General features: G+C 58.8%; 45 protein-coding genes (1 of these 45 running past the window's edge). 24 read left to right on the top strand and 21 right to left on the bottom strand.

Annotated features, from left to right (window positions below; all coding sequences use genetic code 11):
- On the bottom strand, positions 1–414 hold the 5' portion of the coding sequence (locus H6A25_RS05035) for an MATE family efflux transporter (protein ID WP_204750899.1). The gene continues 951 nt to the left of window position 1, outside the view; 414 of the gene's 1,365 nt are visible here — the first part of the coding sequence; the start codon lies at positions 412–414; the stop codon falls past the left edge of the window.
- A gap of 225 nt (positions 415–639) precedes the next feature.
- Here H6A25_RS05035 and H6A25_RS05030 point away from each other — a divergent pair, with 225 nt between their 5' ends.
- The 4 genes from H6A25_RS05030 (at position 640) to H6A25_RS05015 (ending at position 6,784) form a co-directional block, all read left to right on the top strand.
- A complete protein-coding gene (locus H6A25_RS05030) occupies positions 640–2,466 on the top strand; it encodes an HlyD family efflux transporter periplasmic adaptor subunit (protein WP_204750898.1) in 1,827 nt (608 codons plus the stop codon).
- 4 nt (positions 2,467–2,470) lie between these two features.
- Positions 2,471–3,196 (top strand): ABC transporter ATP-binding protein, encoded by a 726-nt coding sequence (locus H6A25_RS05025; RefSeq protein WP_204750897.1) that lies wholly within the window; start codon positions 2,471–2,473, stop codon positions 3,194–3,196.
- Positions 3,193–4,359, top strand: a complete 1,167-nt coding sequence (locus H6A25_RS05020; protein WP_204750896.1) for an ABC transporter permease — start codon at positions 3,193–3,195, stop codon at positions 4,357–4,359. The genes H6A25_RS05025 and H6A25_RS05020 overlap by 4 nt, the downstream gene beginning before the upstream one ends.
- 88 nt (positions 4,360–4,447) lie before the next feature.
- The gene (locus tag H6A25_RS05015) at positions 4,448–6,784 is read left to right on the top strand and encodes an S-layer homology domain-containing protein (protein ID WP_204750895.1); all 2,337 of its coding nucleotides are present in this window, start codon (positions 4,448–4,450) and stop codon (positions 6,782–6,784) included.
- Between the two features lie 87 nt (positions 6,785–6,871).
- Here H6A25_RS05015 and H6A25_RS05010 read toward each other — a convergent pair whose 3' ends face one another.
- A complete protein-coding gene (locus tag H6A25_RS05010; protein WP_204750894.1) occupies positions 6,872–12,385 on the bottom strand; it encodes an S-layer homology domain-containing protein in 5,514 nt (1,837 codons plus the stop codon).
- A gap of 294 nt (positions 12,386–12,679) precedes the next feature.
- Here H6A25_RS05010 and H6A25_RS05005 point away from each other — a divergent pair, with 294 nt between their 5' ends.
- Positions 12,680–13,693, top strand: a complete 1,014-nt coding sequence (locus H6A25_RS05005) for an ornithine cyclodeaminase family protein (protein ID WP_204750893.1) — start codon at positions 12,680–12,682, stop codon at positions 13,691–13,693.
- Positions 13,694–14,001: 308 nt separating this feature from the next.
- Here the strand turns inward: H6A25_RS05005 and H6A25_RS05000 are convergent, their stop codons facing one another.
- The gene (locus tag H6A25_RS05000) at positions 14,002–14,760 is read right to left on the bottom strand and encodes an MBL fold metallo-hydrolase (RefSeq protein ID WP_204750892.1); all 759 of its coding nucleotides are present in this window, start codon (positions 14,758–14,760) and stop codon (positions 14,002–14,004) included.
- Between the two features lie 185 nt (positions 14,761–14,945).
- Between H6A25_RS05000 and H6A25_RS04995 the strand changes: the two genes are divergently transcribed.
- Positions 14,946–15,320 carry a hypothetical protein gene (locus tag H6A25_RS04995; protein ID WP_204750891.1) on the top strand — a complete coding sequence of 125 codons (375 nt, stop codon included), beginning with the start codon at positions 14,946–14,948 and terminating at the stop codon, positions 15,318–15,320.
- Between the two features lie 306 nt (positions 15,321–15,626).
- On the opposite strand, the gene obgE is transcribed toward H6A25_RS04995, so the two are convergent.
- The 4 genes from obgE to H6A25_RS04975 form a co-directional block, all read right to left on the bottom strand.
- Positions 15,627–16,895 (bottom strand): GTPase ObgE, encoded by a 1,269-nt coding sequence (obgE, locus tag H6A25_RS04990; RefSeq protein WP_204750890.1) that lies wholly within the window; start codon positions 16,893–16,895, stop codon positions 15,627–15,629.
- Between the two features lie 332 nt (positions 16,896–17,227).
- Complete coding sequence (gene rpmA, locus H6A25_RS04985) at positions 17,228–17,488, bottom strand: 50S ribosomal protein L27 (protein WP_118426655.1); 261 nt, start codon at positions 17,486–17,488, stop codon at positions 17,228–17,230.
- A gap of 43 nt (positions 17,489–17,531) precedes the next feature.
- The gene (gene rplU / locus H6A25_RS04980) at positions 17,532–17,843 is read right to left on the bottom strand and encodes a 50S ribosomal protein L21 (RefSeq protein ID WP_118426654.1); all 312 of its coding nucleotides are present in this window, start codon (positions 17,841–17,843) and stop codon (positions 17,532–17,534) included.
- A 103-nt stretch (positions 17,844–17,946) separates the two neighbouring features.
- Entirely contained in the window at positions 17,947–19,158 is a 1,212-nt protein-coding gene (locus H6A25_RS04975; protein ID WP_204750889.1) for a tRNA(Met) cytidine acetate ligase, read from the bottom strand.
- 111 nt (positions 19,159–19,269) lie between these two features.
- Here H6A25_RS04975 and H6A25_RS04970 point away from each other — a divergent pair, with 111 nt between their 5' ends.
- On the top strand, positions 19,270–20,466 hold the full coding sequence (locus H6A25_RS04970) for an acetate/propionate family kinase (RefSeq protein WP_204750888.1): 1,197 nt from the start codon (positions 19,270–19,272) through the stop codon (positions 20,464–20,466).
- 441 nt (positions 20,467–20,907) lie between these two features.
- Here the strand turns inward: H6A25_RS04970 and H6A25_RS04965 are convergent, their stop codons facing one another.
- Positions 20,908–21,114, bottom strand: a complete 207-nt coding sequence (locus H6A25_RS04965; protein WP_204750887.1) for a DUF378 domain-containing protein — start codon at positions 21,112–21,114, stop codon at positions 20,908–20,910.
- A 104-nt stretch (positions 21,115–21,218) separates the two neighbouring features.
- Between H6A25_RS04965 and H6A25_RS04960 the strand changes: the two genes are divergently transcribed.
- The 6 genes from H6A25_RS04960 to addA all read left to right on the top strand — a co-directional run bounded on the left by H6A25_RS04960 (position 21,219) and on the right by addA (position 32,057).
- A complete protein-coding gene (locus H6A25_RS04960) occupies positions 21,219–22,022 on the top strand; it encodes a histidinol-phosphatase HisJ family protein (protein WP_204750886.1) in 804 nt (267 codons plus the stop codon).
- Positions 22,023–22,041: 19 nt separating this feature from the next.
- Positions 22,042–23,151: a DUF362 domain-containing protein gene (locus H6A25_RS04955; protein ID WP_204750885.1), complete on the top strand. Its 1,110-nt coding sequence runs from the start codon at positions 22,042–22,044 to the stop codon at positions 23,149–23,151.
- A gap of 394 nt (positions 23,152–23,545) precedes the next feature.
- The gene (ispE, locus tag H6A25_RS04950; RefSeq protein ID WP_204750884.1) at positions 23,546–24,403 is read left to right on the top strand and encodes a 4-(cytidine 5'-diphospho)-2-C-methyl-D-erythritol kinase; all 858 of its coding nucleotides are present in this window, start codon (positions 23,546–23,548) and stop codon (positions 24,401–24,403) included.
- A 70-nt stretch (positions 24,404–24,473) separates the two neighbouring features.
- The gene (locus H6A25_RS04945) at positions 24,474–25,070 is read left to right on the top strand and encodes a stage II sporulation protein R (RefSeq protein WP_204750883.1); all 597 of its coding nucleotides are present in this window, start codon (positions 24,474–24,476) and stop codon (positions 25,068–25,070) included.
- A 125-nt stretch (positions 25,071–25,195) separates the two neighbouring features.
- On the top strand, positions 25,196–28,540 hold the full coding sequence (locus H6A25_RS04940; protein ID WP_204750882.1) for a PD-(D/E)XK nuclease family protein: 3,345 nt from the start codon (positions 25,196–25,198) through the stop codon (positions 28,538–28,540).
- The gene (gene addA, locus H6A25_RS04935; RefSeq protein WP_204750881.1) at positions 28,530–32,057 is read left to right on the top strand and encodes a helicase-exonuclease AddAB subunit AddA; all 3,528 of its coding nucleotides are present in this window, start codon (positions 28,530–28,532) and stop codon (positions 32,055–32,057) included. The genes H6A25_RS04940 and addA overlap by 11 nt, the downstream gene beginning before the upstream one ends.
- 326 nt (positions 32,058–32,383) lie before the next feature.
- On the opposite strand, the gene rpmE is transcribed toward addA, so the two are convergent.
- Positions 32,384–32,587: a 50S ribosomal protein L31 gene (gene rpmE / locus H6A25_RS04930; protein WP_118426644.1), complete on the bottom strand. Its 204-nt coding sequence runs from the start codon at positions 32,585–32,587 to the stop codon at positions 32,384–32,386.
- A 287-nt stretch (positions 32,588–32,874) separates the two neighbouring features.
- Between rpmE and H6A25_RS04925 the strand changes: the two genes are divergently transcribed.
- On the top strand, positions 32,875–34,338 hold the full coding sequence (locus H6A25_RS04925; RefSeq protein ID WP_204750880.1) for a peptidylprolyl isomerase: 1,464 nt from the start codon (positions 32,875–32,877) through the stop codon (positions 34,336–34,338).
- Positions 34,339–34,453: 115 nt separating this feature from the next.
- Here the strand turns inward: H6A25_RS04925 and H6A25_RS04920 are convergent, their stop codons facing one another.
- Positions 34,454–34,696 carry a helix-turn-helix domain-containing protein gene (locus H6A25_RS04920; RefSeq protein ID WP_118426642.1) on the bottom strand — a complete coding sequence of 81 codons (243 nt, stop codon included), beginning with the start codon at positions 34,694–34,696 and terminating at the stop codon, positions 34,454–34,456.
- 335 nt (positions 34,697–35,031) lie between these two features.
- On the opposite strand from H6A25_RS04920, the gene H6A25_RS04915 reads away from it, so the two are divergent.
- Positions 35,032–36,477: an MATE family efflux transporter gene (locus tag H6A25_RS04915; RefSeq protein ID WP_204750879.1), complete on the top strand. Its 1,446-nt coding sequence runs from the start codon at positions 35,032–35,034 to the stop codon at positions 36,475–36,477.
- A gap of 1 nt (position 36,478) precedes the next feature.
- Positions 36,479–37,804: a GTPase HflX gene (hflX, locus tag H6A25_RS04910; RefSeq protein WP_243423244.1), complete on the top strand. Its 1,326-nt coding sequence runs from the start codon at positions 36,479–36,481 to the stop codon at positions 37,802–37,804.
- A 392-nt stretch (positions 37,805–38,196) separates the two neighbouring features.
- On the opposite strand, the gene H6A25_RS04905 is transcribed toward hflX, so the two are convergent.
- The gene (locus H6A25_RS04905) at positions 38,197–38,868 is read right to left on the bottom strand and encodes an MgtC/SapB family protein (protein ID WP_204750878.1); all 672 of its coding nucleotides are present in this window, start codon (positions 38,866–38,868) and stop codon (positions 38,197–38,199) included.
- A 173-nt stretch (positions 38,869–39,041) separates the two neighbouring features.
- Between H6A25_RS04905 and H6A25_RS04900 the strand changes: the two genes are divergently transcribed.
- The 5 genes from H6A25_RS04900 to H6A25_RS04880 all read left to right on the top strand — a co-directional run bounded on the left by H6A25_RS04900 (position 39,042) and on the right by H6A25_RS04880 (position 44,125).
- Complete coding sequence (locus H6A25_RS04900; protein WP_204750877.1) at positions 39,042–40,184, top strand: amidohydrolase; 1,143 nt, start codon at positions 39,042–39,044, stop codon at positions 40,182–40,184.
- 32 nt (positions 40,185–40,216) lie between these two features.
- Complete coding sequence (locus tag H6A25_RS04895; RefSeq protein WP_204750876.1) at positions 40,217–40,555, top strand: DsrE family protein; 339 nt, start codon at positions 40,217–40,219, stop codon at positions 40,553–40,555.
- 552 nt (positions 40,556–41,107) lie between these two features.
- A complete protein-coding gene (locus tag H6A25_RS04890) occupies positions 41,108–42,190 on the top strand; it encodes an ABC transporter permease (protein WP_243423243.1) in 1,083 nt (360 codons plus the stop codon).
- Between the two features lies 1 nt (position 42,191).
- Positions 42,192–42,965, top strand: a complete 774-nt coding sequence (locus H6A25_RS04885) for an ABC transporter ATP-binding protein (RefSeq protein ID WP_204750875.1) — start codon at positions 42,192–42,194, stop codon at positions 42,963–42,965.
- Between the two features lie 41 nt (positions 42,966–43,006).
- Positions 43,007–44,125, top strand: a complete 1,119-nt coding sequence (locus H6A25_RS04880) for an ABC transporter substrate-binding protein (RefSeq protein WP_204750874.1) — start codon at positions 43,007–43,009, stop codon at positions 44,123–44,125.
- 84 nt (positions 44,126–44,209) lie between these two features.
- Here the strand turns inward: H6A25_RS04880 and sfsA are convergent, their stop codons facing one another.
- The 10 genes from sfsA to H6A25_RS04830 form a co-directional block, all read right to left on the bottom strand.
- On the bottom strand, positions 44,210–44,890 hold the full coding sequence (sfsA, locus tag H6A25_RS04875) for a DNA/RNA nuclease SfsA (protein ID WP_204750873.1): 681 nt from the start codon (positions 44,888–44,890) through the stop codon (positions 44,210–44,212).
- The gene (gene aroQ, locus H6A25_RS04870) at positions 44,887–45,318 is read right to left on the bottom strand and encodes a type II 3-dehydroquinate dehydratase (RefSeq protein ID WP_204750872.1); all 432 of its coding nucleotides are present in this window, start codon (positions 45,316–45,318) and stop codon (positions 44,887–44,889) included. The genes sfsA and aroQ overlap by 4 nt, the downstream gene beginning before the upstream one ends.
- Positions 45,290–46,546 carry a shikimate kinase gene (locus H6A25_RS04865; protein ID WP_204750871.1) on the bottom strand — a complete coding sequence of 419 codons (1,257 nt, stop codon included), beginning with the start codon at positions 46,544–46,546 and terminating at the stop codon, positions 45,290–45,292. The genes aroQ and H6A25_RS04865 overlap by 29 nt, the downstream gene beginning before the upstream one ends.
- Before the next feature lies 1 nt (position 46,547).
- Positions 46,548–47,690, bottom strand: a complete 1,143-nt coding sequence (locus H6A25_RS04860) for a bifunctional chorismate mutase/prephenate dehydratase (RefSeq protein ID WP_204750870.1) — start codon at positions 47,688–47,690, stop codon at positions 46,548–46,550.
- 23 nt (positions 47,691–47,713) lie between these two features.
- Positions 47,714–48,817: a chorismate synthase gene (gene aroC, locus H6A25_RS04855; protein WP_204750869.1), complete on the bottom strand. Its 1,104-nt coding sequence runs from the start codon at positions 48,815–48,817 to the stop codon at positions 47,714–47,716.
- The gene (aroA, locus tag H6A25_RS04850; RefSeq protein ID WP_204750868.1) at positions 48,795–50,063 is read right to left on the bottom strand and encodes a 3-phosphoshikimate 1-carboxyvinyltransferase; all 1,269 of its coding nucleotides are present in this window, start codon (positions 50,061–50,063) and stop codon (positions 48,795–48,797) included. The genes aroC and aroA overlap by 23 nt, the downstream gene beginning before the upstream one ends.
- Position 50,064: 1 nt before the next feature.
- Positions 50,065–51,126, bottom strand: coding sequence for a 3-dehydroquinate synthase (aroB, locus tag H6A25_RS04845; protein WP_204750867.1), 1,062 nt, complete (start codon positions 51,124–51,126; stop codon positions 50,065–50,067).
- Positions 51,123–51,986, bottom strand: a complete 864-nt coding sequence (locus H6A25_RS04840) for a prephenate dehydrogenase (RefSeq protein WP_204750866.1) — start codon at positions 51,984–51,986, stop codon at positions 51,123–51,125. The genes aroB and H6A25_RS04840 overlap by 4 nt, the downstream gene beginning before the upstream one ends.
- Complete coding sequence (aroF, locus tag H6A25_RS04835; RefSeq protein ID WP_204750865.1) at positions 51,973–52,977, bottom strand: 3-deoxy-7-phosphoheptulonate synthase; 1,005 nt, start codon at positions 52,975–52,977, stop codon at positions 51,973–51,975. Before aroF ends, H6A25_RS04840 begins: the two co-directional genes overlap by 14 nt.
- 281 nt (positions 52,978–53,258) lie before the next feature.
- Positions 53,259–54,758 (bottom strand): lipopolysaccharide biosynthesis protein, encoded by a 1,500-nt coding sequence (locus H6A25_RS04830; protein WP_204750864.1) that lies wholly within the window; start codon positions 54,756–54,758, stop codon positions 53,259–53,261.
- A gap of 194 nt (positions 54,759–54,952) precedes the next feature.
- Here H6A25_RS04830 and H6A25_RS04825 point away from each other — a divergent pair, with 194 nt between their 5' ends.
- The 3 genes from H6A25_RS04825 (at position 54,953) to H6A25_RS04815 (ending at position 57,332) form a co-directional block, all read left to right on the top strand.
- Positions 54,953–55,555 (top strand): hypothetical protein, encoded by a 603-nt coding sequence (locus tag H6A25_RS04825; protein ID WP_204750863.1) that lies wholly within the window; start codon positions 54,953–54,955, stop codon positions 55,553–55,555.
- Positions 55,556–55,617: 62 nt separating this feature from the next.
- Positions 55,618–56,253 (top strand): IMPACT family protein, encoded by a 636-nt coding sequence (locus H6A25_RS04820; RefSeq protein ID WP_204750862.1) that lies wholly within the window; start codon positions 55,618–55,620, stop codon positions 56,251–56,253.
- 80 nt (positions 56,254–56,333) lie between these two features.
- Entirely contained in the window at positions 56,334–57,332 is a 999-nt protein-coding gene (locus H6A25_RS04815) for a deoxyguanosinetriphosphate triphosphohydrolase (protein ID WP_204750861.1), read from the top strand.
- Positions 57,333–57,671: the final 339 nt, after the last annotated feature.

The raw sequence follows: 57,671 nt of genomic DNA, 5'->3' as shown, positions 1-57,671 counted from the left end.
CACAATGCGCATATACCGGATGCCCAGTTCCGCGGCCACCGGGTCATTGGTAAAAATACCCACCAGCACCTGGGGGAAACAGAAGGCAAACAGGGAAAAGGCAGTGACCAGGGTGAAGGCGGCAAAGAAGGAGATGCCCATCACACGGCTCACCGTTTTGTGGTCACCCTTGCCATAATATTGGCTGATGAGCACGCTGGCCCCGCTTTGAAAGCCAAAGACCATGAGCATGATGACAAAAAAGGAGGAATTGACCACCGAGGCCCCGGCGATCTCATTTTGCCCCACCGCTCCCAGCATCATGGTGTCGGCCAGGGCCAGGGAATAGTTGATCAGATTCTGCAAGGCAATGGGCAGAGCCAAATGCAATAGCTCCCGGTAAAATTGCCGGGGCTGGCGGAAAATGTGCAGCATACGTCACCCTCACTTTCTCGTCTCTTTCGGTTTCTCATTCCCCCTCATTCTACCATACTTCTTTTTCCTTGGCTAGGAGTGGGGAGAAGGGGAAAAAGTGCCGGGCAGATAGAAGTTAAGAAAGTTGTAAGAACTTTTTGGAACAGGCCTTCATCTAAAGGATACAGTCCGGGAAAAAGGATGAAACACGGCACAAGAAATGAAAGCAGATGGAGGTATAAAGGGATGAGCGAAAACAAATTGCCTGTACAGAATGTGGCTCCTTCCCAGGAAGGAACGGAAATCAAAAAAGCACAGCAAGAGCAGACAGGGGATCCGGCCCCTGGAGCGGAAAAGAAGAAAGGGCTGTTTTCCAAAAACAAATCCCCCAAAGCACAGGAGGAAAAAGGCCCGCGGCGGAACAAATTCGCCGGAAAAGAGAAGAAACGCCTGCCACGCTGGATTCCCCGGGCGGTGATTCTGGCGGTGGTGGGGGCCGGCGTGTGGGGGCTTGCCATCCTCTTTCCCCGGCTTTTGCACAAGGAAAATAACGAGGAGCTGGCCACGGGTTTTGTTTCCCGGGGCTCCCTGGTGCAGAGCGTTTCAGGCTATGGCACCGTACGCCCCTTGAAAGAAGCCAAATACGGCGACAAGGCCCGGGGAAAAGTGACGGAAGTCTTTGTCCAGCCAGGGGACAAGGTGCAGCCGGGGGATGTGCTCTTTACCGTAGATCCCTCGGAATTGATGGATGAACTGAAAAGCGCCCAGGAGGAAGTGGCCGCCGCCCAGGGCCGGGTGAAAGAAGCCCAGCAGGCTCTTTCCTCCCTCACCACATCCGCCCCCTTCCAGGGCAAGCTGGTGGGCGCTCCCACTTTGCGATCCGGACAGCAGGTTTCCCAGGGCATGAGCCTGGGCAAACTCATCGACGACCGCACTTTGACCCTGGCCGCCTATTACAGCTATGCCTATGAAAACCAGATCGTCCCGGGGATGGGCGCCCTGGTCTCCCTTCCCGACAGCATGACCCAGGTGGAAGGCACGGTCCAATCGGTGGATCATATCCGCAAGGTGCAGGATGGGGCGGTGCTCTTCCGGGCCAATATCACCCTCCAGAATCCGGGTACTCTGGCAGCCGGTACCGCGGCCGCCGCCAGCATCCCCACGGCCCAGGGGGAGATCATGCCCGCCGAAACCGGCACGCTGCAAAATGCCCGGGAAGAAGAAATCACCCTTCAGGGAGAAGGCAAGGTGACCGCCTCTTCCCTGATGGATTACGGGGAATATGCCGCCGGGCAGGTTCTGGTGCGGCTGGAAAACCCCTCGCTGCACACCGCCATTGAAAATGCCCAGAAAGCCTATGACCTGGCAGCCAAGAAGGCCGCCCAGCTGGAAGCCGACCTGGGCAGCCGGGAAGTGCGCACCGAAATCGGCGGCATGGTGTCCTCGGTGTCGGTGCAGGTGGGGGACAACCTCACCGCCGCAGGCACGCCCCTGGTGGCTGTGTCCGACATTTCCTCCTTCCTGGTGGAAGCCAGCATTGATGAGCTGGACATTTCCAAGGTCGCCCTGGGGATGCCGGCAACAGTGACCACCGGCGAGGGTACCCAGAGCGAAAACACCCTCACCGGCACGCTGATCGAGGTGGCCATGGAAGCCAAAGTGGGAGAAGGCAGCACAGCCGCCACCTTTCCCGCCAAGATCGCCCTGGAGAACGACGGCAAGCTGCTGCCCAACATGAGTGTCAGCTATAAGATCGACACCACCCTGGTGGAGGACGCTTTGCTCATCCCATCCCAGGGAGTGATCTACCAGAATGGCGGCGTGTGTGCTTTTGTGCGTCAGGAGCCGGGAAAGGACTACCCCAACCGGGCAGAGAATGTGCCCAAGGACATCGTGCCCAAAGGATTTGTGCCGGTGACCATTGCCATCGGCATTGCGGACAACAAAAACACCCAGGTGCTGGAAGGGCTTTCCGAAGGGGAAGAGATCTATATGACCTCCCAGCCCCAGGAGGAAGAAGATGTGGAGGGCATGGCCTTCGGGGCCGCAGCCCCCTTGGCCTGGGGGAGGTGACAGGATGCTCATTCGGCTGGAAAATATCCGCAAAGTCTATAACGAAAATAAGGAAAGCGAAGTGCGGGCTTTGTGGGATGTGAATCTTTCCATCAGCCGTGGGGAGTTTACCGCCATTCTAGGCCAGTCGGGTTCGGGAAAGTCCACGCTGATGAATATTTTGGGCTGCCTGGATACCCCTACCTATGGGGAATATTGGCTGGATGGGGAAAATGTGTCCCTCATCCCGCCCCGGCGGCTTTCGGCCATCCGGAATAAAAATATTGGATTTATTTTCCAAGGCTTCAACCTGATTCCCGCCCTCACCGCCCTGGAAAATGTGGAGCTGCCCCTGATTTACCGGGGAATGAAGGCGGCGGAGCGGCGGCAGTTGGCCCTCAGCGCCCTGGAGGAAGTGGGGCTGGGGAAGCGGGTGCATCACCGGCCGGTGGAGCTGTCCGGCGGCCAGCAGCAGCGGGTGGCCATCGCCCGGGCCATGGCCGCCCGGCCGCCCATCATCATGGCCGATGAGCCTACGGGCAACCTGGACACCAAGGCCGGGGCCGAGGTGATGGGCAAACTGTGCGCCCTCAATGAGGATGGGGCCACCATTCTGCTCATCACCCACGATATGCACCTGGCTTATCTGGCCAAACGGGTGGTGCGCATCATGGATGGCCGGGTGGTGGAGGACTCCATCACTCCCCAGGACAAGCGGGAATCTTTGCTGCGGGAGGTGGGTCGGGCATGAAATTTTTCCAGGCTTTTTCCATGGCCCTCAAGTCCATTCTGCAAAATAAAATGCGTTCCTTTCTCACCATGCTGGGCATCATCATCGGCGTGGGATCGGTGACTGCACTGGTGTCGGTGATGCAGGGGACCCAGCGCCAGGTCATCGAGGAATACAAAAAGCTGGGGGCCAACACCATCAGCGTCAGTTTTTATGAGGGACGGGACATTTCCCGCGACCTGCGGGAGTTTTGCCAATCGGTGCCCAAACTGATTGCCGGAGTGACCCCCAACACCAGCCAGAGCATGAAATGCCGGTATAAGAACAAAAACTGGAGCACCACCATCTATTTCGGCAACGAGGACTTTGGCCTGTGCCAGAATTACCAGCTGGAAAAGGGCCGGGAGCTGTCTTACAGCGATTTGTATAACCGGCTGCCGGTGTGCGTCATCGGCTCGGCGGTGCGCCAGCAGCTCTTCGGCCTGGAGGACCCCATCGGCAAACAGGTGCGGGTGGGAGGCGTCAGCTGCACGGTGGTGGGCCTTTACAAAGAACGGGCGGAGAGCAAACAGTGGAGCCAGGACGATGCGGTACTGCTGCCCCAGACGGTGCAGCGGACCATCACCGGCTCGGGAAACATCGAAAGCTACACCGTCAAAGCCCACAGCTCGGGGGCCACCAAGGCTGCCATCCCCTTGCTGGAAGGTTTTCTGAAAAAACAGGCCAAGGCCGAATACAACTACAATGTCTATTCCAGCAACCAATGGGCGGAACAGGACAACCAGATGAACGGCACGCTCACCTTGGTGGTGGGCGGCATTGCGGGCATTTCCCTGTTGGTGGGCGGCATCGGCATCATGAACATCATGCTGGTATCGGTGTCGGAACGCACCCGGGAGATTGGCATCCGCATGGCCATCGGCGCACCCCGCCGGGCCATTGTGGCCCAATTCCTCATCGAAGCGGCCACCATCAGTGCCTGCGGCGGCATTCTGGGGCTGCTGGTGGGCAGTCTGGGTTCGGCCCTTTTGTCCGCCGCCATCTTCAAGCGCATCGATCTGCCCACCCTTCCGGTGGCATTGGGAGCCTTTTTGTTTTCGGTGCTGCTGGGGATGTTCTTCGGCTTTTATCCGGCGGGCAAGGCCTCCAAAATGCAGCCGGTGGATGCGCTGCGCAGCCAATAGCAAAAGTTTCGGGGCGGCTCCAAATCCGCGCGGGAGCCGGTTTGGCCCCTTTGTTTGTCGCCGGGGCGCACGGCGGGAGAAATTCCTTATGAAAAAACGATACACCCGATTTTTGGCAGGGCTTGCGGCCCTTTGCCTCTTTTGGCCGGGGGCGCTGCCTTCCCGGTCACGGGCCTTTTCCGATATTCCCCAGGTTTCCCAGAGCCTGGCTGCCGAAAGCCTGCGGTCTTTGGGGATTCTGGCAGACAGCCCCGCTTTTCAGCCGGGAAGCAGCCTGACCCGGGCCCAGTTCTGCAAAATGGCGGTGCTGGCAGCGGGATTTGAGGGGGAAGCGGCCTATCAGGGCTACACCATTTACCCCGATGTGCCTGCCGGCAGCTGGTATGCCCCCTATGTGTACGGGGCAGTAAAAAAATACAAGATCATCCAGGGCTATCCCGATGGACGGTTCGGCCCGGAAGAGCCCATCACCTATGGCCAGGCAGTGACCATTCTGCTGCGGCTTCTGGGGTATACCGGGGAAGATCTGGGGGCATTCTGGCCCCGGGACGCCCTGGCCAAAGGGGAACAGGTGGGGCTGTGCCGCGCTCTTTCCGGCCTGAGCCCCAACGGCCCCATCCCCCGGGGCCAGGCGGCCATCCTGCTCTATAATCTTCTGACCCTGCCCACCAAAGAGGGGGGCAGCTTCCTGAGCCAGGGCTTTGCGCCGGGAGAGGGGCAGATGCTCTATGCCCGGGACAAGGAAGGGAAGGAGAGCCTGTTTTCTCTCTCCGGAGAAGCCCAGCGCCTGTCTGCGCCTCTGCCGGAAAATCTGCTGGGGACCATGGGCACGCCGGTGGGGGACAAAAACCAGCCGGGTAAGGTGAAGGGCTTTTTGCCTGCCGCCCTGTCTTTCCGGGAGGAAAGGATCAAAAAGGCAGGCCTGAACAAGCTGGAGATCCCATCCGGCTCCCTGCCTGTGGGCAAGGAAGTGAAGATTTTTTCCCTGGGGCAGATGGCCGAATACCAGCAGGGATTTCTGGATCTGCGGGAGGGAGCCCGGGTGCGGCTTTATTTTGACAGCCGGGGAGACTTGCAGCTGATCTATGAAATGACCCAGGAAACGGAAAATGACACCTTCGTCTATGGAGCTTCCCACCGGGCGCTGCCCCAGAATGCAAAGCTGCTGCTGGGCGGCCATGCCATGGCCTTTGACAAGCTGGAAAAATACGATGTGCTCACCTATGCCCCGGAAGAGGGAGGATACCTGGTGAGCCGGGATAAGCGACTTTTGCTGCTGGAGGAAGCCGGGCCCATTTATTCCGCACCGGAGCGCATCCGGGCGGGGGGCAAGGAATACACCGTGCCCCAAAATGCCGCCGGGTTTTTTGAACAGGTGCAGGTGGGGCAGCTGGTGCTCCTTTGCTTCGACACCCGGGGTCAGGTGGCCGGGGCCTTCCCCCAGGGAGCGGCGGCTCCCAACACCGTGGCCCTGCTGCACAGCCTGAGCAAGGAGGGCAAAGCCACACTTCGGCTGCCCAGCGGGGAAACCTGGGAGGGCAGCGCTACCTTTGACGGTTACCCCCAGATCATTGCCAACCAGGAGATTGTCTCTTCTCTCTTCCGGGAAGAGGGGCGGCTGGTGCAGGTGACCCAGAACAGCCGGGGCCAGCTGGTGCTGCGGCATCTGGACTACAAAACGGCCCTGGCCGGGGAACTGCGCAAGAGTCAGGGAACCCTGGGAGAGCGGAAAATGGCCAGAAATGCGGCCATTTATGAGCAGCCCGCTCCCGGGATGCCTTTGCGGCCCATCACCTGGGAGAGTCTGCCCGAGACCCTGCCCAAAAACCGGGTGATCCACGCCCGGGAGAATGCTGCGGGATGTATTGATCTGCTGGTGCTGGACAATGTGACCGGCGACGGCTTCCTCTATGGCCTTGTGAGCCAGTATAAGAGCGAAAAGGTCATCATTCCCGGCGAAGGCCCGGATTATGACGAGCAGGGCAAGCCCATCCCGGGCACCGGCTCTTCCGATCTGACCCGTACGGTGTATACCCTCCGTCTGCGCACCAAGGATGGAACGAGGGAGATCACTTCCTTCTATTCCGGCGGAGACATGGGCAGCACACCGGTTCCCGGCGCTGTGGCTGTGGCGCTGACGCCGGCGGCAGAGGACGGGGAAGGACGGCTGACGGTGGCCTTCTCCATGCCGGGAAAACGGCTGCAAAAGGCGGCCACGGTAAGTGAGGACAAGTTTGACAGCCGGCTGGGTGTGCGCATGGGGGATGTGTATGTGCCCATCAGTGAGAATGTGCAGATCTATGCACCCAAGCTGGACCGTTTCCTCACCCTTCCGGAAGCGCGGATGAATTTCAAACAGTTTGATCTGTATTGCGACACAAACCCCCTCCAGGGCGGCCGTGTGCGCATCATCATTGTAAAATAAGGACGGCAGATATGCTTCCTGCAAAGTAAAATCCCGGCCGGTGCGGCATTGCCGCACCGGCCGGGATCTTTTTTATCACCATGTTGTTCAGGCCATGTCCCGATACAGGAAGGTGACGATCTGGGCCCGGGTACAGGACAAATCGGGGGAGAAGGCATCGGCACTGGTGCCGGTGGTAATGCCCCATTCCACCGCCCAGAGGACGGCATCATAGTAATAGGCCTGGGAAGTCACATCCCGGAAGGGATTATGAGTGCTGCTGGGCGCCTGTTCTTTCTCCATCCGGTGGAGGAAGGTGACGATCTGGGCCCGGGTGCAGGGCAGGCCGGGGGAGAAGGTGTTGGCGCTGGTGCCTGCGGTGATGCCCTTTTCCACAGCCCAGAGCACCGCTTTGTAGTAATAGTCTCCTTCGTTCACATCGGTGAAGGGATTGGTTTTGCCCGAAGGCTCCGGCTGTCCCATGGCCCGCCACAGGAAGGTGACGGCCTGGGCCCGGGTGCAGCTGCTATTTGGCGAGAAGAATGTGCCGCCGGTGCCTGCGGTGATCTGGGGCGTATGGTTCACTGCCCAGAGGACACTATCGTAATAATAGTCCGATGTGCCCACATCGGTGAAGGGCACCGACTCTGTGATCTCCGCCTGGGCGCTGCCCGAGCTGGCCGTTCCGGCGTAGGTGATGACATCCTTGTAACGGACCGAAAGGGCGCTGCTCTTTACGCTCTGTCCATGGGGCAGCTTCAGGGAGAAGGTGGTGGCACACAGCTGTCCATCGGTGGCGGCGCCTGGATCCACCGGCGTCAGCGTGCCGCTGAGGACCGAGCCGCCCTGCTGGATCTGCACCGTCTGGGCATTCACCGAAGAAATGCGCACCGGCTTGTCAAAGCGCAGCATCACAGAAGAATCTCCGGCTTTACCCGAAAGGGTCAGCTGAGCCGCCGCCCGGGAGGTGAGGCCCACATTGACCTCGGTCTGCACCGGAGGCACCGGCAGCCATTGGCTGTACACGGTGTCATAGCCTTCTTTTTCGTACTTTACCTGCCACCAGCCGTCGGGAACCATCCACAGGTACTGGCCCTGGGCGTCGGTGGTCAGGGGATTCTGCTGGCCGAAGTCTGCGGCATTCCAGCGCTGGCTTTCCGAAGCGTTGCCTGTGGGCTTGGCACTTCCGGCGCTGTAATAGAGAGTGGTTGTCACCCCGGACAGACGGTTGCTTTCGATCCCTTCATACATATAGCCGGAGGGGTCCCGGATCACCGTTTTGTCCCGGTCGGGCGTGGAAGCCATGGCAGGGTCTTTGGGCGGAATTAGTTTTTCCAGAAGGATGGGCAGGAACTCCCGGCCGATGACCAGAAGGCCCGTACCCAGCAGCACGCCGGCCACTGCATATCCGTTGGTTGCCACAAAGGGCACCAGTGACAGGCCCAGGGTGAGAACGGGGTCATTGAGCATATGCCCCAGATGGGAATCCGGATCCACCATGCCTTGCAGGACGCCTATCAGCACCGGCAGGGCGATGCCGTAGAGATTCATTTTTCCCATGGGGTTGCCGCCCAGGAGAAAGCGGTTGGCGGGAGTGGGTCTGGGCTGGATTTTTCCCTGTATGTTGGGCGTACCCTTGTTCTGAACCGATGGATTGGGCTTCGGGGCCGGTTCTGCTTCCTTGGGCGGACCGAACATTTCGTTGAGCTTCCGGAGTCTTTGCCCTGCCTGGTGCTCTTTTTTGAACGAGTCCACATAATCCTGTGTCGTCATACCTTTGACTTCGGACTCATGGCTGAATACATCGCCAATCTCTCCGCCGAAGGCGCCGGAGAGATCGATCATGGACACGGGGTTGTTGTACACGAAGCGGTACAGGTTGAGATCATAGGACTGGTAGGCCGGGTCCGGGCTGAGGAAGCTACCGGAGGCGGCGGAGACATAGCGGGCCCGGTGATAGCGCAGGCCGTTGCCGTCGTCTGCGATCCCATAGATTCCTGCATAGGTGTAGGGATTGAACACCGTCCCGCTGGCAGAGAGCACATTGCCTTCCTGGTCGTAGGCATAGCGGCTGGCAATGGCGCCACTGCCGTCGGTGATCTCCGTGACAGAGCCCAGCAGGTTGGAGTGATAAAAGTACATTTCGTCCCCGGTTCTGGCGGCGGTCAGCATGCCGGCCAGGGCGTAGTGCTGTTCGCCGAAGCTGCCGTAGGCGGCCAGGGCGTAGCCGTCGCCCAGAGGATCGTTCACATAGCGGGTGGTCTCGCCGTTCACCGTCACCCGGCTGCGCAGGCCAAAGGCATCGTAGCCGTACTGATAGACCGTGCCGTCAAAGTCGGTGTAGCCCGTCAGCTGGCCCTGGGCGTTCCAGGTGTAGCGGGCGGTCTGTCCCCCCTTCTGCTCGGTGAGCACATTGCCATTCTGGTCGTAGGTGCGCCGCACCTCGCCATAGGCCGTGTACTGGTTCAGGCTGTTTGCTGTATAGTTTGTGGTTTTGCCGTCGGTTGTTTTGGCCGTCCGGTTTCCGGCTGCGTCGTAGGTATAGGTGGTGACGGTGCCATCGGGGGCCGTAGCCTGGGTGAGCTGCCCGGCTGCGTCGTAGGTGTAGCGCCAGGTGCCCGCCGGCTCTTTCAGGGAGGTCACATGGCCCTGGCTGTCGTAGGTATAGGCATAGGAGGAAAGGACGGCCCCGGCTGCGTCATAATGGACGATGGAAGCCAGCTGGTCACCGGAATAGCTGTACTGGGTATAGGTGCCGTTGGCGTTTTGTTGGCGGGACAGGCGCCCGTCGCTGTCGTAGGTGTAGGTCACCAGGGGACTGCTGCCGTCGGTGACGGCGGCCACCCGTCCCTGGCTGTCATACTGGTAGCCGGTGGTATAGACGCCGTCGGATACGGAGGTTCTGCGGCCCTGGGCGTCATAGGTGTAGGAGACCACGCTGCCGTCAGGGGAGTGGATGGCAGTCAGGTTGTCGCTGCCGTCATAGGTCATGGTGGTTTTCTGGCCGTTTTCCGTGATCGACAGCAGGTTTCCGCGGCTGTCAAAGGTCTGGGTGACGGTTTCGCCATTGCCGTACTTCACAGCGGTCAGATTGCCACTCTGGTCGTAGGTGTAGGACATCGTGGTTCCGGCTCGGTCGGTATGGGTCACGATCTGTCCCTGGGAATCGTAAGTGAAGGACTCCCGGCTGCCGTCGGGATACCGGATGGCGGAGACATGGCCCGCATCGTCACGGTCATAATAGACGGTGAGACCTGCCTCGTCGGTCACAGAGAGCAGCAATCCCAGCTGGTTAAAGGTATACCGGCTGGAGGTGCCTTCCGGGGCGGTGACGGTGGCCCCGTAGGCTGCGTCTTCGTCAGAGATGGGCTCCATCCGGGTAGTGGTGCCGTCATCTTCCTTTATGATAACAGCATCCCCTTCGTAGGTGTAACGGGCCGAGGAGGTTCCGTCGGAGTTGGTGATGGCCAGGATCTGGCCCTGGTCACCGTACTCCACTTTAACAGTGCCGCCGGTACCGTCCTCGAAGGTAACGCTGTTGGACACCTCGTCCACCTGGAAAGTATACCCTTCCGCTTCTATGGCGGTCAGGTTGCCGCTTTGGTCGTAGGTGTACCGGGCGGTCTCACCGCCGTAGGTGAACTCCGCCACCTGGTCCTGGCCGTTGTAGGCCAGGGACAGGGTCTTGCCGTCCAGAGAAATGGATGCCACCCGGCCTTCCTCGTCATAGGTGTAGGAGCCGGAGGACTCCACATCTTCCTGTCCCCGGGGAGTGTATTCCACCCGGAACCGGTAGGGAACGGTGTCTTCGGTAAAATCGGCGCTTCCCACCCAGGCGTCCTTGGCCGCCTGGTAGCGCAGGGGCACACGGGTCTCTTCTCCCATGCGGTCGGTGGTCACCACGGTGACGCTGCCCTGGGCCGAGGCGTCCTTTTCAAAATCCACCTGGAAGCGGAAGGTGGGGTAATCCGGCCAAAAGGTGTAATAGGAAGCGCTGTCCTCGCCGGTGAGAAAGTCGATGACCAGGGTTTCTTCCACCGGCGGGTCGGCATCGGTCCGGCCGTGAACTTCGTTGACAACCGTCAGGGTCTTGACGGCGTCGGCCGCCGGGTCATAGTATACGCTCTGGGCCTCTGTGCGGAAGCTGTCGCCGCCAGGGGGCGTTACCTGGGCATATACCATGTGCTCCCCGGGAACATCGGGCAGGGTGACTGTGCCCTTCCAGGTGCCCAGGCTGTTGGATGAGACCCGGCCCAGAAGGGTGCTGTCCTCATAAAAGGCAATGGTGCTGCCGGGAACAGCCGAGCCGGAAACCGGGATTTCCAGCCGGGATGTTTCGCTGGGCAGGGAGAGACGGAAACCTTCCACAGTGAAATCCAGGGTTTCCTGGTGACTTTTTCCCTCTGCTGTGGTGTCGGCCGTCAGTGTCATCTCTCCGGTCCGGCTGGACATGGCGCTGAAACGGATGACGCCGTAGCCTTCGAGGGGCACCGTCAGCGGTTTGGAGCTTACAGGCTCCACTGGCTGGCTGTCCACCGTCAGGCTGTCCGGCACATAGGAGACGCCGTCGGGCAGGGGGAAGGAAACCGTTCCTTCTTCCGCTCCCAGGCTGACCACGGCCCGGACATGGAACCGGGCGCCCTGGGTAATGAGGCCGCTGGGAATGGACAGCTGGCAGTCATACACCCCCAGGGACCGTTCCCCGGAGATGGTCACCGAACTGCCGGGAATCTGCCGGAGGAAATCTTCGTCAATGGGGATCATGGCGCCGGTACTGTTGTTCACAGCAGACATGCCGGCTCCCACAACCACGGAGGATTGGCTGTCGGTGGTCATCAGAACATTGGCATTCTGTTGTTCCAGATGGATGGTGCCGCCCAGCAGGGCCAGCACGCCATCGGTTTCACACCGCACCGGCACATTGGTATCCGCTCCGCCTTTCAGGGAAGCAGTACCGTCCAGAATGGTGGCCTGGCCCCCCTCCCGCAGGTGAAGGGCAAAATCCGCGCCGTGCATTGCCAGCTTTCCGCCGTCCATGAGGAAGGAGCCGTATTCCGAGACAAAAAGCTCCCGTCCTGTCAGACTGGCCGAATCGTCCAGGATCAGACGGCTGGCCACGATCTCCATCACGCCGCCGGAGGCATCGCTGGAGCTTACGGTGACGCTTGCATCATTGGTGATGGTCAGATCGGTATAGTCTGCCACAAAGGTGCGCCGGGCGCCGCTGCCGCTGGTATCCACCGTCAGGCTGCCCGGCCCGGTGATGGTGACGCTGGTGTCCTGAGCCGTTTCACCGGTGGAAAAGGCGGGGGCCGCCTCTCCGTCCGGCTCCAGATATTGTCCGTCGTTGTGAATGGTGGAATCTCCCTGGAGAATGACGGTCAGGGAGCCTCTGAAAATATGCATCATTCCCAGAGAAGCATTGTTCAGTGTGAGGGTCTTTGTTTGTTCGTCGTAGCTCACGCCCTCCGGCATGGCCTGGACGGCATGGTCGTCCTTTACCACATGGTCGCCGTCGATGACGACGGTGGTCCCGCCTTCCTCTGCTGCAAAAACAGTGGCAGGCAGCAGGGAAGTGAGCAGGGAAACGATGAGCAGCAAGGCTGTCAATCGTTTTCTCATAGGCCTTTCCTCCTTTTTTCTGCGGGTATGGGGAAGATCGGAATATGCAGATTTTTCCGGATACTTCCGATTATTGACTATATCATGCCATAAAGAAAACTTTTTGTAAAGTAAAGAATGAATTACAGCATTTTACTGTGAACAGAAAAGGAAGATGGGGTTTTTGCTGGCCTTTTCCCCTGGGGAAGGGCCGGAACAAAAGATGGAAAGAAACGGGGGAAGGGGTTGACAGGTGTGAATAATTATGCTATTCTTAGCATAAAGAAACAAATCCCACAAGGAGGATGCGATAAAATGAAACCGGAAATTCTTTTTCTCAAGCAGGAAGATGTGATCAAGGCCGGGCTGCTGGATATGAAGATGGTGCTGGCCGAAACCGAAAAAACCTTCAAAATGATCGGCCAGAACCAGATCATCAATCCCACCAAGGTCTTTATGGGTATGCCCAGCAATGAAAACTGGGATTCTTACTGTATGTCCATGCCCGCCTACATCGGCGGCGATGTGGATACCGCCGGATTCAAGTGGGCTGCCGAATCCAAGGCCAACGCCCAGTTGGAAGGGGTGCCCTATGGCATCGATATCGTCATTCTGTCCGACCCCAAGACGGTCTTCCCCAAGGCCATTCTGGACGGCACCATCACCACCGCCATGCGTACCTCTGCCACCGCCGGCGTCATGGCCAAATACAACGCCCTGAAGGGAACCAAGGTGGCCTGCCTGGTGGGCGCCGGCGTCATTGGCCGCACCATGATCATGGCCATGATGGAGGCTGTGCCCACATTGGAAGAGATCCACATGGTGGATCTGGTAAAAGAGAAAGCCGAAGGCCTGGCCAAGGAGTTTGAAGGCAAGATCAAGGTCATTCCCTATACCGATGTAAAGGAAGCAGTGAAGGACGCCCAGCTGCTGGTCACCGAAACTACCTCCCGCAAGCCCTTTATCAAAAAGGAATGGCTGAAGCCCAATATGACCGTCATCCAGATGGAGGGCCAGAGCTGCGAAGAGGATATTCTGCTCACCGCCGACCGGGTGGTGCTGGACAACTGGAGCCAGATGTCCCATCTGGTGGGCATTCTGGTGCACGAGCTGTATGAGGCCGGAAAGCTGAAAAAAGAGGACATTGTGGAGCTGCCGGAAATGGTTAATGGCGTTCAGGTGCGCCAGAACGAGGATCAGTTTGTCTATTGCGGCAGCGCCGGTGTGGGCAGCGTGGACATTGCCATCGCCGCCAAACTCTATGAGAACGCCAAAAAAATGGGCATCGGCCAGAAGCTGAACCTGTGGGATAACCCTCTGTGGGTCTGAGTGTGTCGAAAAAGTGGCGAAAGCCACTTTTTCGAGTTTATGCAAGGGTCTGCATGCAGCCGATTGGCCGCTGAAAGCGGCCAATCGGCCACACTGGCCCCTTGAGAGGTGCAAAAAACGCCGCACAGGTCGCCGTTTTTTGCGGATTGATGAGGGGTAGGGCCAAAGGGCCTCTCACGCAACAAGGGTTTTTCGACAGACGGAACCCCTTGTGGGTCTGATTTGAATTTTGAACAAAAAAGAGATCTCCGGAAACCTTTCGGTTTCCGGAGATCTTTTTGCTATGCAGGCAGTATCCTGCGGGAGTGCTAGCATGTGTGGATGGAAAAGGAATGGAAAGAATGGACGGCCTTTTGTTCCAGGGCGTTCCGGGCTTTCAGGTGCTGGAATGCTTCATCGATCTGACGGAGAAGACAAGGTTTCACTTCCAGGGAATGATGGCCGGGGCGGAGTGCGGTCACCGGCAAGGTGGCCACCCGATGCACCGATGCGGCGAAGGCATAGGGATCGGTGGTGGGATAAAAACAATCCAGCTTTCCTTCATAGGCCAGGTCTCCGGAATATAGAGTGCCCCGCTCCGGTTCCCAGAAACACAGATGCCCGGGGGAGTGGCCGGGAGTGTGGAGACAGAATACCTGCCGGTTGCCAAGCTGGAAGATATCTCCATCTTCCACAAGCTTTCCGGCTCCTCCCTGATAGATCTGGTAAGTTTCCAGGTGAAAGCCGGCAGGGAAGGGGGGAGCGCCCTGGATCAGATTTTGCAGTACGGCCTCCCGGGACAGGGGGAACTTTTCCAGCCAAGGCCCTTCCAGAGGGTGGACGCAGGGGGGAGAAAAAGCGTTGCAGCCGCCGATGTGATCCCAATGGGCATGGGTCAGAGCCACCGTGACAGGCAGGGAGGTGAGAGACCGGACAGCGGAAAACAGATCACACACCCCCAGGCCGGTGTCGATGAGCAGGGCCTGCTCCGTTCCGGCCAGCAGATAGGCGTGGGTTTCCTCCCAGTGCCGGGGTTCGCTTAGAACCCAGGTGTCTTTCTCCAGCTGCTGTATGGTCAGCCAATCCATAGAATACCCTCCTTTGTGATTGGATAACAGGAGTATACCACACGATCTTTTCCAAAAGCCGGTGGGATTTTTGCACAAAATTCACCCATCCTTTTGGGGAATGTGATATAATCATGATAAAGCATTATCATATCACGGATTTGGAAGGCCCTTAGAGAACCCTAGCGGAAAAGGAGGTTTTTTTTATGAAAAAAGCCTGGCTTCAATGCATGATGCTGGCGGGGATGCTGCTAATCAGCGCCTGCCAGAAGGAAGAAACACAGAAAGTGACCCCGGCTCTGGTCCAGGAGACCCAGGTCTCGGCCCAGGAATTTACCCAGGGCAAAACCGGAAGCGGGGTATGGAAGGTGGAAAAGGACGGGGTTTCCTATCTGCTCTTTTATGGGGAAAAACGGGAATATTCCGGGGTGCAGGCCGATTACGATGAAAAAACCGGCACGCTGACGGTGAATTTCCATTCGGCCGATGGCGCCGGGGAGCCCTTGCTCTATCGTCTGGAGGGCCAGCCGGAGACATTGATCCTGCTGGACAATGGCCAGCAAGTGGAGCTGCAGTCGTAGTATGTGTGGAAGCCTAGGTAGTCAGATTATATTTCCGCTCCGTGCTGGGGGAATTTGATTTACATAGGCTTTTCTGAGGCACAGAGGTTTGATAAGGGCCCCGCCTGGGGCGCGAAAAAGGTCGGGGAAAAACTTAGTTTTTCCCCGAGAGCCAGCGGCGGCGCCCGCTTCTTATATCCTCGTTATTTCGGCCTTTGGCCGAAATAACACGCCGCCAGGAACAAAAGAAATAAGCCCGATTGGAACATCGTTCCAATCGGGCTTATTTCTTTTGCAAGCCTTCGCCGCAGCGAAGGCTCTGGCTCGTCAGTGGATATATTCAAACTCGAAGCCGCACACATTGACGGTGTCGTGCTCCTTGACGCCCTTTTCCTCCAGCTTTTCAAACAGACCGGCTTTCCGCAAGGCCCGCTCGAAATACATCCGGGATTCGTAATCCGACAGGTTCACCGAAGCAAAGATCCGCTCGATGTGCCGCCCGGTGACATAGAAGGTGTCGTTCTCCCGGCGGATGATGATATCCTCTTCCGGATCGGCTTCCTTTTCCGGGATCACTTCGGCCTCGTAGACCTCGATGGGAGGCAGCTTCTCCAGCTCCTGCCACAGGGCATAGACCAGCTCCCGCACGCCCATCTGGGCCGCCGCCGAAATCTCAAAATAAGCACAGCCCAGCTCCTGGGCCTTTTCCCGCAGACGGCGGGCGTTTTCCCCATCGGGGGCGATGTCGGTTTTGTTGGCGGCGATGATCTGGGGACGGGAAGCCAAGGCCGGGCTGTATTCCTTCAGTTCCCGGTTGATGGTCTCCAGGTCCTCCACCGGGTCACGGCCCTCCGAGCCGGACACATCCACCAGGTGGAGCAGCAGACGGCACCGCTCGATGTGGCGGAGGAAATCGTGGCCCAGGCCGGCGCCTTCGGCGGCGCCCTCGATGATGCCCGGGATGTCGGCGGCTACAAAGGATTCCCCTTCGCCCACATACACCACGCCCAGGTTGGGGGTGAGGGTGGTGAAGTGGTAATCGGCAATTTTGGGCCGGGCCTTGGAGATCACCGAAAGCAGGGTGCTTTTGCCCACATTGGGGAAGCCGATCAGGCCCACATCGGCGATGAGTTTCAGCTCCAGAGTGACCATCCGCTCTTCACCGGGCAGGCCGGGCTTGGCAAAGCGGGGAGCCTGACGGGTGGGAGTGGCAAAATGGCAGTTGCCCCAGCCGCCCCGGCCGCCTTTGGCTGCCACAAAGGGCTCGTCACCGGACATATCCTGTAAAAGCGCTCCGGTTTCCGCGTCCCGGATCAGAGTGCCCCGGGGCACTTTGATGAGGATGTTTTCGCCATCCTTGCCGCTGCTGCGCTTGCCGGTGCCGTTGGCGCCGTTCTGGGCCACATATTTCCGCTTCATGCGGAAGTCCAGCAGGGTGGAGAGGTTGTCATCCACCTGAAAGACAACGCTGCCGCCCTTGCCGCCATCGCCGCCATCCGGCCCGCCGGCGGCGATGTATTTTTCCCGGTGAAAGGAGACAGCGCCATCGCCCCCTTTTCCCGCCTTGATAAAGATCCGTGCAACATCAACAAACATAATGTAATCCTCTTCTCTGTGCTTTGCATCATGCTATGGTCGGGTGCGGCGGTTCGCCGCTCAGGCCCTTACTATTATAACCATACGGAGTTATAAGAAAGACCCGGGCCAAAAGGCCCGGGTCAAAGAAGCAAAACAGATGTGGGCCAAAATTTGTGTATCCAACCCTTCATCAATTTGCAAAAAGCCGCGACCTGTGCGCAGATTTTGCACTTCTCAAGGGCCAAGTGTGCGCCACAGGCGTGCATGCAGGCCCTTGCAAAAATACAAAAAAGCGGCATAAGCCGCTTTTTTGAGAGAGCCCGGGCCATGGGGCCCGGGTCTTGGGGTTCTTACTGTTCCACCTTGATGACCGAGACCTTCTTGCGGTCGCGGCCGAAACGCTCAAAGCTGACGCGGCCGTCAGCCATGGCGAACAGGGTATCGTCAGAGCCGATGCCCACATTCAGACCAGGATGGATCTTGGTGCCCCGCTGGCGAACCAGGATGTTGCCAGCCAGCACATACTGACCGTCGGCGCGCTTGACGCCCAGGCGTTTGCTTTCGGAATCGCGGCCGTTCTTTGTGGAGCCGACACCTTTCTTATGAGCCATGAGTTACACCTCCGATTGGTTTAGGATGAAAAAAGGGAAGAACTTAAGCCTGGATGGCTTCGATGGTCACCTTGGTGTAGGGCTGACGATGGCCCTGGCGGCGACGGTAGTTCTTCTTGGCCTTGAACTTGAAGACCATAATCTTCTTGCCCTTGCCGGTCTTGACGACCTTGCCGGAGACCTTGGCTCCCTCAACATAAGGAGCGCCAACGGTCATAGCCCCGTCCTTTTCCACTGCCAGAACATTGTCAAAGGACACGGTTTCGCCATCGGCGGCTTCCAGTTTCTCGATGTAGATGGTGTCGCCCTCTGCGACCTTGTACTGTTTCCCGCCGGCTACGATGATAGCGTACATGCGGTTTGCACCTCTCTTCTTTGTTAGAGTCTCGCTCTCGGGGCGGGGACAGACCCACTTCTAGCCCGGTCGATGCGGCGAAGCCAGTATACCATCCCTTTCTCTAAAAGTCAAGACATTTTCGCGCCTTTTGGGTCACCGGGCCTTTTTCATAGTATTCTCCCGGGGAAAAGGCGGCGGGGTCTTTTAAAAACAGGCTCCACAGCCGGGCACAGTCCCCTTCCTTCTGAAAGGCCGGGATGGTTTTTCCCTGGGCGGGCTTGGTGATGACCGGCAAAGCACTCTGCTTGCGGGAAAGGGCCAGGGCCTGCCGCCCCTTTTCGCCCACGGCCAATACCTTTATATAAGAAGGAGGACTCTGGCATTCCTGCTTGGTCAGCCCCAGAAAGCCGCACAGAGCCATGCGCCGCAGCCGGGAGAGGGGATAGCGGCGGGTTTTGGTTTCTTCCAGAGCTGCGGTCAGGCTTTGGTTTTTCTGCAGAGCCCGGGCAAACCGGTGTTCCAGGCCCTCGGCCGCCCCGGGCAGGGCGGAAAGCTCCCGAAGGGACAGGCTCCAGAGCTTGCCCAGCATGGCTTTTTCCCCCAGGGCAGGCAGGGCCAGCCGTCCGGTCTTTTGCTCCCGGCGGAAAATTTCCCGGCACTGGGGAGGCAGGTAGGAAAGGGCCTCTTGGGTTTCACCTGCGGCGATCTTCTGCCGCAGGAAGGAGGCCGAGGGGAAGCCCTCTTCCGGCTCCATGGCGTCGTGGCCCGCCCCTTTCCGGGGGATGGCCACCGGCTGGATGGGGGCAGAAAGCTGCAAAAGTGCCTTGCCGTATTCGGTGGCCAGGATCACATTGGGCAGGCGGAGAAGGGCGGCTTCTTCTTTGATCTGCTCATAGAGGGCCCGTTCCCGGGCAGCGGCATAGGAGATGCCGCTTTTCAGATGGAGCAGGGTATTTGCCGCCGTCTCGTGCTCCAGAAGCAGCCGGGAAAGCTCCATGATTTTTTCTTCCCCCACCCCTTCGGTGCCGAAGGACAGGTGGGTGACACAGCCCAGGGCGGCAAGGATGCCCACCGCTCCCCGGGCAAAGCCCTCCGCCGAGGAAAGGGCGTAGGGGGCGGGGAGGGAGAGCACCAGGTCGGCCCCCTGGCTGAGGGCCATTTCGGCCCGGGCGTGAGGGGATAAAAGAGCCGGTTCTCCCCGCTGGACAAAATAGGAGGACAGGCACACCACAAGCAGGGTATCTTCCCCCAGTTTTTGCCTTGTTTTTTCCAGATGATACCGGTGGCCCCGGTGAAAAGGATTGTATTCTGCCACGATGCCGCAGATGTTCATAGGGATTTTCTCCATTTTGATGGTTGTACTTTTAAAAAATATGGTGTAAAATAGATTCGGTCTCATTTTATAACAAAAATAAGAGATTTACAATCATAAGGAGTGCAGAAGATGAAAGTACTGGTTATCAATGCGGGCAGCTCCTCGCTGAAGTATCAGCTGATGGATATGTCCAACGAAGGTGTTCTGGCCAAAGGCCTGTGCGAGCGCATCGGCGTGGACGGCCGGATCAGCCACAAGACCGCCGACGGCGTGAAGGTGGAGTATGATGTGTCCTTCCCCACCCATAAGGAAGCCTTTATGGAGCTGGTGAAGGTGATGAGCTCCGGCGAGGGCAAGGTCATCGACAGCATGAGCGAGATCTCCGCCATCGGCCACCGGGTGCTCCACGGCAGCGAGAAGTACAAGGTCTCCACCGTTGTCACCGATACCGTCATCGACGATATCATGTCCTTCAAGGATCTGGGCCCCCTCCACAATCCCCCTCAGGCCATCGCTATGAAGGCCTGCCAGGAAGTCTTCGGCAAGGACACCCCCATGGTGGCCGTGTTCGATACCTCCTTCCATCAGACCATGCCTCCCAAGGCTTATATGTTCGGCGTGCCCTATGAGTACTATGAGAAGTACTCCATCCGCCGCTATGGCTTCCACGGCACCAGCCATCGCTATATCGCTCATCGCCTGGGCGAGCTGAAGGGCTCCCTGGAAGGCAAGAAGGTCATCAACTGCCATCTGGGCAACGGCTCCTCTCTGGCCGCTATCCAGGACGGCAAGGTTGTGGATACCTCCATGGGCTTCACTCCCCTGGACGGCTTCCTGATGGGCACCCGCTGCGGCGGCATCGACCCCTCTGTGGTTACCTTCATCATGAAGAAGGAAGGCCTGGACCCCGACCAGATGAGCGACCTGATGAACAAGAAGTCCGGCTTCCTGGGCATCTCCGGCGTCTCCAGCGACTGCCGTGACCTGAACGAGGCTGCTCAGAAGGGCAACCAGCGGGCTCAGCTGGCTCTGGATATGTTCGTCTATCAGATCAAGAAGTTCATCGGCGGCTATGCTGCTGCCATGGGCGGCGTGGATGCCATCGTCTTCACCGGCGGCATCGGCGAAAACGACGCTGAGATGCGTGAGAAGATCTGCTCCGATATGGAATACCTGGGCCTCACGGTGGACCACGAGGCCTGCCAGAACGCTTCCCGCAAGGAAGCTGCTTTCCAGGCAGAGGGTTCCAAGGTGGAAGCCTGGGTCCTGCCCACCAACGAAGAGCTGATGATCGCTCGCGACACTGTGGAGCTGACCTCCAAGTAAGCCCAGTGCCTGGGCAGTCAGCGGCGTGACGCCGCAGTCGTATCGCCCGCAAGGGGGCGGTGTGTGAAAAAGCACCTGAGTGCTTGCGGGCACCCCTGAGCCTTGGTTGCAAAAGGTGCAAAGCCCCGTTGGCCCTGTTGCAAGGGCAATGGGAATCAAACAACAGAAAAATGCCGCCTTCATAGGCGGCATTTTTTGTGGCAGAGTGCCTCCGTTGTCAACCTGCGCTTCCGCGCTTGGCAGACGATAGAGCGTATGGCCGAGAGAGCAAACTGGCCCCTTCCTGGAACCCAGGAAGCACCAAAGCTCAACGACGCACTCAGCCGGGGAGAGCTTGCCAGTGGCGGCACGCCACCCTGGGAGAGTTACGCCTGTGGCGGCACGCCACCCTGGGAGGACTTGCCCGCGGAGGCACTCTGCTGACTGTGGCGGCACGCCACTTTACATGTGGCCGGGGGAGCGGTGCCAATCCCGGAAAAGCAGGCTGATGCACCACAGGGCGGAAAGACCCACCAGGGTGTAGACAATGCGGGAACCCACGCTGCCGGCCCCGAAGAGGGCGGCCACCAGGTCGAACCCGAAAATGCCGATGCTGCCCCAGTTGAGCCCGCCGATGATGGCGATAGCCAGGGCGATCTTATCAAACATGGAATTTTCCTCCAATCGTGTTGTTGCCTGCCATGGCTGCTGCCACGGCTCTATGGGAAGTATGCCCCAAACTGGATTTGATATGCTGAAAAGGTTGCGTTATAATGTTTTTATCCGATACCCATACCCATTCCCGTTTTTCCTTTGACGGCAGCGATACCGCCGCAGCTATGGAAAAAAGTGCCAGGAGCCACGGTCTTTCGGCCCTGGCCCTGACAGAGCACTGTGATTTTTATCATTTTGGCCCCTGTCCTCACTATGTCCGCAAAGAAGAGGACTGCCAGCAGGAGATGTTCCGACTAAAGCAGGAAGAGAACGATTTGCTGCTTTTGTACGGTGTGGAGCTGGGCCAGCCCCACCACAACCCGGAGCAGGCCCGGGCTTTGCTCCGGCGCCATCCCTATGACATGGTCATCGGTTCGGTGCACACTCTGGCCGATGGCCGGGATATTTATTATACCCCCTATCCGGACAAGGATGCCTGCCGCGGGGTGCTGGACATCTATTTTGAAGATTTGGAAAATCTTCTGAAATTCGGGGATTTTGACACCTTGGGCCACCTGGACTATCCCCTGCGGGTGATGGAAGGCCCCTGGGAAGAGCCCACTCTGATGGAATACAAAGAGCGGGTGGCCCCTATTTTGCAGAAATTGGCTCAAATGGGAAAGGCTCTGGAAATCAACGCCAAAGGCTGCCGGGAATGGTTCCATCGCCCCGGGCCGGAGGAGTGGATTCTGCGCCAGTTCCGGGAGTACGGAGGGAGCATGGTCACCATGGGCTCCGATGCCCATTCGGTGGAGAATGTGGGAAAGGGCATCCCTCAGGCCTGTGCTCTGGCCCGGAAGGCAGGATTTGAGCAGGTGACGGTGTTCCAGAACCGGAAACCCCGGCAGTTTGATATTGTGTAAAAAAGCAAAGGAGAAAGCTATGGCAGTCCGTGACGAGGTCTATGTGGCCGCCTGTTCTGATTATGAGGAAAAGCGGGTGGAAGAGTGCATCCGCCGGATGTTTGAGGATCAGGGCGGAGCGGAAGTTTTTCTGAAAAAAGGGAAGAATGTGGTCATCAAGCCCAATCTGCTCATGGCCCGGGCCCCGGAGGCCGCCACCACCACCCATCCGGCGGTGGTCAAGGCGGTGTGCCGGGTGTTTCAGGAGCAGGGGGCCAGGGTGACCATCGCCGATTCCCCCGGCGGGGTCTATAACAAAACCGCTTTGGGGAGAGTCTATCGTTTCACCGGCATGGAACGGGTGTCCCAGGAGACCGGCACTCTTCTCAACTGGGATTTTTCCAGCCGGAAACGCCGCTTTCAAGGTCTGAAACAGCGGAATTTTGACATTATCGCCCCCATCGCCCAGGCCGATGTGGTCATCAGCGTGGCCAAGATGAAGACCCATATGATGACCTATTTTTCCGGGGGCGTGAAGAATTTATACGGCGTCATCCCCGGGCTGACCAAGGCAGCCTATCACTCCCAGCACCCCGGGCGGCAGGATTTTGCCCGGCTGCTGGTGGATCTGTGCCGGTATGTGCAGCCGGCCTATACCATCCTGGACGGGGTGGAGGGCATGGACGGCAAAGGCCCCTCGGGAGGACGGGTGCGCCATGGAGGTGTGCTCTTCGGTTCTCAGAATCCTTTTGCCCTGGATCTGGCAGCCATGGAATATTGCGGTCTTGTGCCCGAGCGCTCCCCGGTGCACCAGGAGGGCGGAAAGCTGGGGCTGGTACCCTTTGAAGGGAAGCGGCTTACTTTGCGGGGAGACAGCATGGAGCCGCTGCAGCCGCCCTTTGTGCCGGCCATCCAGCAAAATGGCAGCCGGTTTTCCTGGGCGCCCCATTTTCTCCGGCCATGGCTGGAGCGGGCCGCAAATCCCTTTCCCCACATCACGCCCCGGTGTGTGGGCTGCGGCGACTGCGCCCGGGCCTGCCCCCGCCAAGCACTGCATGTGGCAAACGGCAAGGCTCATCTGGACAAGCGGAAGTGCATCAAATGCTATTGCTGCCATGAGATGTGCCCCATCAAAGCCATTGATGTATAGCAGGCGGGCGGCGGAGTGACGCCGCTGTCAGTGGCGTGACGCCAGCGGCATATGGGGTGCAGAAGAGTAAAAGACACCCCAAATGCACCCAGGGATACCGGGTGCCCACGAACACCATGGTTGGCATCTGCATCAGGCCCGGCGTGGGCGATACGGGAGCGGAGGCACTCCGCTGGGCGCCCGTTGGCATTGGATGCAGGAGAGAAAAAATATCGGTGGCGCACCCAGGGGTATCGAGCGCAGAAAAGAAAAATACACCCAAATGCACCCAGGGATACCGGGTGCCCACGAACACAGTGGCTGTTGTCTGCATCAGGCCCGGCGTTGGCGGCATGGGAGCGGAGGCACTCCGCTGGGCGGCATGGGAGCCCAGACACTGGGCGGAGGAAGAGATATGAAAGTACAAAGACAAAAGGCCTTGGCCAAAATCAATCTGACGCTGGACATTGTGGGAAAGCGGGAGGATGGCTACCATGAGCTGGAAACCATTATGCACACCGTGTCCCTTCACGATAAAGTGACCTTGCTGCCGGGAGAAGGGGAAGGGGTGGGGCTTTGGTGCAACCTTCCCTATGTGCCCCGGGACAGCCGGAACATCGCCTATAAAGCAGCGTTGGCCTTTTTCCAGGAAACCGGCAAAAAAGGTGCAGTGCACATCAAGCTGCAAAAGCGCATCCCGGTGGGAGCCGGTATGGCCGGGGGCAGCACCGATGCCGCCGCTGTGCTGCATCTTCTCAACCGGGCTTACGGCTATCCTCTCGGGAGGAAAAAACTTCATGAGCTGGCCCTTACCCTGGGGGCCGATGTGCCCTTCTGCCTGGAAACCGGCTGCCGTCTGGCCAGGGGCATCGGGGAAAAACTCACCCCCGCCCCTCATCTGCCCCCCTGCGGCATTTTGGTGATCAAGCCCCGGTATTCCATCTCCACCAAGAGCCTGTTTCAGAAAATGGATGCAGAGCCTTTGCAGCAGCGGCCCGACACCCAGGCCATGCTCCGGGCGCTGGAGGAAGGGGACCTGGAAAAAATCGGCGCAAATCTTGGCAATGTGATGGAGCCGGTGGCCTGCGCCCTCCATCCCCAGGAGCAGGAGCTGCGGGAAAAAATCCTTGCAGAAAAGGCCCTGGGGGCCCGCATGACCGGTTCCGGCTCGGCTCTGTATGGTTTGTTTGAAAATACCCAGCAGGCGGAAAAAGCCGCAGAGGCCTTCCGGAAACTGCCGGTGGAGACCTTCGTCTGCACGCCGGTTTTTTGAGAAAACCTGGTTTAAAAACAAAAACACCAGTCCATACTTCTCTCAGAAGGAAAGGCTGGTGTTTTTACTTATGATAAAGAAACTGAACTTCAAAAAATGGGAATGGGCTCTTCTCCTGAGCCTGCTGCTGACTTTCACCCTGGGGGCTTTCTGGCCGGGGGAGCAGGAGAGCATAGAGAGCAAGGTGACAAGGCTTCATGTGCTGGCCAACAGCGACAGCGAAGAAGATCAGGCCCTGAAGCTCCTGGTGCGGGACGGCGTGCTGGAAGAAGCGAAAAAATGGGAGGGAAAGCCCATGGATGCAGCTTTCCTGGGCGCCATTCAAAAGGCCGCCCAGAAGGTGGTGGAGCAGGAGGGCTACCACTACCCGGTGCAGGTGGAAAAGCGGGATACTTATTTTGACACCCGGGAATATGATACCTTCTCTTTGCCTGCCGGGGTTTATGATGCTTTGCGGGTGACCATCGGGGAAGGTGCGGGTCACAACTGGTGGTGTGTGCTGCTGCCGCCCCTTTGCGCTCCGGCCTGTGAGGAGGAGTTTCTGGATACCGCCCAGGAGAATTTTTCTCCCGGGGAGATCCGGTATATGACAGGGGACGGCCTGCAATACAAAGTGCGTTTCAAGGTGGCCGAGCTGCTGGCCCAGCTGTGCCATGCCCTGGGATAAACCAAAGCATCTTTGCCCGGTTGCGATGTTTCCTCCCAAAGTGGTATAATAACCGCAAAACGGTTATTATACCACTTTTTTGCTGATGTTTTCTGGCTATCTCTTTGGGGGGAGGTTTTACATCTATGGTGACCATTTACACCGGCCGGGCGGGATGCGGCAAAACCGAGGCCCTGCTTTCTGCCATGGGAGAGGGGGCCAAGGCCGGACGGCGGCAGCTGCTGATTGTGCCCGAAATGCTCTCCCACGAAAGTGAACGGCGGCTGCTTTTTTCCCAGGGCAATCCCATCGCCCGCTTTGCCGAGGTGCTCACCTTCAAGCGGTTGGCCCAGCGGGTGCTGGGGGAGGGGGGACACCCGCCTGCACTGCTGGACGGCGGCGGCCGGGTGCTGGCCATGCACCGGGCGCTGTCTCTTTGCGGGGACAGCCTGACCCATTTTTCTCTCTCGGCCCGGCCGGAGCTGGCAGGGGGTATGCTGGAACTGGTGAGCGAGCTGAAAAGCTGCCAGGTGGCCCCGGAGGATCTGGCAAAAGCTGCGGAAAGTCTGGGGGAGAGCCGGAGTAAAGTCCGTGACCTTTCCCTTTGTTACGCTGCCTATCAAAGGGTGACAAAAGATCTGCCCCTGGATGACAAAGACCTGCTGACGGCCTGCCGGGAGGCTCTGGGCCCATCGGACTTCGGCCAGGGGTGGGATCTTTATTTTGACGGCTTTTCCGGCATGACCGCCCAGGAGCGGAGCATTGTGGAAGTGTTGCTGGAAAAATGCCATTCCGCCGCTTTTGCTCTTCTTTGGGAAAAAGAGGACCGTCTTTTTTTAGAGCAGGAGAAATTTTTGCAGCGTTTGGCCGGAATCTGCCAAAAAATCAATCGCCCCTTCCAAGTGTGCCCTTTGCAGCGGAAAGAAGAGGAAGTGCCGCCGGCCCTCTCGGTGCTGGAGCGGGATCTCTTTGATTATGCCGCTACTCCCACGGAAAATGCCTGGCAAGGAGTAAAACTTTACACTCTTTCTGATCCCCAGGAAGAATGCGAATTTGCCGCATCTCTTTGCCGGGGCGCCATGGGAGAGGGGATGCGCTGCCGGAACATGGTGGTGGCCTGCTCCGATATGGAGACCTATGCCCCGCTGCTGGAAAGCGCCTTCCAGAAATGGCAGGTGCCCTTGTTTCTGGGAGAGAAAAGCGACATTCTGCAAAAGCCGGTGCTGGCCGCTCAGCAGGGAGCCTTGCTGGCCGCCTGTCAGGGCATGGGCTATGAGGATGTGTTCGCCTATCTGAAAAGCGGCCTGTCTCCCCTCGCCATGGAGGAATGCGACAAGCTGGAAAACTATGTGCTGATGCACAACATCCGGGGCAAACAGTATTTTGCTCCCTTCCGGAAAAATCCCGGTGGCTATGGGGCTAAGGAGGACCCGGGGGCTTTGCTGGAGCTGGAACACATCCGGCAGAAGATCGCCCCGGCCTTTGAGAATCTGATAAAGGCTCTGAAAGTGAGCCGTCAGGGGCCGGACTATGCCCAGGCCCTGGAACGGTTTTTGAAAGAGACCGGCATGGAACAGGCCCTTTCGGAAAAAGCCCGCAGCCTGGAAGAGCAGGGCCGGGCGCGGGAGAGCGCCGAATACAGTCAGCTCTATGACATTTTGCAGGGGGCCCTCTGCCAGTTTTCCGCCGCCATGGGCGGGCAGCAGATGGACGCCGGGGAATTTTGCCGCCTGTGGCGGCTGATGCTCTCCCAGTACCAGGTGGCCGCCATTCCGGTGTCCCTGGACCATGTCCAGGCCGCTTCCTTTGACCGGCAGAGTTTTGCCGGGGTGGAGTTCCTCATCATCCTGGGGGCCAGAGAAGGGGCTTTGCCCCCGGCGGTGGGCGGGGGAAGCCTGCTCACCGAAGAGGAGCGGGATGCGCTATTGCGGGCAGGGGTGACCCTGACCCAGACCGCCGAAGAGCAGGCCTATGAGGCCCAGAGCCAGATCTACCACGCCTTTGCCGCCCCCAGCAAACGGCTGGCGGTGCTCTGCCCCCAGACCCTTTCCGGCGGTACTGCCTGCCGCCCTTCCTACCTGGTGGAGCGGATGCTTCACCTGCTGCCCGGTTTGGAAATGAGCCGTCCGTCGGGGGATTTCCGTTTGCTGGCTCCCCGGCCCGCCTGGGAGCTGGCCTGCGCCGCCTGCCAGGGGGAAGGGGACACATGGGCCAGAGCCGCCCTTTCTTTGGAAGAGGAGAAGGGGGAAGAGCAGCAGAGCCGTTTTGAAGCCCTGCGCCGCTATGCCGTTTCTCCCCGCGGGCCCATCCGCTCCCGGGAGCTGGTGGCCGCCGCCTACGGTAAGCGCATCCGCATCACCGCTTCCCGGGCGGAAAAGGCGGCCGCTTGCCGCTTCTCCTACTTCATGGAGTACGGCCTTCATGCCAAGGAGCGGAAACGGGCCACTTTCGGCGCGCCGGAAACCGGCACCTTCCTTCACGATGTGGTGGAGCGGGCGGTGCGGCTTTTGGAAGAGGGGGAGGAGCAGGAGCCGCGGAAAGCCGCCCTGCGGGCCATTGCCCAGGTGAAGGAAAAGACCCTGCCCCATTTAGAGGAAGAAAGTCCCCGGTTCCGGGCCATTTTCCGCCGCATCCAGCGGATGGTGGTGTCCATTGTGGAGGATGTGTGGCAGGAGCTGAGCCTGTCCCAGTTCCGTCCCATCGCCTTTGAGATGGCCTTCGGCCCGGGGGAAGAATACCCGCCCATTCTGCTGGAAGGGGACGGGGTAAAACTGACCCTCAGCGGCAAGATCGACCGGCTGGACGGTTTTATCCAGGACGGCACTCTGTATGTGAAGGTGGCCGATTACAAAACCGGCAAAAAGACCTTCCATCTGTCCGATCTGCTCTATGGCATCAATATGCAGATGTTCGTCTATCTGCTGATGGTGGGCTTCGGCAAGGAAGCGGTGCTGGAAAAGGCCCGGGAGCGCCTGGGAGACGGGGCCCAGCAGATCCAGACCGCCGGGGTGCTTTATATCCCGGCCAAGACCCCTTATGTGCAGGTGGGTTACGGTGAGGATGGGGAAGGAAAGCTGAGCAAAGAATTGCGCCGCATCGGCATTGTGCTGGATGAAGAGCCGATTTTGCAGGCCATGGAGGACCGGCAGGAGGGGGACTTCCGCTTTCTGCCCGTCAGCGTGAAAAAAGGAGGCGGGCTGAAGAGCACTTCTTCGGTCACCAGCCGGGAGGGGCTGGAAAAGCTCACCCGAGGGGTGGACCGGCAGCTGCGCCGCCTGTGTGCCCTCATCACCCGGGGGGACATCGAGGCCCGGCCTTTGGTCACCGGCCCTGGGGCGTCGGTGTGCAATTTCTGCCCCTACAAAGACGCCTGCCACTATGACGAGACCATGGCCAAGGATGCACCCCGGCTGGCCCGGGTGCTTTCTCAGGAAGAGGTCTACGCCCGTCTGACAGAGGAAGAAGAGGAGGAAACACACCATGGCCGTTGAGTTTACCAAAGAACAGCGCCAGGCCATTGAGAGCCGGGGCGGCAGCCTGATCGTGGCCGCCGCCGCAGGCAGCGGCAAAACAGCGGTGCTGGTGGAGCGGGTGATACAGCGTCTGCTGGAGCCGGAAGGGCTGGAGCTGCGGGAGATGCTCATCGTCACCTTTACCAATGCCGCCGCCATGGAAATGCGCCAGCGCATCGGCAAGCGTCTGCTGGATGAGCTGGCTTTGCATCCGGCCTCCCGCCGTCTCCGGCGTCAGCTGGCCCTGCTGGGTTCGGCCCCCATCCAGACGGTCCATTCCTTCTGCCTGGGGCTGCTGCGGCAGAATTTTGCCCTGCTGGGTCTGCCTCCGGCCTTCCGGCTGCTGGAAGAGAGCGAAAGCCGTCTGCTGAAGGAGCAGGCTTTGGAGGATACCCTGGAAGAGTGGTACGAAAGCCGGGGAGAGGACCCGGATTTTCTGGCCGCTTTGGAGAATTTCGCCGAAGAACGGGGGGACAAGAACCTGGGCCGGGCGGTGCTTCATCTGTACGACTCCTTGATGAGCCATCCGGACCCGGAGGGGTTTTTGGATTCGGCCCTGTCCTCCATGGAAAGCTTGGCCCGGGGCGAGCTTCAGCAGGCTCCCTTCTGTCAGGAGAGCCTGGCGGAATGCGATGGGGCCATGGCCTTCTGGCAGAACAAGCTGGGGGAGGCTTTGGAGGAGATCGCCTTTTCTCCCGCCATCGAGAAGGGCTATGGCCCGGCCTTTTCCGCCTGTCTGGAAGGGGCCAAAGCCATAAGAGAAGGGGCCAGAGCGGGCTGGGACGCCTGTTATCAGGCTCTGGCCGGCTGGGCAAAGCCCCGGGTGGGAGCGGTGCGGGGAGAGGACAAGGATTATCTGGACCGGCTGAAAGCCCTGCGGGACGGCTTTTCCCAGGAAGTGGAACGGCTGCGGGAAGAGACCTGCTCCCGGCCCCTTGCGGCGGTGCAGCAGGAAGGGGAGCGGTCTTTGCCCATCCTCCGGGGGCTGATCCAGTTGGAGAAGGGCTTCCAGGAGCAGTACCGCCGGCTGAAGGAGCAGCGGGCCGCCTTGGATTTCAGCGATCTGGAACACGGCGCCCTGGCGCTTCTTTATGATAAGGAGGGGAATGTGACCCCTCTGGCCCGGCAGGTGGCCCAGGGCATCGGGGAGATTCTGGTGGACGAATACCAGGACAGCAACGGGGTGCAGGAAAAGATCTTTGCCGCCCTGCGGGGAGAAAAAGGGAGCCTGTTCATGGTGGGGGATGTGAAGCAGAGCATCTACCGTTTCCGTCTGGCCGAGCCGGAGATCTTCGTCCACAAATATTACAGCTATCAAGATTACGAAAAAGACCCCCAGGGGGCGGAAAAGCGGCTGATGCTCAACCAGAATTTTCGTTCCCGCCGGGAGGTCTTGTCCCTGTGCAATTTTATCTTCTCCCGCACCATGAGCCGTTCTTTTGGCGGCGTGGACTACGACAGCCGGGAGGCCCTGTATCCCGGGGCAGAATACCAGGGGAATTGTCCCGCCGAAGTGTGGGTGCTGGACATGAAGCGGGAAAAGGAGCCGGGAGAGGAAAGCGGCAAGGCCCTTTATGAGGCCGCTTTCACCGCAAAGCGGGTGAAGGCCCTTCTGAAAGAGTGCCGGGTGGAGGAAAAAGGAGAGAGCCGCCCGGCAAAGCCGGGAGATGTGGCCATTTTGCTCAGCTCCTTCACCTCCAAAGCGCCCTTGTATCAGAAGGCCCTGGAGGAAGAGGGCATCCCCTGCGCCGCCGGGGGCGGAGATCTGTTTTCCACCGTGGAAATGGCGGTGATGCGCTCGTTCCTGGCTATCATCGACAACCCACGCCAGGACATCCCTCTCATTTCGGTTCTTCGCTCGCCTTTGTTCCTCTTTACGCCGGACGAGCTGCTCACCATCCGGCAAAGCCGCCGGGAGGGGGATTTTTATGACGCTCTGAAAGAGAGCGATCTGCCAAGGGCCAAGGAGTTTATGGATCTTCTTTACCGGCTGCGCCAGTATGCTCCCGATCTGGGGGCCGGGCAGCTGTTGTCCCTGATCTACCAGGAGACCGGAGCGCTGGGCGTATTCCAGGCCCTGGACGGAGGCAATACCCGGCGGCGGAACCTGCACCGGCTCTATCAGCTGGGGCTGGAATACGAAAAGACCGGGCGGCGGGGGCTGCTGGGCTTTCTCCGTCAGTTGGAAGAGCGGGCCAAGGAAGGGGAGCGGGTGCCGCCGGAAGGGGGCGACGGTGTGGCGCTGATGAGCATCCACCGCTCCAAGGGGCTGGAGTTCCCCATTGTGCTGCTTCCCGATCTGAGCAAGCGGTATAACACCGATGAAATGCGCCAGAGCCTGGCCATCGACAAAAAGCTGGGGGTGGCCTTTTCCCTGCGGGACGAAACACTCCGCACCGAGACGGCCACTCAGATGGAAAACGCCATCTTTGCCAAGGCCCTGCGCCAGAGCCGGGAGGAAGAGGAACGGAAGCTTTATGTGGCCATGACCCGGGCCAGGGAGAAGCTGGTGCTCATTCTTTCCCTGCCCGATGCCGTCTCGGCCATCCGCCAGTGGGCGGGTGCTCTGGAGGGGGACAGATTGCCCTGGCGGGAGTGCGCCGGGCAAGGCCGCGCTGCTCTGCTGGTGGGAGCGCCCCTTCTGTGCCACAAGGGGGCAGAGGAGCTGCGGGCCTATGGAGGGCTGGGGGCCATGGACTTCCCTCTTTCCGGGGAGAAAGACGAGCTCCGGTGCCATGTGCAGCCCTATGACCCGGCGGTGTTGGAGGTGGACACCCGGCAGGCCGAGACAGAAGAACATGAGCGGGAGCCTTTGCCCGATCTGGCCCCGTACCGAGCCATGCAGGCCTTCCGGTATCCCTATGAAAAGGAGAGCCGTCTGCCCTCCAAGCTGACCCCTACCGCCCTTGTGACCATGGAGGACACCCCGCGGCTGGAGTGGCGGCGGCAGGAAGCCCGCATTCGGCTATATCAGGGCCAGACCCGGGAGCAGGCCATGAGCCGGGGCACTCTGATCCACCGGTGTATGCAGCTGGTGCAGCTGGAAAACTGCCTGACCCCGGAAGGGGCCGCCCAGGAGCTGCGGCGGCTGCAGGAGGGGGAGCTGAAAGGGGAGAATCTGGACCGGGTACCGGTGGGGGCCATTTCCGATTTTGCCCGTTCCCCATGGGGAAAGCTGGCCCGGGAGAACCCCTGTTTGCGGGAGTATCAGTTTTCCGCCCTTTTCTCACCCAGGGAACTGGGGTTGGGAGAGGAAGAAGAGGAAGAGATTCTGATGAACGGGGTGATGGATCTGGTGATAAAGACCCCGGAAGGGGCCATTATTCTGGATTTCAAAAGCGACCGGGTAAATCCGGGAGAGGAAGAGGCTCACGCCGCCCGCTATGCGCCCCAGCTGGATATTTACGCCCGGGCCTATGAGAAGGTATGGCAGCAGCCGGTGCTGCAAAAGGTCATTTATTTTTTAAGCAGCGGCGGAGTGTCTCTGCAGGTATAACGCCCCAGGCTCTGTGCGTTACGGCCAGCGTGCTGCGGGTCCGGTGGCCGGACGGCCATACTCTCTTTGCCTGATTCGATACAATCAGCCTGGTTCTGCTGCTCAGTGCGGGAGCACGACTTGCCTGCCCAGGCACTGGGCCCGGTGGCCGGACGGCCGTACTCTCTTTGCCTGGTTCGATACAATCAGCCTGGCTCTGTTGCTCAGTGCGGGAGCACGACTTGCCAGCCCAGGCACTGGGGTCCGGCAGAGCGCAGCAAAAAAGCCGATGGAATTTTCCATCGGCTTTTTCGTTGACCCCCGCCGCAGCGGGGGATCTGGTTCTTTTAGTCCTGGATGTTGAACTTCTTCTTGAAGCGATCAACCCGTCCACCTGTATCTACCAGCTTCTGCTTGCCGGTAAAGAAGGGGTGGCAATTACTGCAAATTTCCACATGGATGTTCTCCTTGGTGGAGCTTGTCTCGATCTCGGCGCCGCAAGCGCACTTGATCGTGGTCCGATTGTACTGGGGATGGATGCCCTCTTTCACTACTTCTCACCTCGCATCAGCTTCATTGCATTATTACAAGCACAAATTATATTACCACAGAGGTGCCTGGAATGCAAGCATTTTTTGTGATTTTGCAGAAAAATTTCTCTGGGGACAATCATACCACAATCCGGAGCTTTTTTCCAGCATTTTTTTGTCACCTCTTGATTTTTCAGCGGCTTTCCCCTATAATTTTAAATGTTTGTAACAAATCACCAGAAGAGATTTGTTATAATTTGATTTGCGCATCGCCTTTTGGCGAAATTGATGAAGTGAGGATGTTTTCAATGGGTAAAGGTGCAAGATCACGAAAAGAGCGGGCCCAGGAGCAGGAGCAAAAGGTTGTCCAGCAGCAGGAGCAGAAGGGCAAACGCCGCCTGCGCAAGGCCCTTTGCGGTCTGGCCGCCATTCTGGTACTGGTGCTTCTGGTGTTCGGCCTGCTGTATGCCACCGGCACTTTGCAGCGTCATATGACCGCCATGACCGTGGGCGACAGCAAGATCTCCGGTCAGGAATACAGCTATTATTACAATATGCTGCGCAGCAATTTCCTCTCCTCCAATGAGAGTTATCTGTCCTCCATGGGTCTGACTGCGTCCACTCTGGACGATGCCAGCTATACCGAGGATATGACTTTTGGGGAATATTTCCGCCAGCAGACCGATGCCACCATCCGGGTGGCCTATGAGCTGTATAACGAAGCCAGCGAAAATGGCTACGAGATCAGCCAGGAAGGTCAGGAAAATTACGACGCCAATGTCCAGGCCGTCAAGGACGCCGCCAAGGAGTCCGAGCTCAGCGAGACCAAGTACCTCCAGACGGTCACCGGTGTGTCCATCACCATGGAGGAATACGAAGAGATCCTGTGGAAGGATGCCCTGGGCCGGGATTATTATGAAAATACCCAGGCCAAGGAGTATACCGCTGAGGATCTGGAAGCTTATTATGCAGAAAACGCCGATCAGTTTGATCTGGCCGATTACCGTGTGTTCCAGGTGTTCTTTGACGCCGAGGACGAGGCTTCCAAGACGGCGGCCAAGGAAAAGGCCGATGCCTTTGCCGCGGCTGTCACCGATGAGCAGTCCTTTATCGATATGGCCAAGGAGCAGGCCGCCGAGGATCAGGTGGAGCAGTACTCCGAGCCCGATGGCACTCTGACCGAAGGCGCCACCCTTTCCACTTCCGGCACCGTCATCGACTGGGTGAAGGATGCTTCCCGCCAGGAAGGCGATGTGGAAGTGCTGGAAATCAGCAGCAATTACAGCGTTGTGTATTTCATCGGCCGTTACCGTGACGAAAGCGAGAGCGTGGATGTGCGGCACATCCTGCTGTCGGTGGAGGAAGGCAGCGACGAGGAAGCAAAGAATGAAGTGAAGGCCCAGGCCGAAGCCCTGCTGGAAGAGTGGAAGGCGGGAGAAGCCACCGAGGACTCCTTCGCTCAGCTGGCCCGGGAGCATTCTTCCGACAGCAACGCATCCCAGGGCGGTCTGTATACCGGCATCAATGAGAACACCAATTTCGTGGATACATTCAAGAACTGGTGCCTGGATGAGAGCCGCAAGGCAGGCGATACCGGCATTGTGGAAACCGAGTACGGCTATCATATCATGTACTTTGTGGGCAGCGGTCCCACCTGGGAATCCAGTGCCGAAGCGGCCCTGACCAATGAGGATTACTACGCCTATCTGGATGAGATGGACGAAAAGTATCCCATGAAGCAAAATGACAAGGTCATCGATATGGTGATCTAAGGCAGCATGGCGGAGAGCCGGTTACCGGCTGGCCATTGCTGTGAAGAATAGGAAACCCCCGGCGCAAATCCTGCGCCGGGGGTTTTGTTTTCGCTTATGATTTGGTGCGGCCGGACTATTTCAGTTCCTGCTCCAGTGCATCAAATTCCGGGGTGGAGAAAAATTCACCCAATGTGATCTCCAAACCATCACATAGCTTTTTGATGGTCACTGTACCGGGGTTGCGGCTTTCACCGTTCAAAATGCTTTTTACCGTGGCTTGGGACACGCCGGAAAGGTTGCTCAACCCATTGGGGGTAATGTGCCGCTGCTGGCATAATTGCCGAATACGGAAAACGATGGCTTCTCTGGTATCCATGTGTCCCTCCTTGGTGATTTCCTGTTCTTTTTTGTATGATATGCCATTTGAGAAAAGAACATTAGTTATATTTCACTAATTGAGGGAAAGAAATAGCATCGCAAAAATGGATGTCTTTTCAGATCAAATAGCTGTTGATTGCCTTTATGCAGCAGAATTGTGTGGAACTTGATTTTAAAGTCCGCGTCTGTTTGAGGTGCAGCAGACCGGCATAGCCGCCCGGGTATGGGGCATTTTTTCTTTACCCCCTTTCCTCTTTGTAAATTTTTCGCTATAATCAACATAGCAGTCCTGCATGGGCGGCGACAACCAAATACCGAAAGGGGAAGAAGACGATGAAGTTCACCAGTTTTCTCAGGCAGAGTGGGGAGGAGCGCACCCGCAAGATCCTGACGGGAGGGGTCTATGGCACCATGCTCTTTTTGGCCGTGCCCTCTTTCCTTATGCTCATTTCCCAGGCATTGGCCACCACCTTCGACAACTGGTTCATCCTGAACTATGCCGATCTCAGTTCCAGCGGCGCCGTCTCTTACAGCATGCAGGCCTTTAATGTGATCTACAACGCCGGCATCGGCCTTTCGGTGGCCGGTACCGCCATCCTGGGCCGCTTCAATGGCCAGGGGGATTGGGAACAAAGCCGCCACTATACCCGGCAGTTTCTGGCCCTGATGTTTTGCCTTTCCGTGGCCCTGGGCGGCCTGACCTTCCTGCTTTCCGGCTTCTATGCAAACATGGCTCTGCCCGATCTGAGACCCGGCGTGCGCCTTGCCATGCGGCTGTATGCCTTTTCCATTCCCTTTGCCTATTTCAACAACGCCTACTATGCTTTGAAAAACGCCGTGGGCAAATCGGAAGTGCCCTTTGCCTTTACCTTCCTGATGGTGTTTACCAAGGTGGTCTGCAATGCCATCTTCGTGGCCGGCATGGGCCTGGGAGTCATGGGCATCGGTTTTGCCACCATCTGTTCCCATCTGGTGGTCTCTCTGGTGCTTTTGTTCGATGTGTTCTTCCGCAAACATGGCATGCACCTGTCTTTCCGCCATTTCCGCTTCGACAAGGACGCCATACGCACCCTTTTGACCGTGGGTATTCCTTCGGTGATCAACAACATGGCCATGTCGGTGGGCTTCTGGCTCATCAATCTGGAAGCCATGAAATTCGGCACCACCTTGCTCAATTCCATCAATTTGGGGAACAATATCTCCAGCCTGATGTATAACCTGACCAGCTGCTTCGGCACCACTGTTACCACCGCCGTCAGCCTGAACCTGGGCGCCGGTCAGAACCAGCGGGCCAAGGCTTCCGCCGTGGCCTCGGTGGTGATGAGCACCATCGGCGGATTTTTGGGTATCGCCATCATCTATCTGTTCGGCGAGCCCATCACCCATCTGTTTACCAATGCAAACCCTGAAGTGCTGGAAGGGGCCCTCACCACCCAGAAAATCGCCGTTTTGGGCGCGCCCACCTTTGGCGTGTGCAGCGTTTACTGCGGCGTGTTCATCGGCTTTGCCCGCACCAAGCTGCCCATTGCCATCAATGTGGCCCGAGTGTGGCTGCTGCGGTATGTGTTTATCCGGGTGGTGGAAAGCCAGCTGTTCCTGGAGACCATCATGGGCGGCCGAATCCATATCAATTACACTGTTATCCCCTGGGCCACGGTGTTCAGCAACACCATGACCGCTATTTTTGCCTATGTGGTGTACAAGACCCTCCGCTGGGAAGGCCAGCACAATTTCATTGTGAAAAAGTCTCATAGCGCCAAAGAAGGAGCGAAAAACTGATTTGAAAGAACTGGAAAACAACAAAGCCGGGATGCCCGGCGAAGGCCGTCCGGAGCGGGCGGCCCTGGTGGGGCTGCGGTGCACCGCCCTCGCCGATTTCGACCATTCTGACGAGGACACCATGGAAGAGCTGTCCCAGCTGTTGGAGACCGCTGGGGGAGAATGCATCTTCAAGGCCATGCAGAACCGGCCCACCCCCGATCCCCGCACCTTTATCGGGGAAGGGAAGGCCCAGGAGATCGCCCAGCTGGTGAAGGCCAATGAGGTGGAGCTTCTGGTGATGGACAATGAGCTGTCCCCCTCCCAGGCCCGGGCTCTGGAAGATATCATGGGCTGCCGTGTCATGGACCGCAGCGGCCTGATTCTGGATATTTTTGCCCAGCGCGCCCAGACCCGGGAAGGCAAGCTGCAGGTGGAGCTGGCCCAGTACCAGTATCTGCTGCCCCGGCTTTCGGGCATGTGGACCCACCTGGTGCGCCAGACCGCCGGCGGCGGACGAAGCCCCATCGGCACCCGCGGCCCTGGTGAAACACAGCTGGAAACCGACCGCCGGCATATCCGCCAGCGCATTGCCCGGCTCCAGCGGGAGATCGAGAACGTGCGGCAGATCCGCACCACCCAGCGCCGTCAGCGGGAAAAGCGGGAAGTGCCTCTGGTGGCCCTGGTGGGATACACCAATGCGGGAAAATCCACCTTGCTCAACGCCCTTACCGGGGCGGAAGTCCATGCCAACGACCGGCTGTTTGACACCCTGGACCCCACTACAAAAAGCCTGCGGTTGGAGGACGGACGGCAGCTTTTGTTTTCCGACACCGTGGGATTCATCCGCAAGCTGCCCCATCATCTGGTGGAGGCCTTCAAGGCCACTCTGGAAGAGCTGGTCTATGCCGACGTGCTCATCCATGTAGTGGACGCTTCCAGCGAGATCTGGGAGGGCCAGGCCCAGGTGGTGGAAAGCCTGATTGCCCAGCTGGGCGCTCAGGAGACGCCGCGGATCCTGGTGTTCAACAAGTGCGACAAGATCGCTCCCGACCTGGAGCCCCGGCAGACAGGAGCGGTGCATATTTCGGCCAAGAAGGGTATTGGCCTGGACCGGCTGCTCAGCCGGATCGGGGAGACTCTGGACAGCGCCCAGCGGCAGGTGGAGTTTATTTTGCCCTATGACCGGGCATCGGTGCTGGATATGCTCTACCGGAAAGCCCAGGTGAAGAAGGCCGATTATGTGCCCGAGGGCATTGCGGTCACCGTGCTCTGTGACGCCGCCGTGCTGGGACAGCTGAAAGAGTGGGTCCCCGACTGGCGGAAGAAAGAAGAATGGGAAGACTAGAGCCAGAGCCTTTGCTGCGGCAAAGGCTCGCAAAAGAAACAGGCCCGGTGGAAACTTTGTTTCCCTGGGCCTGTTTCTTTGCTATTGGCGGCGTGTTATTTCGGCGTAAAGCCGAAATAACCATCATTCCGGTAGGTGACGCCGCCGCTGGCTCTCGGGGAAAAACTAAGTTTTTCCCCGACCCTTTTCCAGCCTCCCGGCGGGGTTGCGTAATGGAAGCAGGTAGACACAACCAGCCCTGGTTCTGTTGCCCGGTGCGGAAGCACAGTATGGGAGCGGCGGCTCGCCGCTTCGCGCCCCAGGCGGGGTTGCGTGATGGAAGCAGGTGGACACAACCAGCCCTGGTTCTGTTGCCCGGTGCGGAAGCACAGTATGGGAGTGGCGACACGCCACTAGAGTTTGATGGATTGGATGCAGGGGATGGAGCTGAGCAGGTTGAGCACCTGGGGAAGGGAGAAGCCGGTGGGGAAGGAGACATACAGCTCCACCAGCAGGAAATCCTGCTCCTGACGGGCAATGGTGTAGCTGATTACCTGGATATGGTTGCTCTCCAGAGCGCGCCACAAGGTCTCCAGCGCGGCCTCATTCCAGATCAGCCGGGCGGTGAGCCGCTGGGCCATAGGGGTTTTCACCAGGCTGGCGCTTTTGGAGGGCAGGGCATACAGCGCGGTCATCAGCAGGGCGGCGAAAATGCCCACCACATACATCCCCGCACCGATGGCCATGCCTACTCCCACCGTGGCCCAGATGGCCACCGCCGTAGGCAGGCCCACCACCGTTTGCTTGTGTACAAAAATCAGGCTTCCCAGAAAACCGATGGCGGTCATCAGTCCGGCAGCTACCCGGGAGGGGTCCAGACCGATGCCTTCCTGGGGCAGCAGATCAAAAAAGCCATATTTGGAAACGATCATCAGCAAAGAAGCAGAAGCGGCGATCATGGCCAAGCTCCAGCCCCCTGCCACCACCGGGCCGCGCTGGCGGCCGAAGCGCAGCAGAAACCCGCAGCCCATGGCCAGCAGGATCCGCAGCAGGTATTCCCCTTGTTCCAGCCAGAATGCCATCATGGACAGCCCTCCTTTTTCACAAAAAAGGTTGTGAAAAATACCTATGCAACTTGGGAGAATTATAGCACAATCTGGTGAAAATAACAAGGAGAGCCAGGGAATTTTTCCCTCAGGCTAGGAAAATGGGCCGGGATGTGGTATGCTGAGAAAAAGAGCAAAGGGAGGAAATACCTGTGAGTTATTTGGACAAGGCAAAGGCGCTGGAGGAATACATGGTCACCATGCGGCGGCATTTTCATCAGCACCCGGAAAAGAGCATGGAGGAACGGGAAACCACCGCTTTCATCATGGCTCGGCTCAATGAGATGGGCATTCCCCATCGGAAGCTGAACCCCTCCGGGGTGGTGGCCGAGATTCCGGGAGGCCGTCCGGGCAAGACGGTGGCCTTGCGGGCCGATATGGATGCGCTGACCATCCAGGAGGAAACCGGCCTGCCCTTTGCCAGTAAGGCGGAAGGACTGATGCACGCCTGCGGCCATGACCTGCACATGGCAGGGCTGCTGGGAGCGGCCAGGCTGTTGTGGCAGGAGCGGCAGAGCCTGGGCGGCAATGTGCGTCTGATCTTCCAGCCGGGCGAAGAAGTGGGCAAAGGCGCCAAGGCCGTCATCGAGCAAGGCGGTATGGAAGGGGTGGACATGGTCTTTGGCATGCACAATATGCCCTCTCTGCCCGCCGGAACAGTGGCCGGGTCCAAAGGACCGGTGTTTTCCGCCGCCGACTATTTCAAGATCACCATCCAGGGCAAGGCGGGCCATGGGGCCACGCCGGAGGATGCCATTGACGCCACTGTGGCCGCCAGTGCTCTGGTGATGAACCTGCAGCCCCTGGTCAGCCGGGAGATCAGCTCCCTGGAAAGCCTGGTGATCACCGTGGGCCAGCTTCACAGCGGCACCCGGTTCAACATCATCTCCGGAGAGGCCGTGCTGGAGGGCACCGTGCGCAGCTTTGATCCCGCTATTCACGACATGGTGCCGGGAGCCATGGAGCGAGTGGTGGAAGGCATCGCCCGGGCCTACCGGGTGGAGGCCAAATTGGAATATGACAAGGTGGCCAAGGCCTGCGTCAATGAGGAAGGATTCACCGATCTTTGCCTCCGGAGCGCCGGGAAGGTGGCCCAGGTGGCCCCTGAAGGCCGTCAGATGATCGCCGAGGACTTTTCCGAGTATATGCAGCTGTGTCCGGGGGCCTTTTTCCTCTATGGCTCCGGCTGTGAGTATCCCCTCCACAGCGATCATTTTGCCGGGGATGAGCAGGCGCTGATTACGGCCTGCGCCATGTATGCCCAGGTGGCCGCAGACGCTCTGAGCCAGATTTAGGAGAAGAGTACAGCTGAAAGGGGACGGTGTCTTTGAAAGAGGAACTGACCATTCTGTGGACCAACGGCGACCCGGTGACGGCGGAATACATGGTTCTGATGTATGCGGTCAATAGTATCAAGAACAGCTGGTGGGAAAAGGTAGAGATCGTCGTCTGGGGCGGCGCAACAAAGCTGGTGCAGGAAAACCGGCATATCCGGGAAAAGCTGCTGGAGGCCATGGGAAAAGGAATCAAAGTCCGCTTCTGCAAAGGATGTGCAGAGGAGCTGGGCGCATGGGAAGAGCTGGAAAGCTGCGGTTTTGAGTGTGTCTATATGGGCGCCCCCTTCACAGAGATCCTCAAAGGGGAAGGCCGGGTCATCACCATCTGACCAAAGGGTAGGATACCCGCAAGCAAACATTCTTGGCCTGGGCACATACAAGCCGCCGGAGCAAAAAAAAAACGGGAGAGGCGGCTGGCCGCCATACCCTTGAAAAAGTGGAAAATCCGCTTTTCCGGCAGACAAAACCATTCCCCGGGAGAAGATCTTCTCCCGGGGAATGGTTTTTTGTTTTTTTGCTAGCGGGCAGAGTGGGGATCGCTGTGGCGGAAAAGGACTCCTATAAAAGATAAGGGTTAAGGCCTGTCTGCCTGATGGCCATAGGTCCACGGTTTAGACAGAGGTTTCAATGGATGCTTTTTTTAGCTCATTTGAGAGAAGGTGTTGTACAAAATACCTAAAAATAAAATTAAAAAATGAAAAAAGGTGTAAAAAGGGGAGGGAATATGTAAAAATTCAATAGATTTCCTCTTTATTATTGGAAATAACTCTTGGACAAAAAAAGAGGAGTGTGGCAAAATGTCCCTTGGTGAAAGCCGGTTTTTGTAAAGAAACCGGTCTTTTACGGAAAAAAAGGGGGAGAGCCCCAAAGGAAGTGCAGCATTGAAAAACAAGATGGAAAACGCTCCGGTCCTTCAGCTGGATGGGGATGCCAAGGGTCTGTCCCGGCTCACCCGAGAACAGCTGGCCGAGCTGGAGGACCGGGAAAAAACACCCCGGGAGAAGTTGTTTGACGGGATTATTCTGGCCTTGCCCATCCTGACAGGGATTTTGGCTCTGATGGAATATCTGCTTTTGCCCAGTATCCATGATAACCCCATGCCCTATCTCTATTCCGGTCTTCTGATCCTTTTTCTGGCGTGCTATACCCTCGCGCTCTTTGTGGGAATCCCTCTGCATCGCCAAGGAAGAAAAAAAGTGCTGCGTTATCTGCGCTATAAGGCTCCCCTTTATTCGGCGCTGCTGGTGGTGGGAACGCTGTTTGATATCGGCGCACTGAAAACAGAGTTTTTCACTTACCCTCTGGTGCCTTCGGTGAACAGCGTCCTTTATGCCCTGGTCACCGACTGGAAAACCCTGGCGATCAGCGCCCTGCACACTCTGCGGCTGATGATGAGCGGTTATGCTTTGGGTGTTATAGTGGGGCTGGCCACCGGCATCACCTGCGGGTATAGCCGTAAAGTGCGCTACTGGATAGATCCTATTATCAAATTCATGGGCCCCATCCCCATCTCGGCCTGGGTGCCTATTATCATGGCCTTTGCGGCCAAATCCCTCTCTTTGGGCAATTTGTTTGTGGTGTTCATCGGCGTTTGGTTCTCGGTGACGGTGGCCAGCATGGCCGGCGTTTCCAATGTGGATCGGTCCTATTTTGACGCCGCCAAAATTTTGGGGGCCAGCCAGCGGCAGCTGATCTTCCGGGTGGCCATTCCCCACGCCATGCCCAACATCATGGCAGGCATGACCCAGGGCATGAGCACCGCCTGCACCGCCATTATGGTGGCCGAAATGCTGGGTGTCAAGGCCGGTCTGGGCTGGTATATGACCTGGCAGAAGGCATGGAGCCTGTATAACAATATGTTTGCATCCCTTATCGTGATCTTCCTGATCTTCACCGTGGTCACCAAGATCCTCAACGCCTTTAAAAAGCGCGTGCTGCGCTGGCAGATTGGAGTGACGCAGTAATATGTCTCTCATTTTGAAACTGGATAAAGTGACAAAAAGCTTCGCCCGGGTGGAGACCCGGGATGTGACCACCGCGCTTTCGGAGATCGATCTGGAAATGCATGACGGAGAGTTCATCAGTCTGGTGGGCACTTCCGGCTGCGGAAAATCCACCATGCTTCGGCTGATCGCCGGACTGATCGTCCCCACCACCGGTACCCTTTCGGTGAACGGGGAAGAGATCCGGGGAACCTCCCCCACCCGGGGAATGATGTTTCAGAAAGCCACATTGTTTCCCTGGCTGACGGTGGAGAAAAATATCTCTTTCAGCATGCGTATGCAGGGCACCTATAAACAGCAGGAAAGCCGGCAGGAGGTGGATCGGCTGCTCCAGGTGATCGGCCTGGAACGGTTCCGGCGGGATTATCCGGCCCAGCTCTCCGGCGGCATGGCCCAGCGGGTGGCTCTGGCCCGTACCCTGATCTGCAAGCCGGAGATCCTTCTCCTGGACGAGCCTCTGGGGGCTTTGGATTCCTTCACCCGCATGAATATGCAGGATGAGATCCTCAAGATATGGCAGAATAACCGCCAGCTGGCCATCATGGTGACCCATGATGTGGATGAAGCGGTCTATATGGGAACCAAAGTGCTGGTGATGGAGCCCCATCCCGGCCGGGTTATGGGAGAGATTCCCATCGATCTGGAGTATCCCCGCAACCGCAGCAGCGCCAAATTCGTGGAGTATAGAAACCAGATTCTGGATATGCTCCACTTTGGATCCCGGGAAAAGGATTAGTTCCGACGGGAAAATATATGAGAAAAGGAGAAAGGAACGACATGAACCGACTGAAAAGACTGCTCAGCCTGGGGCTGTGCACCGCCATGCTTCTGACCCTGATGGCTTGCCAGAAGGATGAGGGCCAGAAGGAGAACAACAACGACCAGCAGCAGGAGCAGCAGAATGACCAGGACAATTCCTCCGGCGGCAGCGAGCAGGAGGCCTGGGAGAAGGAGCCCGCCTACGGCGAGACCATCCATTATTATATGGCCGACGGCTGCACCTCTGGTCCTCTGGTGGCCGATCTGCTGGGCTATTATGAAGAAGCCGGCCTGAAGGCCGAAGGCTATAAGGGCACTTCCTACACCGAGGCCCTGGGCGCCAACGCTGTCCAGGTGGCTGTGGGACATATCGCCACCATGCTGGTGCCCTGCACCAACAATGTGGATCTGACCTTTGTGGGCGGCGCCCATATTGGCTGCAAAACTTTGTATGTGCTGGCCGACAGCGAATATGAGACCACTGCCGATCTGAAGGGCAAGAAGATCTCTGTGCCCAACGGCATCGGCGCCAGCGACTACAACATCACTGCCCGCCTGTTTGACAAAGACGGCATCAATCCCCTGGAAGATGTAGAGCTGATGCAGGTGGAGACCAGCGCTTGCCTGCCCGCTATGGAATCCGGCGAGATCGCCGCCGCTCTGCTGTCCGACACCTATGCCTACAACCTGGTGCAGGAAGGCAAGCTGCGGGTGGTGCGCTCCCTGCTGGATGAGGACTTCCAGACCGAGTCCTGCTGCGTCATTGCCATGAACCGCTCTTTTGTGGAAGAGAACCCCATCACCGCTCGGAAGATCTCCGATTGCGTGAAAAAGGCCCACGACTGGATGCGGGAAAATCCGGAAGAGGCCACTCAGATGCTCATTGACGAAGGCCTGAACAGCGATGACTTCGACATGAATGTGGAGCTGAACCAGTCCCTCCAGTTCGGGCCCACCAACGCCTTTACCGGCGCAGCCCTGGAGAAGATCGTGGATGACTACATCCGCCTGGGTCTGATCACTTCCACTGACGACGCCGCAGAAGTCATGGAGAAGGCCTGGCATCCTCTGGGAGACGACTCCCTGGGCAAGACTCCGGAATACCGGCAGGCCTGGTTTGAGAAGACGGCCCAGTAAAGCCCAGTAAAATAGAAAAGCCGAATATGAAAAAACTGACGGAAATTTTTCCGTCAGTTTTTTTTCGTTTCCCCAGAGGAAATGTCACAGCTGGATGGGAACAAGGTCTGCGATCTCCAGCTTGTCCGGCTCCACATGGCAGGAGAGGGCCAGGAGCCGGACGCCTTGCTCCCGGGCTTTCCGCAGCGCCTGACCAAAGGCGGGGTGGGTCACATCGTTGGGGGAGAAAGAGAGCACATGTTCCATCTGCACCACAAACACCGCCATGGCGTCATATCCCCCTTCTTTGCACCGGATCAGCCCTTCCAGGTGTTTGACGCCACGCAGGGTGGGGGCATCGGGAAAATAGACCCGGCCCCCACTTTCCAGGGTGCAGCCCTTGACCTCCACAAAGGCAGGTTTTGTTCCCCCTTCGATATAGAAATCGAACCGGGAATCCCCGTGGGTGGTCTCGGGGCGGATGCAGGGGCTTTCCCCGAACAGCCCGGAAGAGGGCGCCCACTCCCGGAATACCTGGTTGGGAGCGGCGCTATCCATGTTGATCAGCCTTTCACCTTTCCATACGGCGATCAGGTCAAACCCGGTGCGCCGGTTTTTGTTCTGGGCCTTTGCCAGATAGACCCGGGCGCCGGGAACCAGAAGCTCACGGCACCGGCCGGTGTTCTTTACATGGCACACTTCCTCTTTGCCCTCGATTTCCACATGGGCGATGAACCGGTTGGGACGGCGGAGAAAAATTCCCTCTACCACCTGAGGATAGATCATTTGAGAAGCTCCTTCAGATAGAGAATGGCCTTTTCATAACCCTTGAAGCCCAGACCGGCAAAGGTGGCCTGGCAGGCCATGCCTGCATAGGAAATTTTGCGAAATTCCTCCCGCTGGGAGATGTCCGACAGGTGCACCTCCACCGCCGGGAGATTTACCCCTTTCAAGGCGTCCAGAATGGCCACGCTGGTGTGGGTATAGGCGGCCGGGTTGATGACGATGCCGTCAAAAACACCCAGGGCCTGCTGGATCTTGTCCACGATATCCCCTTCGTGGTTGGACTGGAAGCATTCATGCTCCACCCCTGCCTTCCGGCAGGCTTCATCGATGAAGCGCAGCAGATCCTCATAGCTTTCGCTGCCGTAGATGTGCTTTTCCCGCACCCCCAGCAGGTTGATGTTAGGGCCGTTGATGATGAGCAGTTTCATAAAATACCTCCCGGAGCTTTTCCGCTCCCTCTTGTAGTGTGCCGGTGTTTTCCAATATGGCCTGGCTCACCTTGCGGTACAAAGGCTCCCGGGCCTGGTACATGGCCTGCAATTTTTCCAGGCCCCCCTGGGACAGGGGGCGCCCCTGGGTGGGCAGGCTTTCCAGGGGACGGCGCACCCATACGCACAGGCCGTTCTGCCGCAGCAGACCCTGGTTTTCTTCCCCCAGCACCGTGCCGCCGCCGGTGGCCAGCACCAACCCCTTTTCCCGGCTGAGCTGTCGCAGGGCCTCTGTTTCTCTCCGGCGGAAGCCTTCCTCTCCCTCTTTCCGGAAGATCTCCGGGATGGAGCAGCCTGCCGCCTTTTCGATTTCTGTATCCAGATCCACAAAGGTCCGCCCCAGCATCCCAGCGCACAAGGCACCCAGGGTGCTTTTTCCCGAGCCGGGCATGCCGCAGAGGATGAGGTTTGTCAGGGAAAGCTCCAGCTGGCTCAGAGCCTTTTCCAGCTTTTCTTCCGGGATCTCTTCTCCGGTAAAGAACCGGACCGCCGCCCAGGCTTGGGCGGCCAGCATGGGAAGCCCGCCGGAGCAGGGGAGTCCCATGTCCTCCACCTTCTGGATAAAGGCGGTGCGCAGAGGGTTATACACCGCATCCAGCGCCCCCTCCAGATGAGGGAACAGGCTGGGGTCCACGGCGTATGCTCCCTCGTGGGGGAACATTCCCACCGGGGTGGTGTTGATGAGCACCTCCGTGTCCCGGTGCTCTTTCATGAGCCGCTCATAGGTCAAATCTCCCCGGCGGGAGACCACCAGCACTTCCCGGGCCCCTTTTTTTCTGGCTGCGGCCCGGGCCGTCAGGCTGGTGCCGCCGCTGCCCAGGATGGCTACCTTTTTCCCTTTCAGCTGCACCCCGGCCCGCCTGGCCAGGTACAGTAGGCCATACAGGTCGGTGTTGTGGCCCAGAAGGGTGCCGTCCGGCTCTTTCCGCAGGCAGTTGACGCTGCCGATCTGCTGGGCTTCTTCCGTGAGGACAGCGCAATAGGGAATGACGGCTTTTTTATAGGGAATGGTCACATTGACGGCGGAAAATTCCCTTTTTATGAGAAAAGGCTCCAGCTGCGGCTCGGTGAGGGGCCACAGGGCGTAGTCATATCCCCCCAGAGCCCGGTGGAGCTGGGGGGAAAAGCTGTGGCCCAAAGGGTTTCCGATCAGGCCGTAATCCGCCATACTAAAACACCTCGCTGTAAGCGCCCAGGAAGGTGCAGGAGGGAAGGTCCCGGCACAGAGTGCTCACCATATCCAGCACGGCCTCCTCCTGGAAGGAGCCGGAGAAATCGAAATAGAACATGAACTGGAAATCCTTTCCGGGGATGGGGCGGCTTTCCAGCTTGGTCAGGTTGAGCCCCAGAGCGGCAAAACGGGCGATCAGCCCATGGAGGGAGCCGGGTTCATGGGGCAGGGTGAGCATCAGGCTGATTTTGTCCGAACCGGGGAAAATTTCCAGATTTTTGCCGATGCAGATAAAGCGGGTGTAGTTGTGGTCGCTGTCCTGGAAGTTTTCCAGAATGGGGGTCAGGCCATAGAGCCGGGCGCAGCTCAGAGAAGAGATGGCGGCGATGTCCTTCCGGCCGCTTTCGGCCACATACCGGGCGGCGGCCGCCGTGTTTTCCATGACGGTGATCTTGATCTCCGGGTGCTCCTTGAGGAAGCGGGTGCACTGGTTCAGGCCCTGGCTGTGGGAGCACACTTCCCTGATGTCCGAAAGGGTGGCGCCGGGGTTTGTGAGAAGGGCGTGATCCACCTTCAGCTTGATGGAGCGGACGATGTGGAAGTTGTATTTTTTCATCAGGTCATAGACCTGGGTGACAGAGCCGGCCGAGCTGTTTTCAATGGGCAGGATGCCATAGGGGCACAGGCCCTTTTCCACCGCCTGGAACACCCCTTCAAACTGATTGAAATAGAGGATGGAGGGCAGGGCGAACAGCTTGTCGCAGGCCTGCTGGGAATAGGCCCCCTCCACGCCCTGCACCGCCACCACCGCTTTTTTGGGGAAGAGGGCGGGGGTATCCTGGAGGGCCTTTGTGATGCGCTCTTTCAGCGGGGTGTCCTGGGCCAGGGCCCGCCGCTGGCTGGAGCGGCTTACATCAAACAGGGTGTTCCACAAAAGCCGGGCATAGCTTTCGTAGTCCTCGCCCACCAGATCGGATACCCGGGAGAGCACCTGCCGTTCCCGGGAGGGGTCCAGCACCTGTTTGCCGGTTTTGGCCTTTTGCTCGGCCACCTGCCGGGCAATGTCCATCCGCTGTTTGAAAAGTTGAGCCAGCTGTGTATCGATTTCATCGATCCGGCCGCGCAGGTCGGTCAGTTCCATGGTGTTTCATCCTTTCATTCCATCTATTTTTCTGTTCTTTGATTGCCGTAAGTGGTCAGCCACAGGTCGCAGAGCACCAGGGCAGTCACCGCCTCCACACAGGGCACCGCCCGGGGGAGGATGCAGGGGTCGTGGCGGCCTTCGATGCGCAGGGTGTCCTCACCGCCGGAAAGCCGCACCGTCTCCTGGGGAAGGGCGATGGAGGGGGTGGGCTTGATGGCGCAGCGGAAGAGCAGGGGCATTCCCGAGGTGATGCCCCCCAGCACACCGCCGTGGCGGTTGGTGCGGGTGCGCACCCGGTCCTTTTCGTCCCGGTAAAAGGGGTCATTGTGCTGGCTGCCCCGCATTCGGGATGCGGCAAAGCCGGCCCCGAACTCCACCCCGCGCATGGCGGGAATGGCAAACAGCGCCCCGGCCAGCAGGTTTTCCACCCCCTGGAACATGGGCTCGCCCAGGCCGGGGGGCAGGCCGATGGCAGCGCCCTGGATGGTGCCGCCGATGCTGTCCCCTTCGCTCTTCACCTGGGCGATGAGGGAGAGCATTTTTTCTCCCGCTTCCGGGGACAGCACAGGAAAGCTGTGGCGGGAAGGGGTGAGCAGCTCTTCTTCGGTCAGGTTCACCGGGGAGAAGGGGGTGTCCTCCACCTCTCCGATGGAAGCAATGTGTGCGCCCGCTGAAATGCCCTTTTGCCGGAGAAACTGGGAGGCTACGGCCCCGGCAAAGCACAATGGAGCGGTGAGACGGCCGGAAAAATGACCGCCGCCCCGGATGTCGTGGTACCGGCCGTATTTCACATAGGCGGCATAGTCGGCGTGGGAGGGCCGGGGAAGCTGGCGCATGGCTTCGTAGTCTTTGGAACGGGTGTCCTTGTTGTGGATCACGGCGCAGAGGGGCGCGCCGCAGGTAAAACCGTCCACCAGGCCGGAAAGCACTTCCGGGGTATCGCTTTCCTTCCGGGCGGTGGCATAGGCCCCCTGGCCGGGAGCACGGCGGGCCAGGAAAGCACAGACTTCCTCCATGTCCACTTTCAGCCCGGCGGGCAGACCGTCCATGGTCACGCCGATGGCAGGGGAATGGGATTGGCCGAACAGGCTGATGCGCAGGCTATGGCCGAAGGTGGAGCTCATGGGCCTTTCCTCCTCTCTCGTTGTATTCCTCCCAGAAGCTGGGGTAGGATTTGTCCACCGCCTGGGCCTGCCCGATGATCACCGGCTGACGGCACAGGCAGGCGGCCACGGCAGCGGCCATGGCCATGCGGTGATCGCCGCCGCTTGTTACCGTGCCGCCCCGCAGGGTGCCGCCCCGGACGATGAGGGTGTCTCCCTCACAGAAAGCCGTGCCGCCCAAATCGGTGATCATGCGGCAGATGGCGCTGAGACGATCGCTTTCCTTCAGCCGCAGGCGTCCGGCGTTTGTGAAGCGGCTTTCGCCCGTGCAGCAGGCGGCGGTGAGGGCCAGCACCGGGATCAGGTCGGGAATGGGGGCGCTGTCCACCGTGACACATCGGAGCGTACCCCGGGAGACGGTGAGGGCATCCCCATCCCAGGAAAGGATAGCGCCCATGTCCCGGAGGATATCGGCCACCGCCTTATCCCCCTGGGAAGAGCAGGGAGTAAGGCCGGAGACGGTCACCGGTCCGCCCAGGGCCCCGGCGCAGAGGAAAAAAGCCGCGCCCGACCAGTCCCCCTCGGCTGTGACCGGACCGGGGCTTTGGTAGTGCTGCCCCGGGGCGACCCGAAAGCCCTGAGGGGTCTTTTCCGCTGTGATCCCGAACTGGGCCATGGCCGAAAGGGTCATTTCCACATAGGGGGCCGATTGGAGGGGGGAGGTGAGAAGGATTTCACACCCTTCTTCCATCAGGGGGGCGGCCAGGAGCAGGCCGGTGATGTACTGGCTGCTCACATCCCCCGGCAGGGTAAAGACGCCGCCTTTCAGTTTGCCCGAAAGGGTGAAGGGAAGGAGTGGTGCGGAAAAGGCTGCGCCATGCTCCATGAGCTGGGTCAGCAGCTCATCCAAAGGCCGCTCCGGCAGCCGTCCTTCCCCGGAAAAATGGGCCTCCACTCCCAAAGCCGCCGCCACCGGCAGCAAAAAGCGGAGGGTGGAGCCGCTTTCCCGGCAGAAAAGGTCGGGGGAGGGGGAAAAGTGCTCCGGCGGGGTCAGGCGGAAATTTCCCTCCGGCAGGGAATCAATTTTGCACCCCAGGGCCCGCAGGCAATCCATGGTGACCAGAATGTCCTGGGAGGGGGCAGGGATATGGAGCAGGGTGCTTTCCCGGCACAGAGCGGCGCACAGAAACAGCCGGTGGGCGTGGGATTTGGAGGGCACCGCCTGCTCCCGCCCGCCCAAGGGGGCAGGGGTGATGCAGATGTCCATGTTACCGCTCCCCCAGTCCGGCGGCGATGAAGCCTTCCAGGTCTTTCATGGGGATGGTCTCCCGGCAGCACTCTCCCATACGCTGGGGCAGGATCAGGGTCAGGCTGTCGCCCCGGCGCTTTTTGTCCGACAGGGCGGCCTTGGCCAGAGAGGCGGCGTCATAGGGGCAGGCCGAGGGGAGGTGGCAGGCATCCAGGGCCTGGAGCAAAGGCGGGGTGCAGTTTTCCTGGGAATAGCCCAGGGAATAGGCGGCCCGGCACATGACCACCATGCCCATGGCCACGGCGTGACCATGGGAAATGGAGTAGCCGCTGAGTTTTTCGATGGCATGGCCCACGGTATGCCCCAGATTGAGCATCTGCCGTTTGCCCATGTCCCGTTCGTCCCCCTGGACGAAATCCCGCTTGATTTCCACGCACCGGCAGACGATGTCGTCCATATCCCGGCGGTTCAGCCCTCGGGCAAAGGCGTCAAAGAGATCTTTGTCGGCCAGCAGGCCATACTTGATGCCCTCGGCGCAGCCGTCGGCAAAATAATGGTCGGTGAGGGTGTCCAGGGCGGCGGTGTCGCAGATCACCAGCTCCGGCTGGCAGAACACCCCGGCCAGGTTTTTGCCCTGGGGCAGGTCGATGCCGGTCTTGCCGCCCACCGAGCTGTCGATGGCCGAAAGCAGGGTGGTGGGCAGCTGGATAAGGGGGATTTCCCGCAGATAGGTGCCGGCGGCAAAGCCTGCCACATCCCCGATGACTCCGCCGCCCAGGGCCAGCACCAGGTCGCTTTTGGTCAGGCCGTTTTCCGCCAGGAACTGAAGCACCTTGGTCCAGACACCCAGGCTTTTGCTGTGTTCGCCGTGGGGCAGAATGAGGGTGCACAGGGAGTACCCGGCGTTTTCCAGCCCGGCGGACACCTGGGAGAGATAGAGCCGGGCCACATTGTCATCGGTGATGATGGCCACCTTGCACCGGGGGTGCACCTGGGAGATCAGGCTCCCGGCCTTCTTCAAAAGGCCCCGCTGGATGTGGATGTTATATTGTTTGGAAGAATCAATGGATACGGTTTTCATCTTTTTCCACCTTTCAGAATGCTGTCCGACTCTTCTTTCTTTTCTCTGGCGTCCCGCAGCAGATCAAAAAGCCCTTCTTTGTCTCCGGTTTCCAGCAGGCTGGCGTAATGTTCCAGCCGCCGGGCCATGCCCCGGATCTCCCCTGTGAGAAACTCCCGGTTGTCCCAGAACAGCTCGGTCCACATGGTCTCGTTCAGCCGGGCCACCCGGGTCATGTCCTGAAAACTTCCGGCGGAAAAGCCGGAGAAATCCTCTGCCGTGGGGCTTTGAATGTAGGCACAGGAGATCACATGGGCCAGCTGGGATGTGAGGGCGATGATCCGGTCGTGGGAGCGGGGATTGCTTTTGGTGATGCGTCCAAAGCCCAGGGAGAGGAAAAACCGGGCCGCTTTGTCATAAAGGGCGGGGTCAAAGCCTTCTCCCGGCGTGAGGATCATGGAAGCTCCCTGGAAAAGTCCGGCCTGGGAAAAGTCCCAGCCGCTTTTTTCTTTTCCCGCCATGGGATGGCCCCCCAGATAGGGGAAGCCATACCGGCGGCTCAGCTCTTCCATGCCGGGCACCACCGCCATCTTCACCCCGCACAGGTCGATGACCAGCGTGCTTTGGGAAAGGTGAGGGGCCAGGCGCTCCATCTCCTTCAATGTGGCCCCGGGATAGAGGGCGGTGAGGAGCATATCCAGCTGGGGAAGGACTTCTTCTGTCATAGGCCGGATGCCGATGGCTCCAGCCTTGTCCATCACCTGGGAATCCCGGTCCAGGCCGAAGACAGTGCAGCCAGCCTCTTTTGCCGCCCGGGCCATGGAGCCGCCGATGAGCCCCAGGCCCAGAACGCCGATCTTCTCAAAATCACCGGAAGGCATAGGGCAGAATCCCTCCCACTTTTTGCATCAGGGTGTGGAAATCTTCCGGGGTGAGGGACTGGGGGCCGTCACACAGGGCGTGGGCCGGGTCGTTGTGCACCTCGATGATCAGGCCGTCGGCCCCTGCGGCCGCCGAAGCCAGCGCCATGGGGGGCACCAGCTTGCTCTGGCCGGTGGCGTGGCTGGGGTCGATGATCACCGGCAGATGGGACAGGGAATGAAGCACCGGGATGGCCGAAAGATCCAGGGTGTTGCGGGTGTAGGTCTCAAAGGTGCGGATGCCCCGCTCGCAGAGGATGACCTGCTCATTGCCCCCGGCCATGATGTATTCGGCGCTCATCAGCAGCTCCTGGAGGGTGTTGGCCAGGCCACGCTTGAGCAGCACCGGCTTGCGCAGCTTGCCCAGTTCCTTCAGCAGGGTGAAGTTCTGCATATTCCGGGCGCCCACCTGGATGATGTCCACATCCTCAAAGAGGGGAATGTGGGAGGCGTCCATGATCTCGCTGACGATGGGAAGGCCGGTTTCCTGCTTGGCCAGAAGGAGCAGCTTGATGCCGTCGCCCTGAAGGCCCTGGAAGGCGTAGGGGGAAGTGCGGGGCTTGAAGGCACCGCCCCGGAGCACCTGGGCGCCCGACTGCTTCACTGCCTTGGCCACTTCCACGATCTGCTCTTCGCTTTCCACCGAGCACGGCCCGGCCATGACGCAGAAGTTTCCGCCGCCGATCCGGGCGCCGCCCACCTCAATCACCGTGTCTTCCGGATGGAATTTCCGGTTGGCGTTTTTGAAGGGTTCCTGGATGCGTTTCACATCTTCCACAATGTCCATGGCCCGGATCACATCCATGTCCACCTTGGAGGTGTCGCCCACCAGCCCCACGATGGTCTGATGGGAGCCCACGGAGATGTGGGGGGTGATGTCCATGCTCTGAAGCCAGGCGGTCAGACTGTCCAGTTGCTGCTGAGGGGCGTTTTTCTTGAGAAGCACTACCATTTTACAACAAATCCTTTCTCCTACGGCACAAAAAAACGGCCCCGCTGCGAATTTCGCTGCGGGGCCGCGCTGGCCTTGACTCAGGGAATCAACCGAGGCAGGGGCTTTTTACAGCAAAACTCAAATAAGCCTTATCAAAAAAGCTGATAAAGCTAAAGTAAAAGTAATATGCAGCTGTAAAAAGACGGCTGACCATGGCGCATGATCTCCTCTGTTTTGTGTTTCTGCTTGTAACATAACACACCGGTGGCCCGATGTAAAGGGGGAAAAGGGAAAAAAGCCTAAAAAAGCCGGAAAAGAGAGCGGAACAGCTCTTTGATATTGAGCAGGGTGATGAGAAGGAAGCACAGGATCTGCCACAGGGGCCACAGGGGCACTTCCCACAGCATCAGAGCGGCCTGGAGCACCACCAGGGCGCAGGAGGGCAGGAATTTATGCAGCCGCCAATGGACGGGGATGTATTTCCGGGTGTGCACTCCCCGCACCAGGAACATCAGCAGATAGCTGAGGCAGGTGGACAGGGCGGCGCCCATGACGCCCATGGGGGGGATGGTCAGCAGATTCAGCCCGATGTTGAGAAAGGCGCCCAGCAGCGTGGTGGTCAGGGTATGGACGCTCTGCCGCTCCACCATATAGATGCTGCCCAGGAAGGTGGCCAGGCAGGAGCAGGTGATGCCCAGCACCAGCACTGGGATATACCGCCAGGCGGTATAGTAGGAGGGGGCAGCCAGCAGGGTGACCATGATCTTGGCCGTCATGATCAGGCCGGAAGAGCCCACCAGTGCCACGCACTGATAGGTGGCGAACACATTGGAGAAAAAGCGCTGTTGTTTTTGGGGGTCCTCGGAGACGATGGAGATCTGCCAGGCGTCGCCGAAGATGCTGGCCACGATGGACAGGATGTGAGGCACCTTGCTCGAGATGACATAGATGGCCACCGCGGCGCTGCCCACGGCATAGGTGTCGGGGAGGGGCAGCTTCTGCTTGCAGGCGTCGCCCACCACGCCCATGATGCGGGTCACCTGGTTGGGCAGGTTGGCTGCGGCGCTGTAAAGATCATTGAGGATGTACTCCAGCATATACTGGTCGCTCATGCTGACGACCCACACGCAGATCATGGTGGGGATCAGGGGCACCGAATAGCGCAGCATGGTGCGCCGGGTGTCCCGGTCGATGTGGCGCAGGGAGAAAAACCGGCCCAGAGAGGCGATGTACCACAAAAACAGGGTGGACAAAGCGTCGGACAGAATGGTGGCCAGCACATAACCTGAGATGCCCAGGTCAAAGACCACCAGCAAAAGAATGTTGAAGCCGATGGTCATAATGGTGCGCAGCACCCCGTCCAGGGCGAAGAGCTTGGTGTATTTCATTCCCTGGACAAATTGGGCGCACACCGTATGCAGTGCGCTCATCAGCACATAAAGGAACACCAGGAAGGTATATCCCTGCACAAAGTCCAGCAGGGACAGAAGGGGGGACAGCAGAAGCAGCCCCAGGCCGCCGCAAAGCACCGTCACAAGCCCCATGGAAAAGATGCCTTTTTTGTTGCTGCCTTTCTGCAAAGCAAAGCGGATGACGGCGTTGGCAATGCCTGCCGACACCAGGGGCATCAGCAGGTTGCAGGCCTGGGTGATCAGGTTGGCCGTGCCGTATTCGCTCTGGGAGAGAACCCGGGTATAGAAGGGCACCAGCAGGAACACCAGCACCTTGGAGCTGAAAGAGCCAATGGCCAGGATCATGGTGGTGGAAAAAAGCTTTTTATAGGAGTTTCCCGAACCCATGCATCAAACCTCCATTCCGTGATTCTACCAGTATAGCAAAAAAACCAAACAATTTATACTGCCTTTCGGGAAAAATGTCATTCTTATGAAAATACACAAAATAATGGTGGAAAAAAAGCCGCCGTCAGTGTATACTAAAACAATACGGGCCATTGGAAAGGCCCTTGTGCAGAACAAACGGAGGAAAAAACGGCATGAAAATGAAACAGCTCAGCGTGTGGATGATGTTCACCCTGCTTTTTGCCATTCTGGGCGTGGCGGAAGTGATCCACATGATCGTTCTGTGGATCACAGGCGCAAACCCCAATGTGATCGGCTTTATCGCCGAGATCCTGCTTTTTGTGGTGGCAGCCTTTTTCTGCTGGGGCAGGGAGGACAAGCGCCGCCAGGAGGAAAAACGGGCCGGCCCCCTGATCACCGAGGAACAGGCCAAAAAGATGAAAGACGCCCCCCGGCACAAAGAACCCATTGTCATCTGCCCCGAGGGCAAGCCCTATCTGATTATGGCCATCGTGTTTTATGTGCTCTTTTTGGGCGGTGTCACCTGGATGCTGCTGGATTTCACCTGGACCCATTTCTTCATCGCCCTGTTCCTGGGCAGTGTGTGCATCTTCGATATCTATAAATATATGAAGATCAAAAACGACCTGTCCATCAAGCAGGCCCGGGAAGAACTGATGAAGCGGAAAAAAGCCGCCCGCCGGGAGGCTTTGCAGCGCCGCCGGGCCGAGGAGGAAAAAAAGCGGCAGCAGGAAGAAAAGCAACAGCAGGAAGCACAAACCGAAGAGCAGGAATGAAAGAAAGCGGCCTTTTGATGAAAAAAGGCCGCTTTTCCAGCTTGTGAAAGGGGAGAATGTATATGAGCATGGCAGGGAAAAAGGTGCCCTTTGCAGAAGGGAAGGAGGAGTTTACCGAGAAAAAAAGCCGGTTTATCGGCCATATTTTTCAGGTGACCAGCACCCAGCAGGCCATGGATCAGATCAAAAAAATGCAGAAGGAATTCTGGGATGCCTCCTGCGTGGCCTATGCCTACATCGTGGAGGAGGGCCAGGTGATGCGTTTCTCCGATGCGGGAGAACCCCAGGGAACCGCCGGCCTTCCCATTCTGGAGGTGCTGAAAAAAGAGGGGATCTTCGATGTGCTGTGCGTGGTGGTGCGGTATTTCGGTGGCATCAAGCTGGGGGCCGGCGGGCTGACCCGGGCCTATGGCCACGGGGCCAAGATCGCCGTGGACGCCGCCGGGGTGGCCGAGATGGTGCCCTTCCGCCAGGGGAGCATCCCCTGCGATTATTCCCTGTTTGAGACGGTGCGCAGCCTGATGCCCGCTTTTGACGCCCAGGAGGACGATGTGGAATATTCCGACCATGTGGTCATACACTTTTCCATCCCCGATGAAAAATTTGAGGGCTTTGCCGCCCAGGTGGTGGACAGCACCTCCGGCCGGGTCACCCCCCGGAAGGGAGAAGTGTCCCTGCGTGCCAAACGGGTGAAATAACGGGAAGAAAGAAAAAATTTTCCCTGGAAAAGAAGGAAAACCGGCCTTTTTGGCGTATTATATAAAGGGAGGGATGCCCTGTGATACGAAAAAGACTGGAAGAGCTGGAAGAGCGTACCTTGCAGGAAGGGGCTTGTCTGGCAAGTGCGTCCCGGGGACGGCTCAAGCTCCAGGAGGAATCCCCCAGCCGTACCTGTTTTATGCGGGACCGGGACAGGATCATCCATTCCAAGGCGTTCCGCAGGCTGAAACACAAAACCCAGGTGTTTCTGTCCCCGGAAGGGGACCACTACCGCACCCGGCTGACCCACACCCTGGAGGTCTCCCAGATCTCCCGCACGGTGGCCCGGGGCCTGCGGCTCAACGAGGACCTGACCGAGGCCATCGCCCTGGGCCATGACCTGGGCCACACCGCCTTCGGCCACGCCGGAGAGCGGGCGCTGGGAGAAGTGGTGCCCGGGGGCTTTGCCCACAACGAGCAGAGCCTGCGGGTGGTGGACCGGCTGGAAAAGGGCGGGGAGGGGCTGAACCTGACTATGGAGGTGCGGGACGGCATTCTGTGCCACACCGGAAAGAAAAAAGCCGACACCATGGAAGGGCGCATCGTCCATTATGCCGATCGGATCGCCTATCTCAATCACGATATCGACGATGCCATCCGGGGGGACATCCTCTCGCCCCAGGATATTCCGGCGTCTTTGCGCCGTGTGCTGGGCCAGACCCATTCCCAGCGCATCGACACTTTGGTCAACGGTCTTCTGACCTACGGAGAGGAAGAAGGGGAGATCGGCCTGCCGCCCCTTCTGGAGGAGGCCATGCTGGAAATGCGGGACTTTATGTTCCGCCATGTGTACCAGAATCCCCGGGCCAAGGGGGAGGAGCGGAAAGGGCAATGGGTACTCACCCAGCTCTACCGGCATTTTTCGGAGAACGCCGACGATCTGCCCACCGATTATATGCAGATCGCCTTGCAGGAGGGGGCCGAGCGGGCCGCCTGCGATTATGTGGCCGGCATGACCGACCGCTTTGCGGTGGATGTGTTCTCCCGCCTGTATATCCCCCAATCGTGGAACAAATGAGCCAGAGCCTTCGCTGCGGCGAAGGCTGCCGGAAATCCGGAAAGGGATTTCCGGCATTGGCGGCGTGTTATTTCGGCACAAGGCCGAAATAACCATCATTCCGGTAGGTGACGCCGCCGCTGGCTCTCGGGGAAAAACTAAGTTTTTCCCCGACCTTTTTCGCGCCCCAGGCGGGGTTCCAGCTGGGGCCAAGTGGGTTCAACCAGCTTGAGTGAATTTAATTGCCTAGTGCGGGAGCGCAATATGACAGCGGAGGCACTCCGCCGCGGGAGCGCAATATGACAGCGGAGGCACTCCGCCGCGGGAGCGCAATATGACAGCGGAGGCACTCCGCCGCGG

The sequence above is a fragment of the Intestinimonas butyriciproducens genome, assembly GCF_016901775.1.
Classification (GTDB): domain Bacteria; phylum Bacillota; class Clostridia; order Oscillospirales; family Butyricicoccaceae; genus Pseudobutyricicoccus.
This window is presented reverse-complemented; position numbering and strand designations above follow the sequence as displayed.

Coding starts and splice junctions, on each gene's coding strand:
- H6A25_RS05030 (WP_204750898.1), top strand. CDS start 640: ATGAGCGAAAACAAATTGCCTGTACAGAATGTGGCTCCTTCCCAGGAA.
- H6A25_RS05025 (WP_204750897.1), top strand. CDS start 2,471: ATGCTCATTCGGCTGGAAAATATCCGCAAAGTCTATAACGAAAATAAG.
- H6A25_RS05020 (WP_204750896.1), top strand. CDS start 3,193: ATGAAATTTTTCCAGGCTTTTTCCATGGCCCTCAAGTCCATTCTGCAA.
- H6A25_RS05015 (WP_204750895.1), top strand. CDS start 4,448: ATGAAAAAACGATACACCCGATTTTTGGCAGGGCTTGCGGCCCTTTGC.
- H6A25_RS05010 (WP_204750894.1), bottom strand. CDS start 12,385: ATGAGAAAACGATTGACAGCCTTGCTGCTCATCGTTTCCCTGCTCACT.
- H6A25_RS05005 (WP_204750893.1), top strand. CDS start 12,680: ATGAAACCGGAAATTCTTTTTCTCAAGCAGGAAGATGTGATCAAGGCC.
- H6A25_RS05000 (WP_204750892.1), bottom strand. CDS start 14,760: ATGGATTGGCTGACCATACAGCAGCTGGAGAAAGACACCTGGGTTCTA.
- H6A25_RS04995 (WP_204750891.1), top strand. CDS start 14,946: ATGAAAAAAGCCTGGCTTCAATGCATGATGCTGGCGGGGATGCTGCTA.
- obgE (WP_204750890.1), bottom strand. CDS start 16,895: ATGTTTGTTGATGTTGCACGGATCTTTATCAAGGCGGGAAAAGGGGGC.
- rpmA (WP_118426655.1), bottom strand. CDS start 17,488: ATGGCTCATAAGAAAGGTGTCGGCTCCACAAAGAACGGCCGCGATTCC.
- rplU (WP_118426654.1), bottom strand. CDS start 17,843: ATGTACGCTATCATCGTAGCCGGCGGGAAACAGTACAAGGTCGCAGAG.
- H6A25_RS04975 (WP_204750889.1), bottom strand. CDS start 19,158: ATGAACATCTGCGGCATCGTGGCAGAATACAATCCTTTTCACCGGGGC.
- H6A25_RS04970 (WP_204750888.1), top strand. CDS start 19,270: ATGAAAGTACTGGTTATCAATGCGGGCAGCTCCTCGCTGAAGTATCAG.
- H6A25_RS04965 (WP_204750887.1), bottom strand. CDS start 21,114: ATGTTTGATAAGATCGCCCTGGCTATCGCCATCATCGGCGGGCTCAAC.
- H6A25_RS04960 (WP_204750886.1), top strand. CDS start 21,219: ATGTTTTTATCCGATACCCATACCCATTCCCGTTTTTCCTTTGACGGC.
- H6A25_RS04955 (WP_204750885.1), top strand. CDS start 22,042: ATGGCAGTCCGTGACGAGGTCTATGTGGCCGCCTGTTCTGATTATGAG.
- ispE (WP_204750884.1), top strand. CDS start 23,546: ATGAAAGTACAAAGACAAAAGGCCTTGGCCAAAATCAATCTGACGCTG.
- H6A25_RS04945 (WP_204750883.1), top strand. CDS start 24,474: ATGATAAAGAAACTGAACTTCAAAAAATGGGAATGGGCTCTTCTCCTG.
- H6A25_RS04940 (WP_204750882.1), top strand. CDS start 25,196: ATGGTGACCATTTACACCGGCCGGGCGGGATGCGGCAAAACCGAGGCC.
- addA (WP_204750881.1), top strand. CDS start 28,530: ATGGCCGTTGAGTTTACCAAAGAACAGCGCCAGGCCATTGAGAGCCGG.
- H6A25_RS04925 (WP_204750880.1), top strand. CDS start 32,875: ATGGGTAAAGGTGCAAGATCACGAAAAGAGCGGGCCCAGGAGCAGGAG.
- H6A25_RS04920 (WP_118426642.1), bottom strand. CDS start 34,696: ATGGATACCAGAGAAGCCATCGTTTTCCGTATTCGGCAATTATGCCAG.
- H6A25_RS04915 (WP_204750879.1), top strand. CDS start 35,032: ATGAAGTTCACCAGTTTTCTCAGGCAGAGTGGGGAGGAGCGCACCCGC.
- H6A25_RS04905 (WP_204750878.1), bottom strand. CDS start 38,868: ATGATGGCATTCTGGCTGGAACAAGGGGAATACCTGCTGCGGATCCTG.
- H6A25_RS04885 (WP_204750875.1), top strand. CDS start 42,192: ATGTCTCTCATTTTGAAACTGGATAAAGTGACAAAAAGCTTCGCCCGG.
- H6A25_RS04880 (WP_204750874.1), top strand. CDS start 43,007: ATGAACCGACTGAAAAGACTGCTCAGCCTGGGGCTGTGCACCGCCATG.
- sfsA (WP_204750873.1), bottom strand. CDS start 44,890: ATGATCTATCCTCAGGTGGTAGAGGGAATTTTTCTCCGCCGTCCCAAC.
- aroQ (WP_204750872.1), bottom strand. CDS start 45,318: ATGAAACTGCTCATCATCAACGGCCCTAACATCAACCTGCTGGGGGTG.
- H6A25_RS04865 (WP_204750871.1), bottom strand. CDS start 46,546: ATGGCGGATTACGGCCTGATCGGAAACCCTTTGGGCCACAGCTTTTCC.
- H6A25_RS04860 (WP_204750870.1), bottom strand. CDS start 47,690: ATGGAACTGACCGACCTGCGCGGCCGGATCGATGAAATCGATACACAG.
- aroC (WP_204750869.1), bottom strand. CDS start 48,817: ATGAGCTCCACCTTCGGCCATAGCCTGCGCATCAGCCTGTTCGGCCAA.
- aroA (WP_204750868.1), bottom strand. CDS start 50,063: ATGGACATCTGCATCACCCCTGCCCCCTTGGGCGGGCGGGAGCAGGCG.
- aroB (WP_204750867.1), bottom strand. CDS start 51,126: ATGAAAACCGTATCCATTGATTCTTCCAAACAATATAACATCCACATC.
- H6A25_RS04840 (WP_204750866.1), bottom strand. CDS start 51,986: ATGCCTTCCGGTGATTTTGAGAAGATCGGCGTTCTGGGCCTGGGGCTC.
- aroF (WP_204750865.1), bottom strand. CDS start 52,977: ATGGTAGTGCTTCTCAAGAAAAACGCCCCTCAGCAGCAACTGGACAGT.
- H6A25_RS04830 (WP_204750864.1), bottom strand. CDS start 54,758: ATGGGTTCGGGAAACTCCTATAAAAAGCTTTTTTCCACCACCATGATC.
- H6A25_RS04825 (WP_204750863.1), top strand. CDS start 54,953: ATGAAAATGAAACAGCTCAGCGTGTGGATGATGTTCACCCTGCTTTTT.
- H6A25_RS04820 (WP_204750862.1), top strand. CDS start 55,618: ATGAGCATGGCAGGGAAAAAGGTGCCCTTTGCAGAAGGGAAGGAGGAG.